Raw genomic sequence first — 54757 nt, 5'->3', positions numbered from 1 at the left:
CCGCCACCCTAGCGGCATCGAGGGGCCGGACCGAAGCACGCGTCCGCCTGCTGGACGACCCCGCTCACCTGTGCGGATGGGTCGTCATACGGGCTGTTGACCAGCAGGTTGACGCGTGCTTCGGGCACGCTGCGGTGCCCTGTCTAGGCGGGCTGCTGAGCAGCGGCGATGCGCTCGTTGCGCAGGGCCTCGTACCAGCGGTCGTCCGTCGGCGGCAGCGCGTTGACGTCGAGGGCCAGCTTCAGCAGCAGGTCCGCGATCAGCGGGTTGCGCGCGAGCACCGGCCCGTGCATGTACGTGCCGAAGACGGTGTCGTTGTACGCGCCCTCCGTGCCGTCGCCCGTGCCGTTGCCGTTGCCGAACCGCACCTGGGCGAGCGGGCGGGCGGTGGGGCCGAGGTGGGTGACGCCCTGGTGGTTCTCGAAGCCCGTCAGCGGGGGCAGGCCGAGGCGCTGGTCGATGTCGCCCAGCACGTCGCCGACGCACCGCGCGCCCTCGCCGCGCACCGACACCACGTCCAGCAGCCCGAGACCGGGCTCGCGCTGGCCGAGGTCGTTGATGAACTCGTGGCCGAGGATCTGGTAGCCGGCGCACACCGAGAACACGATGGCGCCGTTCTCCACGGCCCGGGTCAGCCCGCCGTCCCGGCGCAGCCGCTCGGCGGCGAGCCGCTGCGGCCGGTCCTCGCCGCCGCCGATCAGGTAGATGTCACCGGAGGTGGGGATCGGCTGGTCGCTGCGGACGTCCAGCCGGGCCACGTCCAGGCCGCGCTGCTGCGCCCGGCGCTCGACGACGAGGACGTTGCCCTGGTCGCCGTAGGTGCTGAGCAGGTCGGGATAGATCCAGACGATGCGCAGTTGGTTGTCGCTCACAAAAGTCCCCTGACGTCTCGTGCTCAGTTGCCGACGCGGCGGCGCAGGTCCTGGAACGCCGTGTAGTTGGCGATGACCTCGATCCGGCCCGGCGGGCACGCCGCCACGGCCTGGTCGAGGTTCTCGTAGACCTGGAAGTGCTGGTCGGCGACCTCCAGACGCACCGCCAGGTCCAGTCGCCGGTCGCCGACGACGCAGATCGGGTGACCGGTCAGGCGCGAGTAGTCGACGTCCCACAGCCAGGAGGTGTCGGTGCCGTCGGCGGAGCGTGCGTTCACCGACAGGATGACCGGGGTGGGGGGCGGGTCGATCAGGGAGAACGTCTCCAGCCAGCCGGCCGGGTTCTTCGCCAGCAGCAACCGCAGGTCGCGGCCCTGGAACTGGACGACGTCGTACCGCCCGGCGACCGCCTGCACCTGGTACATGCGCTCGAGAGCGACCTGCGGCGGCACGCCGAACACGGCGGCGACGGCGGCCGAGGAGGCGGCGTTGGCCTTGTTGGCCCGGCCCGGCAGCTGGAGGTGGATCGGCCAGGCCGAACCGTGCGGGTCGAGCACGTGGTCACCGGAGAGTGCCCAGCTCGGGGTGGGACGGCGGAAGCCGCACTCGCCGCAGAACCAGTCGTCGCCGGGACGCTGCATCACGCCACCGCACGACGGGCAGGACCAGGCGTCGTCCTTCCACATCTGCCCCGCGGCGACCCAGATCACATTGGGGGAGGACGAGGCCGCCCACACCACCAGCGGGTCGTCGCAGTTGGCCACGACCACCGACTTGGAGCCCGCGAGGCCCTCCCGCCAGTTCTCGGCGAGCATGCGGGTCTCGGCGGCACGGTCGAGCTGGTCGCGCGAGAGGTTGAGCAGCGCGATGCACTTCGGGGCGGTGTCCCGGGCGACGCCCGCGAGGTACTTCTCGTCGACCTCGATGACGCCGTAGCGGGCGTCGGAGCTGCCGGCGAGGGCCGAGGTGATGCCGGCCGGCATGTTGGCGCCGAGCGCGTTGGAGACGACGGGTCCCGCCGCGCGCAGGGCCTCGGCGATGAGCCGGGTGGTGGTGGTCTTGCCGTTCGTCGCGGAGACCAGGATCACGTCCAGGTTCTGGGCGAGCCGGGCGAGGAGGTCGGGGTCGAGTTTCAGCGCGACCCGGCCGCCGATCACCGAACCGCTGCCGCGCCCTGCGGCGCGTGACGCCGCCGCGACCGCCTTGCCCGCGGTCACGGCCAGCTTGGCCCGCGGCGAGAGCGGGTCCGAGTTGCCTGCCATCAGTTCTCGATCCTCCTTGCGTACGCGCCGCGCCTTGAAGCCTGACGGCCACGTGGTGTGGACCTCAGCCTATCGAGATCCATTCGCACTCCCGAACCGTGGCTCTGTGGCGAACTCGTGTGGGAGACGCGGACCGACAGGACCTTACTCTTGCCGCCATGCGACACAGCTCCATCCCCGGCGCCCACGGCCGCGTGAGACCCCTCACCCTGCACGGCGATCCGCTGCTGCACACCCCCTGCGCGGAGGTCACCGACTTCGGTCCCGAACTGGCCCGTCTCGTCGAGGACTTGTTCGCGACGATGTACGCCGCACAAGGCGTCGGCCTCGCCGCCAACCAGGTCGGCGAGCCGCTGCGGGTCTTCGTCTACGACTGCCCGGACGACGAGGACGTCCGCCATGTGGGCCATGTCGTCAATCCGCGTCTGACCGAGAAGGACGGCGTGGTGATCAGGGGGCCGGAGGGCTGCCTGTCCCTCCCGGGCCTGGAAGCGGGCACGGAACGCCACGACCACGCGGTCGTCGAGGGCTTCACGGTGACGGGAGAACCCGTCACCGTCCACGGCACGGGCTTCTTCGCCCGCTGCCTGCAGCACGAGTGCGACCACTTGGAGGGCCGCGTCTACGCAGACCACCTGAGCGGCTGGCGCCACCGCAGACTGATGCGCCAGGTGGCCCGGGCCTCCTGGCGCTCGTGAGCGTGAGTTGCCTTCTTGCAGGGGCGCGGGGAACTGCGCCAACGACCCCCACGGGCGGTCAGCCGAAACTCGACGCTCAGAACCCCGGACCCCCCACCCGATCCCCGGCCGCCGCAAGCCGCCCCCACAGCAGATCAGCCAGACTCCGCACCAACTCCGCACGGGAGCAGGGCCGTTCCCCGAGCCACCAATCCCCGGCCGCATGCATCATGCCGACGATCCCGTGTCCCCAAACGCGAGCGAGCTGCTGCCCGCCCGGCCCGAGATCCAGCCGCTCCTCGATGACCTGCGCCAGCTCCTCGCCCATCCGCCGCAGCAACGGCGCGCTGTGCTTGCCGACATCGAACCCCGCGTCCCCCGGCTGGCCCCCCTCCGCGGGGTGCATCAGGAACCGGTACACCTGAGGCCGCAACTCGATCGCCGTGAGGTAGGTGTCCAGCGTCGCCTCGACCCGCTCCCGCCGGTCCGCCGGCGCGTCCAGCGCCGCCCGCAGCGAGTCCAGCAGGGCGTCCGTGTGCCGCATGGCAAGGGCCGCGTAAAGTCCGCCCTTGTCGCCGAAGTGGCGGTAGAGAATCGGCTTGGTGATGCCGGCCTCCGCCGCGATCGCGTTCATCGATGCCTGCGGCCCGTCGCGCAGCACCACCCGGTCGGCGGCCTCCAGCAGCTCACGCCGACGGCGGTCGGCGGACCGTTGCTGATCGGTCCGCTGCGTGGTGTCCATGGTCTCTCCCCACCCGTGCTGTTTCCATGACGCCTGCGAAAACTAACACTGAAGCGTGCCCCCGACACCGAACGGGTGCCGACCGGTCGGTAGGAGTTGACTTCGACTACCCGCCGGTAACAGACTGGTGTTACCGCAAGTAACATGCATGTGTGCCGCTGGAGGGGACGACATGGCCGAGTTCACCATGGAGCTCAACGACGAACAGAAGGAGGTCCGGGACTGGCTGCACGGCTTCGCGGCCGATGTGATCCGCCCCGCGGCCGCCGAATGGGACGAGCGTGAGGAGACTCCCTGGCCGGTCATCCAGGAGGCCGCCAAGGTCGGCATCTACTCCCTGGACTTCTACGCCCAGCAGTACTTCGACTCGACCGGTCTCGGCATCCCCATGGCGATGGAGGAGCTGTTCTGGGGCGACGCCGGCATCGCCCTGTCCATCGTCGGCACCGGCCTCGCCGCCGTCGGCGTCCTCGCCAACGGCACCGAGGAGCAGATCGGCACCTGGATCCCGCAGATGTACGGCGACGCCAATGACGTCAAGGTCGCCGCCTTCTGCTCCTCCGAGCCCGACGCCGGCTCCGACGTGGCCTCCATGCGCACCCGGGCCGTGTACGACGAGGCCAAGGACGAGTGGGTGCTCAACGGCACCAAGACCTGGGCGACCAACGGCGGCATATCCAACGTCCACGTCGTCGTCGCGGTCGTCGACGCCGAGCTCGGCTCCAAGGGGCACGCCTCCTTCATCGTCCCGCCGGGGACGCCGGGTCTCGCCCAGGGCCAGAAGTTCAAGAAGCACGGCATCCGCGCCTCGCACACCGCCGAGGTCATCCTCGACAACGTGCGCGTTCCCGGCTCCTGCCTGCTCGGCGGCAAGGACAAGCTGGACGAGCGGCTGGCCCGGGCCCGGGAGCGGGCCAAGGCGGGCGGCGAGCGCGTGAAGAACGCGGCCATGGCCACGTTCGAGGCCTCGCGTCCCGCGGTCGGCGCCATGGCGGTCGGCACGGCCCGCGCCGCCTACGAGGTCGCCCTCGACTACGCGAAGACGCGTGAGCAGTTCGGACGGCCGATCATCGACAACCAGGGCGTCGCCTTCCAGCTCGCCGACATGCGGACCTCCATCGACGCGGCCCGGCTGCTGGTGTGGCGCGCGTCCTGGATGGCGATCAACGGCAAGCCGTTCACGGCGGCCGAGGGGTCGATGTCCAAGCTCTTCGCGAGCGAGACGGCCAAGAAGGTCACGGCCCAGGCGATCCAGATCCTCGGCGGCAACGGCTACACCCGGGAGTACCCCGTGGAGCGGATGCACCGGGACGCCGCCATCTACACCATCTTCGAGGGCACGAGCGAGATCCAGCGGCTGGTCATCGCCCGGACCCTCGCCGGGGCGCCCATCCGCTAGCGGTGCCGGAGCGGCGTCAGCTGCTCGATGTCGTAGCGCGCCCGCAGCTCCGCGATCGCCGCCTGGTCCGGCGGGCCCCCGCCGCCGAGGATCTCCAGCAGTTCCTCGAAGTACCGTTCGTGATCGGGTGGCGGGCTCGCCTGGAAGAACACCTTCGTCGGTGTGTCGGTCGGGTTGGCGAACGCGTGCGGGCATCCCGGGGGCACGGCGATCACCGTTCCCGGTGTCGCCCGCACCACCCGGTTGCCCGAAGCGGACTCCCACGTCCGCCAGTTGTCGGGCGTGCGGATCCGTGGCTCGAAGGCGAGGACGTCCAGCTCGCCCTCGAGCACGTAGAACAACTCCTCGCTGCGGCTGTGCACATGGGCGCCGACATCGAAGCCCGGGGGGACGACCACCTCGAAGGTGGAGGCCGTGCGGGAGTGCGTGCCGGTCACCTTGAAGGTGACGCGCTGGGCGGGGGTCTCCATGATCCGGCCCTGTCCGGGTGGGACGAGCAGTCCTTCCGTCGCCGTCATCGCCGTCACCAGGTCACGGTCAGGGCCCCGGGCCCGTGGAGCCGTGTGTCCGTCCTGAAGGACAGCTCGTCGGCGGGCACGGAGAGCCGAAGGCCCGGCACCCCGTCGAGGAGCGCGTCGAGCAGCAGCTCCGACACCATCCGGGCCGGCAGGCCGCCGGGCCAGTCGTGCGGGCCGCAACCGAAGGAGACGTGCGGCCTCGGGCTGCTTGCCGGGCCGGTCGTCTCCGGCTCGGTGAAGACGTGTTCGTCGAGGGCCCGGGGGCGGGTCTCCGGTTCCGCGCGCAGCCGCTCGGCGAGGTCGGGCCGGGTCAGCAGAATGCGGAACAACAGGACACATCGGCCGGTGACCGTCTCGCCCCCGATCTGGAGGAGGACCGCGAGAGACGCCGCCTCGTCCAGGGACACCTCCCGCCGGGCCACGGCTGCCCCGAGCAGGGAGGTCACGTCCTCACCGGAGCTGCCCTCGCGCAGGCCGATGAGATCGGAGAAGTAGGCGCCCATCTCCCTCCTGGCCCTCTCGCCGGTCCCGGCGGCGTGCGCGGAGGACAGGGTCAGCCGGGTCCAGGCGTGCATGCCCTGCCGGTCGGCGGGCGGGACGCCCATCAGTTCGCACATCACAGCGCCGGCGAACGGGCTGAGCACGGCCTCGGTCAGATCGGCGGGCGGGCCGTCCTGCAGCAGCTCGTCGACCAGTTCCGCCAGCATGCGCCGGCACCGCTCACGCAGCCGCTCCAGCCTCCGCGCCGTGAACGCGTCGGCGACGGCACGGCGCGACCGGTCGCGAGCCGCCGGGTCCAGGAGGCGGACGGCGTCGCCGCCCGGGTCGTCGAAGCCGGCACCGGCCGGGCCGGGCGCGGGCAGGTCCCGAACCGGGGGCAGATAAGCGGTGATCGTCTCTTCGCTCATGTCACCTCGTCCCGTCCGCGCTGTGCCAGCGGCCCAGGGCCATCTCGGCCGTGATGCCCGGCCCGAACCCGGCGAGCAACCCGCGCGCCCGGTGCTCGGCGCCGCCCTCGTCGAACAGCCTGCGCAGTGCGTCCAGGACGACGGCGCTGGCGATGTTGCCGTACTCGGTGAGCGTGGCCCGGCTGAACCGGAAGGCGTGCGGGTCGACGTGCAGGAAGGTGCTGAGGTCGTCGAGGATGCGCGGGCCGCCCGCGTGGACGATGTAGAAGTCCAGCTCGGAGGCGTCCCAGCCGTGATCACCGGCCAGGTCCTGCAGCACCGGCGCGAGCGGTTCCATCGTCGCCGGTACCCGCCTGTCCAGCAGGAAGTGGAAGCCGGTCGCCTTCACGTCGTAGGTGATCCAGTCCTCGGTCTTGGGGATCAGGAACGAGCCGTTGCGCTCCAGCCGGACGCCCTCACCGCCCCGGCCGCGGACCGCGGCGGCGGCGATGCCGTCGCCGAACAACCCGTTCGACAGCAGCGACCCGACCCCGATGTCGGTGGGCTGGTAGCACAGCGAGCAGAACTCGCACGCCACGATCAGCGCGTTGGCCTCCGGGTAGGCCGTGCAGAAGTCGTGGGCCCGGTTCACGGCCGCGCCGCCGCCCGCACAGCCGAGCTGGGCTATGGGCAGCTGCCGGGTCGTCGGCTCGAAGCCCATCTCGTTGATCAGCCAGGCCGTGAGCGAGGGCATCATGAAGCCCGTGCACGACACGTAGACGATCAGGTCCACTTCGGAGGCGAGCAGCTCGGCGTCGTCGAGCGCCCGCTGGACGACCGCGGGCACCCGGGCCTTCGCCTCGGCCTCGTAGAGCTTGTTGCGGTCCTCGAACCCGGGGTGCTTCAGCGTCTCCTCGACAGGCTGCACGATGTGCCGGGTGCGCACCCCGGTGTTCTCTATCAGCCTCAGGGCCAGCGGCAGTTGGGGGTGCCCGGCGTGGCGCTCACGCGCCAGCTCCAGGGTCTCCTCCATCGTGATCACGTGCTCTGGAACGGACACCGAGGGTCTGCACAAAGTCGCCATGAGCCGCGCCTGCTTTCGCCTCCCGGAAGGCCCTGAGCCCCCCGGTCAGAAGTGGGTCACCTCAAGGGGTGGTCCACTCACGATCACCCGCCGGTACGCCGACTTCGCGCGGAGCTACTCCGTACCGGGGACGCCGTGTTCCGCACCCGGGCGCGTCAGGTGCCTCGAAGGCGCGGGGAACCGCAACAGCACCCCCACGCACCCCTCAGGTCGCGGTGCCGCTGCTGTGCGCGATACAGGCCACATCGATCCGGTCGGCCAGCTTCGCCAGCTCGATGGCCAACTCGGCGACCGTGTCCTCGTCCAGACCCGACTCCCCGCCCTCCACGAGCCGCACCCAACGCCCTCCCACCGTCCGCAAGAGCTTGCTGACATCCGCCGCAGCCACCTGCAGGGTCCCGCGGTCGTCGACGATCAGAGGCAGAGTCACTTCGCGGTTCACAGACGGGATCGTAGCCCCGCAACACTCACGCACCATGCCAAACAGTGGTGATGTTGCAGAACTCGCGGATTCCGTGCCCGGACAGCTCACGCCCGTAGCCGGACCGCTTCACGCCGCCGAACGGGAACGCCGGATGGGACGCGGTCATGCCGTTGAAGAACACCCCGCCGGCCTCCAGGTCGCGTACGAACCGGTCCACCTCGCCCTCGTCCCGCGTCCACACGTTCGAACTCAGCCCGAACGGCGAGTCGTTCGCGATCAGCACGGCCTCGTCCAGGTCGGCCGCCCGGTACAGCGTCGCCACGGGGCCGAACGCCTCCTCCCGGTGGATCCGCATCTCGCGGGTGATACCGGCGAGGATCGTCGGCGTGTAGTACCAGCCCGGTCCGTCCGGCCGTTCGCCACCGCACAGCACCTGGGCCCCGCTGCGCACCGCGTCGTCGACCAGCTCTTCCAGATCGCGCAGCCCCTGTTCGCTGGAGAGGGGCCCGACCTGGGTGTCGTCGGCCATCGGGTCGCCGACCTTCAGCGCCTTCATGCCCTCGGCGAACCGCTCGGCGAAGGCGTCATAGACGTCCGTGTGCACGATGAACCGCTTCGCGGCGATGCAGGACTGCCCGGTGTTCTGCACCCGCGCGGTCACCGCCACCTCGGCGGCCCGGTCGATGTCGGCGGAGGGCATGACGACGAAAGGATCGCTGCCGCCCAGCTCCAGCACCGTCTTCTTGATCATCTCGCCGGCGGTGGAGGCCACCGCGCGGCCCGCGGGCTCGCTGCCGGTGAGGGTGGCGGCCTTGACCCGTTCGTCGCGCAGGATGTCGTCGACCGCGGCGGAGCCGATCAGCAGGGTCTGGAAGGTGCCCTCCGTGAAGCCCGCACGGTGGAAGAGGTCTTCCAGGTAGAGGGCGGTCTGCGGGACGTTCGAGGCGTGCTTGAGCAGGCCCACGTTGCCCGCCATCAGCGCGGGCGCGGCGAACCGGACCACCTGCCACAGCGGGAAGTTCCACGGCATCACCGCGAGCACCGGCCCGAGCGGGCGGTAGCGCACCCGTACGCGTGAGGCGCCGGAGTCCTTCACGTCGGAGTCGGCGGGTTCCTCGTCGGCGAGCAGTTCCCCGGCGTGGTCGGCGTACCAGCGCATGGCCTTGGCGCACTTCGCCGCCTCGGCGCGGGCCTGCTGGATCGGCTTGCCCATCTCGGTGGTCATCACGCGGGCGATGTCCTGCTGGTCCTCTTCGAGGAGGTCGGCGGCCCGGTGCAGCAGCCGGGCGCGCTCGTCGAAGGTCGTCGTCCGGTACGTGCGGAACGTGGCCTCCGCGAGCTGGAGCCGGCGCTCGATCTCCTGCTCGTCCATGGCCTCGTACGTCTTGAGCGTCTCGCCGTTCGCCGGGTTCACCGTTGCGATGGGCATGACCGACCTCCCTCGGAGCGGGCTGTGTCTCGACCTTCCCGCGCGGCGGAGGGGACCGCAACGCGGGAGTGTCTCCTCAGGGCGAGTGCTCCGCCAGCCGGTCGAGAAACGCCGCCTGCGCCTTGACGATCACGCTGCGGGCCCGGTCGAGGCCGAACCAGGCCACCCGGTCCAGTTCGGGAAACTCCTGGAGCCGTCCGGACCTCGGCGGCCACTCCATCCGGAAGGTGCCGGGTGTGATCGTCGCCGGGTCGAGGTCCGCCCGCACCGCCCAGGCCGTGACGATCTTGCCGCCTGTCTGCCGTACCTCGCCGAGGTCGATGGGCTCGCCGTCGGGCGGGGGCAGCCCCAGTTCCTCCCGGAACTCGCGGCGGGCGGCCTCCCAGGCGGGCTCGTCCGGCTCGTACTCGCCTTTGATCACGGTCCACGCCCCGGCGTCGCGCCGGGCGAAGAAGGGGCCGCCCATGTGGCCGAGCAGCACCTCGATGCCACCGTCGGCGGGGTGGAAGAGCAGCAGACCGGCGCTGCGCTTCACGGCTTCATGCCGGGGTGCGCGGCCAGCAGCGCCTCGACCGTGTCCGCGTCCTCGGGACGCTTGTCCTCCCGGTAGCGGATCACGCGGGCGAAGCGGAGGGTGACACCCGCCGGGTAGCGGGTGGAGCGCTGCAGTCCGTCGTAGGCGATCTCGACGACGAGTTCCGGGCGGACTCTCACGACGTGTTCGCCGGTCTCGACGGCGAGCTGCTGGAGGCGCTCGGTCTGCCAGGTGAGCATGGCGTCGGTCATGCCCTTGAAGGTCTTGCCGAGCATGGCGAGGCCGCCGTCGGCGGTGCGGGCGCCCAGATGGAGGTTGGAGAGCTTGCCCATGCGGCGGCCGTGGCCCCACTCGGCGGCCAGGACGACCAGGTCGAGGGTGTGGACGGGCTTGACCTTGAGCCAGGACGCGCCGCGCCGCCCCGCGCTGTAGGAGGCGTCGAGGGCCTTGGCGACGACGCCCTCGTGGCCGCGCTGCAGCGTCTCGGCGAGGAACTCCTCCGCCGCGGGCGTGTCGCCGTGCCCGGACACCAGGGTGCGCCGCACCCGCATCGGCTCCGGCACCAGCCGGGCCAGCTCGGCGTGCCGCTCGGCGAAGGGCAAATCCAGCAGGTCATGGCCGTCGACGGACAGCGCGTCGAAGAAGACGGGGGAGACCGGCACGGCGCGGGCGGCCGTCGCCACGTCCGTGCGGGAGCCGACGCGGCCGGCGGTCTCCTGGAAGGAGCGGGGGCGTCCGTCCGTGTCGAAGGAGATCACCTCTCCGTCCAGGATGAACCGCTCGCCCCGCAACTGAAGCGCGGCGGCCGTCACTTCGGGCAAGCGGTCGGTGATGTCGTCCAGGGTGCGGGTGTAGAGCCGCACGGTGTCGCCGTCCCGGTGCACCTGCACGCGGATGCCGTCCAGCTTCTCCTCCACCGCGCAGGCGCCCAGCTTGTCCACCGCCTCGGCCACCGAGGAGGCACTGTGCGCCAGCATGGGCAGCACCGGGCGGCCGACGGTGAGGCGGAAGCGGTCCAGGGAGGCGGGCCCGTCCGCGAGCAGCGCCTCGGCCACCGCCTGGAGGGAACCGGCGAGCATCACGGCCCGGCGCACGTCCGCCGACGGCGCCCCGGTCGCCTGGGCCAGCCCCTCCACCGCCACCGCGTCCAGGGCGCCCTGGCGGACCTCTCCGGTGAGCAGCCCGAGCAGGAACCGTTGCTCGTCCTCGGTGGCGGCGCCCATCAACTCCCCGACCAGCCGGGCCCGTTCCGCCTGGGAGCCCGGGCCGGACACCTTGGCGAGTTCCGCCAGCCGGGCATCGACCTCCCGCACGGTCAGGCCCGGCTCGGCGGCGGGGGCGACCGGGCGGCCCAGCACCTTCCAGCCGACGCCGATCCGGCCCTGCGGCAACCGTCCCGCCAGGTACGGGATGACGATCGGCACATCCTCCGCCTCGGCCTCCCGGAAGAGCTCCGCGAGCAGAGCCGTCTTGCGGGACCGCGCCGAGGTGGCGGCGACCTCCTGGGACACTCGGGCCAGCCGGTGCAGCAGCATGCAGTCATGGTGCACCTGAGGCGGTGCCTCTACACCTGGGCGAGTCCGTCGGGCCGGCCATCGGCAGGTCCGCGGCGATCGGGCGCAGCCACCCCGGGGGTCCGTGCCGGGGCCGGTGCGCGGGGCGGGCCCCGGTGGCGATCCGGGCCCTCTACACCTGGGCGACCGCGTCCAGGTCGGTCATCAGCAGGTCCCCGACGATCGCCGAGGCCGCCCGGTATCCGCCGCTCGCCGCGTGCACGACCTGCTCGGCGAACCCGATCGCGTTGCCCGCGGCCCACACGCCCGGCACGGTCGTCAGCCCGGTCGGGTCGACCACCGGGTACGCGCCGAACGGCGTCTCGTGCAGCTCGGCACCCAGCCGCTCCAGCAGGCCGGTCCGCGGAACGGCCCGCGGGGCGAGGAACAGCACCGAGCGCGGATGCGTCGTGCCGTCCGCGAGCCGGACGCCGGTGAGCCGGTCGTCCTCGACCACCAGCTCCGCCACCTCCCCGGGCACCACCTCCACCCCGGCCGCGGCGAGCCGGCGCAGATCGTCGTCGGACAGGTCCTCCTCGGCGACCGTGTGCAGGAAGAACCGCACGTCCTTCGACCACTGGGACACGATCAGGGCCTGGTGCACACTCGCCGGAGTGGTGGCCAGCACCCCGAACGGCTGGTCGCGCACCTCCCAGCCGTGGCAGAAGGGGCAGTGCAGCACGTCCCGGCCGAACCGCCCGGCCACCCCGGCCACCGCGGGCAGCTCGTCCTTCAGGCCGGTCGCCACGACCAGCCGCCGCGCCCGCACGGTCCGGCCGCCGGCCAGCACCACGGTGAAGTCCGTGTCCTTCCCGACCTCCACCACCCGGTCCCGCACCAGCTCCACTCCGTAGCGCGCGATCTCCTCGCGGCCGCTCGCCAGGAACTCGGCGGGCGGCATGCCGTCCCGTGTCAGGTAGCCCTGCATGTGCGCGGCGGGCGCGTTGCGCGGCTCGCCCGCGTCGACCACCAGCGTGCGGTGCCGGGCCCGTCCCAGCACCAGAGCGGCGGACAGACCCGCCGCGCCCCCGCCGATGACCACCACTGCGTACTTCTCGGTCATGTGACCACCTCCGCTGCCGAGCGTCGCCCCGGACCCGCAGGATTGACAAACCTCTTTGCCGAACCTGCAATACGACCATGACGACGGACGAGGTACTGGCGGGCGTGGGCCCCCGGCTGCGGCAGATGCGCAAGGACCGGGAGGTGACCCTGGCGGCGCTCTCCGAGACCACCGGCATCTCCGTCAGCACCCTCTCGCGGCTGGAGTCCGGCCTGCGTAAACCCAGTCTGGAGCTGCTGCTGCCCATCGCGCGCGCCCACCGGGTGGCGCTGGACGAGCTGGTCGGTGCCCCGCCGACCGGGGATCCGCGGGTGCGGTCCAAGCCGATCGTCATGGGCGGCCGCACCCTCTGGCCGCTCACCCGCCAGCCCGGCGGCCTGCAGGCCTACAAGGTCCTCGAGCCGAAGCGCACACAGGAGCCGGATCCCCGGACGCACGAGGGCTACGAGTGGCTGTACGTGCTGTCCGGGAGACTGCGCCTGGTGCTGGGCGAGCACGACGTGGTGCTCACGGCGGGGGAGGCCGCCGAGTTCGACACCCGGGTGCCGCACTGGTTCGGGTCGACGGGGGAGGGGCCCGTGGAGTTCCTCAGCCTGTTCGGGCCGCAGGGTGAGCGGATGCATGTGCGGGCCCGGCCCAAGGGCGCGTGACGCACCACTCAAGGCTGTGCGTGGGACTTTGCCCGGAGACTGTTCCCTGATGGGCAAGCGACCGCTTAGTATGCGAACCGACCCCGGTCAGACACAGCAGTCCCCCGTGGAGGCCCCGCATGCAGGCATGGCAAGTGCACGAGAACGGCGAGCCGGGCGAGGTGATGCGGCTCCAGGAGGTGGAACCGCCCACCCCCGGTGACGGCCAGGTCCTGCTGAAGGTGCGTGCGGCCAACATCAACTTCCCGGACGCCCTGCTCTGCCGCGGTCAGTACCAGGTCAGGCCGCCGCTGCCGTTCACCCCGGGGGTGGAGATCTGCGGCGAGACCGAGGACGGCCGACGCGTGATCGCCAACCCGGCGCTGCCCCACGGCGGCTTCGCCGAGTACGCCGTCGCGGACGCCGCCGCCCTGCTGCCCGCGCCCGACGCCCTCGACGACGCCGAGTCCGCGGCCCTGCACATCGGCTACCAGACCGGCTGGTTCGGTCTGCACCGCCGGGCCCGCCTGGAGGCCGGCGAGACCCTGCTCGTCCACGCTGCCGCTGGAGGGGTCGGCAGCGCGGCCGTGCAGCTCGGGAAGGCCGCCGGCGCCACCGTCATCGGTGTCGTCGGCGGCTCCGGGAAGGCGGCCGTCGCCCGCGAGCTGGGCTGCGACGTCGTGATCGACCGGCGCTCCGAGGACGTCGTCGCCGCCGTCAAGGAGGCCACCGGCGGCCGGGGCGCCGACGTCATTTACGACCCGGTCGGCGGCGAGGCCTACGCCCAGTCCGCCAAGGTCGTCGCCTTCGAGGGGCGGATCGTCGTCGTCGGCTTCGCCGGCGGCACGATCCCCACCCCCGGCCTGAACCACGCCCTGGTGAAGAACTACTCGATCCTCGGCCTGCACTGGGGCCTGTACAACACCAAGAACCCCAAGCTGGTCCAGCACTGCCACGAACAGCTCACCGAGCTGGCCGCCCGCGGCGCGATCAAGCCGCTGGTGAGCGAACGCGTTCCGCTCGGCGGGGCGGCGGAGGCCGTGCAGAAGGTGGCGGACGGGGTGACCACCGGCCGGATCGCGGTCGTCATGGAGGAGGCAGCATGACCGGCACCGAAGAACTGCTCAGCCGCACCCGGGAGTTGCTGGCCGCCCACCCGCCCGCCACCACCGACCGACTGGACTTCCTGCGGGCCCGGTTCGACGCCGGACTCGCCTGGGTGCACTACCCCGAGGGTCTCGGCGGGCTCGGCGCGCCCCGTTCCCTGCAGGCCGTCGTGGACGCCGAGCTGGAGGCCGGAGGGGCGCCCGGCAACGACCCGCGGCGCATCGGCATCGGCCTCGGCATGGCCGCGCCGACGATCCTCCAGTACGGCACCGAGGAACAGAAGCGGCGCTACCTCCGGCCGCTGTGGACGGGCGAGGAGGTCTGGTGCCAGCTGTTCAGCGAGCCGGGCGCCGGGTCCGACCTCGCAGCGCTGGGCACCCGCGCCGTCCGTGAGGGCGACGACTGGGTCGTCAACGGACAGAAGGTCTGGACGTCCAGTGCCCACGTGGCCCGCTGGGCGATCCTCATCGCCCGCACCGACCCGGAGGTCCCCAAGCACCGGGGCATCACGTACTTCGTGTGCGACATGACCGACCCGGGCGTCGAGGTGCGGCCACTGCGGCAGATCACCGGCGAGGCCGAGTTCAACGAGGTGTTCCTCACCGACGTCCGCATCCCCGACTCACGACGCCTCGGCGCGGTCGGCGAGGGCTGGAAGGTCGCGCAGACCACCCTGAACAACGAGCGCGTGGCCATCGGCGGGATGCGGCTGCCCCGCGAGGGCGGCATGATCGGCCCGATCTCGAAGACCTGGCGTGAGCGCCCCGAGCTGCGCACCCACGACCTGCACCAGCGGCTGCTGAAGCTGTGGGTGGAGTCCGAGGTCTCCCGCCTCACCGCGGAGCGGCTGCGCCAGCAACTCGTCGCGGGCCAGCCCGGCCCCGAGGGCGCCGGCATGAAACTGGCCTTCGCCCGCCTCAACCAGGAGATCAGCGGCCTGGAGGTGGAACTCCTCGGCGAGGAGGGCCTGCTCTACGACGACTGGACCATGCGGCGCCCCGAGCTGGTCGACTTCACCGGCCGCGACGCCGGCTACCGCTACCTGCGCTCCAAGGGCAACAGCATCGAGGGCGGGACCAGCGAGGTCCTGCTGAACATCGTCGCCGAGCGCGTCCTCGGCCTGCCCGCCGAACCGCGCACCGACAAGGACGTCGCATGGAAGGACCTGGCCCGGTGAAGAACGAGCGCGACCTGTTGTACTCGGAAGAGGAAGAGGCGCTGCGCGCCGCGGTCCGCGACCTGCTCACCGACCACTGCGACGCCCCCGGCGTCATCGCCCGCACCGAGTCCGACACGCCACATCACCTGGCCCTGTGGAAGGCCCTCACCGACGGCATGGGCCTGGCCGGCCTGCTGGTGCCCGAGGAACTCGACGGCCAGGGCGCCACCCACCGCGAAGCCGCCGTGGTGCTGGAGGAACTCGGACGCGCGGTCGCGCCCGTGCCGTATCTGACGAGCGCGGTCGTCGCCACCGAGGCCCTGCTGGCCTGCGGCACCGACGACCTCCTGCGCGACCTCGCGACCGGGACGACGATCGGCGTTCTCGCGGTCTCCCTCAGCGTCGCGCCGGGCGCCGCCTACAAGGTCGTCCGGCACGAGGACGGCCTGCTGCGCGGCGAACTCACCGGCATCGCGGACGCGGCCGTGGCGAACGTGCTGCTCGTGCCCGCCGACGACGGCGGTCTGTACGCGGTCGATGCCTCCGCCGCGACCATCACGCCCCGGACCTCCCTGGACCTGACCCGGCCGCTCGCGACCGTCACCCTCGACGGGGCGCCGGGCCGGTTGCTGGGCGACGCCGAGCCCGCCGTACGCCGCGCCCTGCGCGCCGGCGCCGGACTGCTGGCCTCCGAGCAGTTCGGCCTCGCCGACTGGACGCTCACGGAGACCGTCCGCTACCTGAAGGAACGCAAGCAGTTCAACCGGCCCGTCGGCGGCTTCCAGGCGATCAAGCACCGGCTGTCCCAGTTGTGGCTGGAGGTCGTCAACGCCCGCGCCGCCGCCCGCAACGCCGCCGACGCCCTGGCCACCGGCGAGGACGTCGACGTGGCCGTCACCGTCGCCCAGGCGTACGCGGCACCCGTGGCCGTGCACGCCGCCGAGGAGGCGGTGCAACTGCACGCCGGCATCGGCATGACATGGGAGCACCCCGCCCACCTCTACCTCAAACGCGCCAAGGCCGACTCGATCGCCTACGGCACGCCGGGCGCTCACCGGGAGGCCCTGGCCGCACTGGTCGGCCTCCAGGCTCCCTGACGTCCGTCTCGTCGACTGCGGGCCACGGCCCGCAGAACCCGCACAGGCCCGTCCCGGCAGGGGCGGGCCTTCGCGCGCCCTCCGGCCCTGAAGTGAACGCGGGGCGGCAGTCCGGCCAACTCCGCACGCACGCCTGCCCCTTGAGCCCGTCCGGACCCATACTCACAAGGTTCCGTACGGCATCTCCAGGGAGGCAGAGCATGGCCCTCACCACTCGTCGCACGGCCCTCACCACCCTCGGCGCGGCCCTCGCGGGCTCGATCGCCCTCCCCGCCGGCCCGGCAGCGGCCGGAGAACGCGCGTGCCGGCCCCGCCCGTTGTGGCGCGCCCACGCCCACAACGACTACGAGCACCCCCGCCCGCTGCTCGACGCCCTCGACCACCGCTTCGGCAGCGTCGAGGCCGACATCCACCTCGTGGGCGACCAACTCCTCGTCGCCCACGACCCGGAGGACCTCGACCCGTCCCGCACGCTCCCCTCCCTCTACCTCGACCCGCTCGCCGCCCGCGTCCGGGCCCACCACGGCTCGGTGTACCGGGGAGACCGCGGGTCGCTGCAGCTGCTCATCGACATCAAGACCGAGGGCGCCTCGACGTACCGCGCACTCGACCGCCTCCTCCGGGACTACCGGCACCTGTTCACCACGTACGCCCACGGCCGTGTCCACCGCGGCCCGGTCACCGCCGTGGTCTCCGGCGACCGCGCGGCCCGCGCACCCATGGAGGCCCAGACCGTCCGGCGCGCCTTCTACGACGGCCGCCTCTCCGACCTCGGCGGCCCGGCCCCCGCCTCCTTCATCCCGCTGATCAGCGACAACTGGACGCTCAACTTCACCTGGCAGGGCACGGGTCCCTTCCCCGAGGCCGAGCGCCGCAAGCTGCGCGGCATCACCCACGCCGCCCACGAGCGCGGGCAGCGGGTGCGGTTCTGGGCCACCCCGGACCTGGCCGGACCCGCCCGCGACGCGGTGTGGGCCGAACTGCTCGCCGCCGGCGTCGACCACCTCAACACCGACGACCTCGCGGGCCTGGAGGCGTTCCTCGAGCCCGGCGGGCTGCTTAGGGCGACAGCAGGACACCACACGTTCGGCGGACAGGTCAGCCGCCCGGACGAACCCTCCGCTACGCCACACTTGCGGCCGAACGCCGTGAACCGGACGTGGCGGCGTGGCGGAGGAGTTGACGATGGCCATTTCCATCTCTGTGGTGCTGCTGCTCGCGATCCTTGCGGTGATCTTCCTCCGCAACGGCGGGCTGAAGGTCTCCCACGCGCTGGTCTGCCTGCTGCTCGGCTTCTATCTCGCCAGCACGAGCCTTGCCCCCACCATCCACAGCGGCCTCACGGCCACCGCGGAGATCGTCAGCGGTCTGCGGCCCTGAACTCACCCCGAGAACACGCCGATGCCGTTCGGGACGAGGCGTTCGGCACCGCCGCTGGGGTGGTTGCGCACGGTCACCGTACTCGCGCCCGGCTTCCGCGCGACCAGCGTCGACGATCCGCCGCCGTCCAGGCTGAAGGCGTCCTGTGCGCCGAGGCCGCGCATCGTGGTGGCCACCTCGGCGATGGTCAGGCCGCTGCGGTAGGCGGCGGCGCCGTCCAGCGCGAGGAGCACGACACGGCGCCCGTTGTCGGCGATCCCCACGGCCGTACGGACGGCCGAGGTCGTGTCGTCGAGTCCCGGCAGCGGCTGCCCGCCCGAGAGCACCGGGTAGCCGCCCAGGGCGAGCCGGTACGCGACGCCGTCCGCCGCCGCCACGAGGCTGTGCTCGACCTCGACCGGTTCACCGGTGGAAAACTTGCGCAGCTGCTGGGCGCCCGCCTCCCGTCCGACCAGCACGGTGGTTCCCGCGGCGATCGGGCCACCGCCCGGAGTGCCGGTGGCCGAGACGACCGTGCCGTCGCGGACCGTCACCTCGTAGGTGTCCTCGCTGCACGGCGCGGCGCGGTCCGTGTCCGTGCCGCAGGTGGCCCGAACCCGCGACGCGCTGCCCCACTCGGAGGTGAAGGCACCGACCGATCCCACCGGCAGCGCGTACTGGTTGAGCCCGCCGAGCGGCAACCGCGCCTCGGCCGTACGGACCGAACCGGCCAGCGCCAGCCGGTCCAGTCGCGCCCGCCCGTCGGTGCCGACGCCGAAGACCTCCTCGGTGGTCGTGCCGGGCGGCAGCTCCGGCCCGAAACGCTGCCCCGTCGGCACGGCCGCCTTGAGTGTCCGCCCGGCCGCGATCGCCGGACCCACACTCGCGCCGGTCGCCTCCACGCCCGGATGCTGTGTCTCGGTGATGTTGAAGAAGTCGCCGTTGACGCCGGCGACCGCACCCTGGGTGTCCGCCATCGCCGAGACCCGCGCGCGTGCGGCCACGGCCCCCGGGTACAGCAGGTCGACCCGAACCCGCGGGTTGCCCAGGTCGGCCCTCAGCACATGTGCGTGCGTCACTCCCTTCGCCGCCTCGATGTCGAACTCCTCGTACGTCACACCCGGCGCGACCCGGCCGCCCTTCTGCACGGCGCCGGCCGGAGCCGCCCCCGCCAGTCCCGCACCGGCCAGTGCGGCGAACGCCGTGAGAAACGCCAGGACCGATCTGCCTGCTCCCCGCCGTCTGCGACGACCTGCCACCGTGCCCCCTGATGCCTCGTCAACTGTCGGGATCCTCAGAGGCAGTGGACCAGACGGCGCGGCCCGGCAGGGTGGCTGAGCGCGCACTACGCGGGAACGGCTGAAAAAACGCACCCCTCTGGGTGCCTCAGCCGTCCCCCGTTCCGGTGTCGAACGGCGTGACATGCGCCGGCGTGTGGTCGATCGGCAGCCCGGGCCGCCACAGGGTGAGGGCCTGCGCGCTGCACACGAACAGCTGCTCCGGCAGCCGGTCCGGTGCGAACCACCGCCAGCGGCCCACGCTCTCCCCGGGCTGGTCCGACGGCTCGCCCCGCCAGGCGGTGACCCGGGCGGCCACGGTCATACGGACGACACCTCCCGCGTCGTCCAGCAGCGTCCCGAGCAACCGGACGTCCTCGGGCCGCGCCGCGAGCCCCGTCTCCTCGCCGAGCTCGCGCACGACCGTCTCCTGCAACGACTCCCCGGGCTCCACCGTCCCGCCGGGCAGCTCCCACGTCCCGCGCCGGTGCCGGCCCAGCAGCAGCCCCCGTGGCCCGTACACGATGGCTCCCACGCCGATCGCGGCGTGCGCGGGCGGTGGTCTGTCGACGCGCGGCCGGGATGAGACCCGGACGGGCCGGGTCACCCGGAAGAGCCGGTAGGAGGCACTGTTGCCGTCCTCCGGGGCGTCGAGGACGTCGATCCCCTCCACGCGCAGCCCGTACTCGGTCAGCAGCGCCGTCCAGAGTTCCGGGGCGAGCACCCACATGTGGACGGTGACCTCGCCGCCACCCGCGAGCCGCAGCGTCTCCGGCCGGGCGGCGACCCGGTCCGACGGCCCGTCACCCCGGCTGTTGGTGTGCAGCACCGTGAAGCAGAACGTGCCACCCGGCTTGAGCGCTCCGGCGAGGGCGGGCAGCAGCCGGTGCGGATCGATGTACGGGACGGCGTTGACCGAGTAGACGACGTCGTACGGCTCGGCCGTGAGCAGATGCTCCACCGCGTCGGCGAGAACCAGCCGCAGCCCGGGCAGTGAGCCGTAGCGGGCACGGGCCCGCTCGTACTGCCCCGCCGAGGCGTCGACCGCGTCCACCAGCGCCCCGTGGGTCCTTGCCAGATGGGCGGCGTGCCGGGCCGGACCGCAGCCGAGATCCAGCACCCGCCGGCCCGGCAGCTCCCCGAGAACCTCGCTCCCCGGGCCGCCGCCCTCGAACCCCCAGTCGATCCGGGCCGCCTCGGGCAGCGCCGTGCCCCGTCGCAGATGGTGTGCTCCGTACGCGTCCCACGCCTCGGCGTTGACTGCCTCCGCCTCCGGTTCACCCCCCAAGGCTCAGCCGCCCGCCACGGCGTCACGCGGCAGCACCGTGACCCGGTGGAAGTTGCACCCGGCGAGGCGCGGTCCCTCGTCATCGGCCGGCGGGGTCTGGTGAGCCTTCAGGGCGATACTCATCAGACTCAGCAGCAGATCGACGTCGGCCTCGCAGTCGAGGTGGACCGTCACCCAGCACGATCCGGGCAGCAGGTGGATCGCGCTCGAACCGGCGAGGTCGTAGTGGAAGCGCTGTATGGCCCGGCGGGTGAGGTGGAGATCCACGTCCCGCGCGGAGTGGAAGTGGACGATCTCGTCACGGGCGGAACGAAGCGCCCTTCCGGTACCGCAACTCGCCGGGCCCGCCTTGAGGTCGGGCCAGGCCTGCAGGCGCTCCATGGCGCGCTGGGCCAGAGTCATGGCCCCATCGTCGCCTGCTCATCGCTCCGCAACCAGGGGTTGAGCGATTTGTAACCGGGACGTGAGGCGGGCGGCCGGGGGAACGTCCGGCATTTCGGGCGGACTTGACGAGCCGGGCTCTCAGGCCGCCTTGACGAGCCCGAGGTAGCGCTTCCAGTCCCAGTGCCGGCCCGGGTCGGTGTGGTCGCTGCCCGGGACCTCGTGATGGCCGATGATGTGCGCGCGGTTCCTCGGGATGCCGTACCGCCGGCAGATCGCCGCGGTCAGCCGGGCCGACCGCTCGTACATGACGTCGGTGAAGTATCCGGGCCGGTCCACCCAGCCTTCGTGCTCGATGCCGATGCTGCGGGTGTTGTAGTCCCAGTTGCCCGCGTGCCAGGCGATGTCGGACTCGCGCACGCACTGCGCGACCCGCCCGTCGGAGGAACGCACCACGTAGTGCGCGGACACCTTGTTCCCGGGGTGGCGGAAGACGGACAGGGTGCCGGAGTAGGACGTCTGCGCCACGTGGATGATCACGTAGCGCAACGGATGGGCCCGTGGCCGGTTGGACGGCGTGTAGTTGCTGCGGCTCGCCGGTTGCCACGCCGCTCCGGGGTGATCGACGACCCGGGGCCGGGCGTCGGCCCGGGAGCCGCACAGCAGGGCGGAGGGGAGGGCGGTGAGGGCGGCGCCCGCGAGGATGCCTCGCCTGCTGGGGAGAAGGGTGGTCTGTGGCATGGGTGGGTTCCTTCCGGGCTCGACGGAGGGTGTCTCTTGCTCGACTGCGGGGAACCGCGGCCCTGGTGGGCGCGGCCCGCGTCATCAAGTTACGGCGCCCGGCGGCCGGCCTGGAGAGAGCGGCAGGATTCGGTGGACGGGCCCCCGGTTGTGGACAACTCCCTCACCCGGCCGGGTGGCCGGTGCAGGCGGAGCTCTGCCTGCGAGCGGCGCCGGCGCGCCGTTTCAGGCCTGTCCCGCGAACGCCGCCGGGTCGTCCAGCACTGCCCGGATCACCGAATGGGCGGCCCCCAGCAGCGGCCCCCGAGGACCCAGCCGCGACACGGACACGGGGCAGGCGGGACCTGCCGTCCGGCGCGCGAGTTCGTCCTGGAGCGAAGGCAGCAGCCAGGGCGCGAGCCCGGACAGTTCCCCGCCCAGGACCACGCTCTGCGGATCGAGCAGGTTGACCGCCCCGGTCAGGGCCACGCCCAGCGCCGTCCCCGCGTCGTGCAGGGCACGGCGTACGTCCTCGTCTCCCTGGCCTGCGCGTCCGGCGAGCAGCCCGACCCGGTCCTCGCCGGGTTCCAGACCGGCCGCACGCAGCACGGCCTCCTCACCGGCGTACTGCTCCAGGCAGCCCCGCCCGCCGCAGGCGCACTCCGGCCCGTCCGGCCGGACCGGTACGTGTCCCAGCTCGCCCGCGAAACCACGCGTTCCGCGCAGCAGTACGCCGTCCACCACGACCGCCGCGCCGATACCGATCTCCGCCGAGACGTGCAGGAAGTCCCGAGGAGTGCCCTCCTGCAGCCAGAGTTCGGCGAGGGCACCGAAGTTGGCCTCGTTGTCCACGGTGAGCGGGATGTCCGCGGGCAGCAGCGGGCCGAGGTCGATGCCCTGCCAGCCGAGGTTCGGGGCGCGCACGACCGTCCGCGCGTCGCGCCCCACCAGTCCCGGCACGGCCACGGCGAGTCCGGCCGGATACAGGCCCTCGCCCTCCGCCTCGACGACGACCTGCCGGATCAGTTCGCTGAGCTCAGCGAGCACGGGCTGAGCGGAGCGGCCGCGGTTCGCTCCCTGCCGCATCACCCGCGACCGGGTCGTGCCACGCAGGTCGACGGCACAGACCGCGAGGTGGTCGACGCCCACCTCCGCGCCGATGCCGGCCGGACCGCGTCCACTGACGGCGAGCGCGGAACCGGGCCGTCCCACCCGGCCGGGCCGCTCAGGGCCCAGCTCTTCGAGGAGTCCCGAGCGGATGAGCTCGTCGACGAGCGTCGAGACCGCTGCCCGGGTCAGGCCGATTCGCGAGGCGACGGCGGCCCGGGACAGCGGCCCCTCGGCGCTGACGGTGTGCAGGACACGGGCGAGGTTGCGGCGGCGCATGCCCTGCTGGGTGTCGGGCAGTGCGCGGCCCGGTCCGGCGGGCCGGGCCTCGTGCAGCGGTGCGGTCATGCCTGACGCCAGTCCTCAGTGGGTGTCCGTGGGCCGCTCCAGCAGCGGAGCCGCGTCGGAGAGTACCCCGGCGATCCTGGCCAGCGTCTCCTCGTCCCGCTCGACGGCGTCGAATACCGGCCCGGCCGCAGTGTCCCAGCGGCGCGCGACCGCCGCCGGGTCTTCCCCGGTCAGCAGCCCCGCCGCCTGCGCGGCGGCACCGAGCGCGACCAGTTCCCTGGCCTCGGGCACCTGCACGGGACGTCCCGACAGCCGCCGCACGGTCTGCTGCCAGGCGGTGCCCCGGGCGCCGCCACCGATCAGCAGTAGCGGTTCCGAGGAGTCCGCGTCCCCGTCGAGGACCAGGTCGAGAGCCCCGAGCAGGGAGTGCACGGCACCGTCGTAGGCGGCCTGGAGCAACTGGCCCGCGGTCGTGTCGTGGCGCAGGCCGTGCAGCAGGCCGGAGGCGTTCGGCAGGTTCGGGGTGCGCTCACCGTCCAGGTAGGGCAGGAGCGTCACGGCCGTGCCGGGTTCGACGGCCTCGCGGTCCAGGCCCAGCAGCGTCGCGACGCGGTCCACGGCGAGCGTGCAGTTCAGGGTGCAGGCCAGGGGCAGCCAGTCGCCGCGGGCGTCGGCGAAACCCGCGACCGTGCCGCTGGGGTCGGCAGGCCGCTGCCGGGACACCGCGTACACCGTGCCCGAGGTGCCGAGGCTCATCACGGCCACGCCCGGCCGCACCCCGAGGCCGAGCGCGGCGGCGGCGTTGTCACCCGTGCCGGGTGCGACCAGGGTGCCCCGGGAGAACGGCAGGTCATGGCCGTCGCGCACCGTACCCGCCACTTCACCGGGCCGGGCCACCCGCGGCAGCAGGGCCGGGTCGAGACCCACGTGCTCCAGGATCTCCTCGTCGTACGCCTCCGTCGCGGAGGCCCACCAGCCCGTCCCGGAGACGTCGCCGCGGTCGGTCGTCCCCTGCCCGGTGAGCCGCTCGGTGAGGTAGTCGTGGGGGAGGCGCACGGCCTTCGTGGCACGTACCGCCTCCGGCTCGTGCTCGGCCAGCCAGGCCCACTTCGTGACCGTGAACGACGCCGCGGGCACGCTTCCGGTGCGCTCGGCCCAGAACTTCGCTCCGCCCAGCTCCTCCGTCAGCCGGCGGGCCTGCGGCGCCGAACGCACGTCGTTCCACAGGAGGGCGGGCCGCACCGGCTCGCCCCGGCCGTCCAGCGTGACGAGTCCGTGCTGCTGCCCGCCCACCGACACCGCGGCGGCCTCGTGCGCCGCCTCCCCGCACTGGCGCAGGGCCTCGCCCAGCGCGTCCCACCACTGGCGCGGATCGGTCTCGCGCCCGGCTCCGGAGGAGACCGTGTGCGGTGCCTGGCCGCTCGCAACCACCCGGCCGGTGGATGCGTCGACGACCAGCGCCTTGGTGGACTGGGTGGACGAGTCCACACCGACGACGAGCGGACCCTCGGCTGCTGACATCGGGCTTCTCCCTACTGCGCGCGGCACATGACTCCGTTCGGAGGCACCTTGTCTCTTCCCAGAGAGGTGCCCGCATACTAATTTGTAAATCGGCATGACGAAATAGCCCAGCGAGCAAGGAGCCGCGGCATGAGCTTCCAGCCCACCCCCGAGGACAGGTTCACCTTCGGCCTGTGGACCGTCGGCTGGCAGGGACGGGATCCCTTCGGCGACGCCACGAGGCGGGCCCTCGACCCGGTCGAGACGGTGCAGCGCCTGGCCGAGCTGGGCGCGCACGGCGTCACCTTCCACGACGACGACCTGATCCCGTTCGGCTCGAGCGACACCGAGCGCGAGAACCACGTCAAGCGCTTCCGGCAGGCGCTGGACGCCACGGGCATGAAGGTCCCGATGGCCACCACCAACCTCTTCACGCACCCCGTCTTCAAGGACGGCGCGTTCACCGCCAACGACCGCGACGTGCGCCGCTACGCCCTGCGCAAGACCATCCGCAACATCGACCTCGCCGTCGAGCTCGGCGCCCAGGTGTACGTGGCCTGGGGCGGCCGAGAGGGTGCCGAGTCCGGTGCCGCCAAGGACGTCCGCGCGGCCCTGGACCGGATGAAGGAGGCCTTCGACCTGCTCGGCGAGTACGTCACCTCCCAGGGGTACGACCTGCGTTTCGCCATCGAGCCCAAGCCGAACGAGCCGCGCGGCGACATCCTGCTGCCGACCGTCGGCCATGCCCTGGCGTTCATCGAGCGCCTGGAGCGTCCGGAGCTCTACGGCGTGAACCCGGAGGTCGGGCACGAGCAGATGGCCGGGCTGAACTTCCCGCACGGCATCGCCCAGGCCCTGTGGGCGGGCAAGCTGTTCCACATCGACCTCAACGGCCAGTCCGGCATCAAGTACGACCAGGACCTGCGCTTCGGCGCCGGCGACCTGCGCGCCGCGTTCTGGCTGGTCGACCTGCTGGAGTCGGCCGGCTACTCAGGACCGCGCCACTTCGACTTCAAGCCACCGCGGACCGAGGACCTCGACGGCGTCTGGGCTTCGGCGGCCGGCTGCATGCGCAACTACCTCATCCTCAAGGAGCGCGCCGCCGCCTTCCGCGCCGATCCGCAGGTGCAGGAGGCGCTGCGCGCGGCCCGTCTGGACGAGCTGGCCCAGCCCACCGCCGCGGACGGCCTTCAGGCGCTGCTCGCGGATCGCTCGGCGTTCGAGGCGTTCGACGTGGAGGCGGCCGCCGCGCGCGGCATGGCCTTCGAGCAGCTGGACCAGCTGGCGATGGACCATCTGCTGGGGGCACGCGGCTGAACCACGCGCGCGAGGGCCCGTCGTCCGGTCACACCGGCCGGCCGACGGGCCCTGTCGTGCCGCGGAATCATGCGATCCACGCCATGAGTCCGTATCAGCTTCCGTGCGCCCCTCCCGGTGTGAGGGGTGCGCGGTGACTCTGTCCGTATGGCCCTGCCGCCCGTACCGCCGCATCCGCCCCGGCCTGCCCGGCGCCGGAATCCGCTGCTGATCCTGCTCGCCGTGCTCGCGGCCGTCGCAGCCGTGTCCCTCGTGGTGCTGATGGCCTCGGGAAGGGACGACCCGCCGGACGAGAAGCCGTCCGGCGGGAGCACGAGCCGCACTCCCGCGCCGTCCTTCGGCATCCCGACCAAGCTGCCCAGCGAGCTGCCCAGCGAGCTGCCGAGCGGGTTGCCGAGCGGGTTGCCCAGCGGGTTGCCCAGCGGGTTGCCGAGCGGGTTGCCCACCCGGCTGCCCTCGGGCTTCCCCACCCGGTTCCCGAGCGATCTGCCGAGTGGCATCGCATCGCTCCTGCCGTCCTTGGACGCCGGTGCGTCGGTGTCGTGAGGCCTGACCGCCGGTGAGTCGGTGACGTGAGGCTCCGGCACCGGGCTAGTGCACGGCCGCCTGCGTGCCGGAGCCGGAGGCATCCTCGTCAGCCGGGCCCGGGGCGACGAACACCACCATGTCCGTCTCGTCACCCGGCAGGGGGTCGGGCTCCCGCCACCCTGCCCGGCGGTAGAAGGCCAGGGCTTGAGGGGCGCCGCTCCAGGTCATCAGCCAGGCCCGGCCGCCTGGTGCGGCGGAGCTGAGAGCGGACAGCAACCGCCGCCCCAGGCCCGTACCGCGAGCCCGGGAGCGCACACCCAGTTCGTCGATCTCGAAGCGGCCGACGAGAAGCCCGCTCACCCGCTCGGCACCGAGCCGCCGGGTGACCTTTCCGTAGGCGCGGTCGGCACGGAAGGGCGCCTGGGTGGTCCAGCCGGTGGCGAACCCGTCCAGCCCGCCGTCCTCCGACCGGGCCAGCACCGCCCGGAAGCCCGGACGGCGCACGTCCGTCTCCAGCCGCTCACGGAACTCCGCCCGCGTCTCCTCCACGTCACGGGGTTCCCAGGGCGGTGCCGTGAAGACCTCGGCGTACGCCTCGGTGAGTTCGTCCGCGACGGTGAGGACGTCCGGGCCGTACCACGTGAGTGTCACAGGGAGTTCCCTTCCGAGGGGGCGAGTTCTGCCGATGCCGGGGCGGTCGCGGAGGCCAGGGCCGTCGCCGGGTCCTGGGCGGCGCCTCCCGCGGGCTGCCAGCGGCCGCTCTCCTTGCGGTAGGGCCACCAGCGGCCGTCCCGGCCCAGCCGCAGCTGCACCGGCGCCCCGGCGACCGTCCACCGGTTGCCCTGTGACCGGAGCTCCGGCCGTTCGGCGGTGTCCCAGGCCGAGTCCAGGGCGGCACGCGCGCGTGCGAGCGCTTCGCCCTCCACGCGCCACTCCTCGTCGAGGACGCGGAGTGCGGCGGTCCCGCCGTGACGCCAGGCGCGCACGGCCGTCGCCAGCCCCTCCCGCCCGCGTCCCGACCCTTCGGCGAGCCGGTCGTGCGTCTCCCGGCAGGGGGAACCCGCGGCAAGCCGCACCGCGTCCTGCGCCGCCGTCAGCTGTTCGTGGGAGGTGCCCCGGAGCGCCTCCGCGAGCAGACGGTGGGCCTGCACGGCGGTCCGCGCGGCCAGGAACGCCAGCGCGGCCGGGTCGATGCCGGGGGCGGGAGGTGTCTCGGTGTCCAGGGCCGGCGGAAGCCCGGGTTCACCGGGGAGGCCGGGCAACCCGGGGAGCGGCGGCAGGATGTCACCGGCGGCGTACGCCTCGGCAGCGTCCACGCCCTCCGGCTCGGAGGAGTCCGCCGGGCAGGCCCCGCTACGGCCCTGCAGGTCCTCCAGCAGGGCGGCTTCGGAGCGCCCGCGCATCAGCAGCAGCACGAACGGGTCCTGATCCAGCAAGCGCGCCACCTGGTAGCACAGCGCCGTCGTGTGCCCGCAGTGGTCCCAGGCACCGCAATCACATCGCGGTTCCAGATCGCCCAGGCCGGGGAGCAGGTCGACGCCCGCGTCCCCGGCGTCCTCGACCAGGTGCGGCGGCATCTCGCGGTCCAGCAATGCCGCCACGTGACCGGCCCGCTCCGCCGCCATGTCCAGGAAGCGGTCCCACTGTCCTTGCGAAAGCTCCTCCAGCAGGACGTCGGCCCGGTGCGCCGTGCGGTCGCGGTCATGGACGACGGCCGTGAGTCGCCCGGGACGAACCGACACCGCGCCCACCGCACCCGCGCGGGCGAGCCGGCGTCCCGTCTTCAGCTGCGCCGAGTCCAGTGCCGTGCCTTCGAGTGCCCGCAGCCAGGCCTGGCCCCACCAGGTCTGCGCGAAGCCGCGTCCGTGCGCGGGCGGCAGCGCTGCGAAGGTGCGTTCCGTGTCGTCCTCGTGCCGTGTCATCGCAGGCCTCCTCGCAGTTCGACCAGATCCGCCAGTTCCGCGTCCGTCAGTTCCGTGAGCGCCGCCTCGCCGGCCCCGAGGACCGCGTCCGCCAGTTCCCGCTTGCGCAGCAGCAGGTCGGCGATGCGGTCCTCGATCGTCCCCTCCGCGATGATCCGGTGCACCTGCACGGGCCGGGTCTGGCCGATGCGGTACGCGCGGTCGGTGGCCTGCGCCTCGACGGCCGGATTCCACCAGCGGTCGTAGTGCACGACGTGCTCGGCCCGGGTGAGGTTCAGCCCGGTGCCCGCCGCCTTCAACGACAGCAGGAACACCGGTGTCCCGCCCTCCTGGAAGCGCCGCACCATGGCCTCGCGCTCGGCGACGGGTGTCCCTCCGTGCAGGAACAGCGAGGGTGTACCGCGGGCGGCGAGATGCCGTTCCAGCAGACGGGCCATCTGCACGTACTGGGTGAAGACCAGAACGCCCGCCTCCTCGGCGAGGATCGTGTCGAGCAGCTCGTCGAGCAGCTCCAGCTTTCCCGAGCGCCCGGCGATCACAGGGCGCTCCTCCTTGAGGTACTGCGCCGGATGGTTGCAGATCTGCTTGAGCCCGGTCAGCAGCTTCACGATCAGCCCCCGCCTGGCCATACTGCCGGCGCCGGAGATCTCCGCGAGCGCCTCGCGCACCACGGCTTCGTACAGGGCCACCTGCTCCTGGGTGAGCGACACGGCGCGATCCGTCTCGGTCTTCGGCGGCAGTTCGGGCGCGATGCCCGGGTCCGACTTGCGGCGACGCAGCAGGAACGGCCGTACGAGCCGGGCCAGCCGGTCGGCTGCTGCCGGGTCCTGGCCGCCCTCCACAGCCTCCGCGTACCGTCGGCGGAAGGCGCCGAGCCGGCCCAGCAGCCCAGGAGTCGTCCAGTCGAGGATCGCCCACAGCTCCGACAGGTTGTTCTCCACCGGGGTGCCGGTGAGCGCCACGCGCGCGCGTGCGCCGATGGAACGCAGTGCGCGCGCGGTCGAGGAGTACGGGTTCTTCACGTGCTGGGCCTCGTCCGCCACGAGCAGGCCCCACGGCACCCCGGCGAGCCGGGACGCGTCCAGGCGCATCGTGCCGTACGTGGTGAGCACGAACTCCCCGTCGGACAGGTCGTCCAGGTCGCGCCGCGCCCCGTGGAAGCGCCGCACCGGTGTGCCGGGGGCGAACCGCTCGATCTCCCGCTGCCAGTTGCCCATCAGGGAGGTCGGACAGACCACCAGGGTGGGCCCGGCGGACCGGGCGTCGGACTGGCGGTGCAGGTGGAGGGCGATCAGCATGATCGTCTTTCCGAGTCCCATGTCGTCGGCGAGACAGCATCCCAGGCCGAGCGACGTCATACTCGCGAGCCAGTTCAGACCCCGCCGCTGGTAGTCCCGCAGGGTGGCGGCGAGGGCGGCGGGCTGCTCCACGGGCTGCTGCCCTTCGGGGCTCGCCAGCCGTTCCCGCAGATCCGCCAGCCATCCCCTGGGCCGCACCTCGACCCTGCGGCCCTCCACTTCGGTCCAGCCCGTCAGGGCCGCACCCAGAGCGTCGACCGGCGTCACCCCGCGGTCCTGCCGGGAGCCGGCGAGCCGCGCCTCCTGAGGGTCGATCAGGACCCACTGGTCGCGCAGCCGCACCACCGGTCGCTTCGCCTCGGCCAGACGGTGCAGTTCCTCCCGGTCCAGACGCCTGTCGCCGAGGGCGAAGGACCAGGTGAAGGCGAGCAGTGCGTCGGCCGACAGGAACGACGGCATGGCCGAGAGGGACGCGCCGGACTCCCGGTCGCCGTCGTTCTCGCCGTCGTAGGGGCCCACCTCCGCGTGCGTGCTGAGCTCACGGGACAGTCCCTTGGGCCAGTGCACATCGACTCCGGCCGCCCTCAGCGCCCGGGCGCCCGCCCCGAGAAGCTCGATGACCTCCTCGTCGGCGAGTTCGGCCGCGTCCGGCACGGCCGCCGACAGCAGGGGCGTGAGCGGGGCCCAGGCCCGGGCCGCACGGCGCAGGGCGAGCAGCGCGTCCATCCGGGCGCGCGGGCCGAAGGCCTCGCCCAGGGCCCCGGCCCAGACGTCCGCGGCGTCCGCGACCAGCGCCGGATCACTGACGCTGTGCACCTGCAGCACGGCCCGGAAGGTCACCCCCGCGCCGTCGTCCGAATCGGCGAGCCCGGCCGCCTCGATCCGCAGCGACAACCGGACGCCCGCGTCGTGGCCCGCGGCGATGCCGGCGGCCCAGGCGCGCTGCTCGGGCAACCGCACCGGTTCCGGCGAGGCATAGGCAGGGCCGCCCGTCACCAGCGGTGCGGCGGGGGAGCGGGGCAGGGTGTCGGCGACCGCGTCGAGGAAGGCGCGCACGAGCTGCTCCGGGTCGGGCAGCCGCGGCGGCCGGGTGCCTTCGACGGGCACGGCGTGCGCCTCGGGGGGCATCGCGGCGGCGAGGCGGAGCACGGCCTCGATGTCCTCGGCGCGCAGGGGACCCGTGCGCCAGGCGTCGTGGTCGCCCGCGGACAGCCCCGGCAGCAGCAGTCCGCGGGCGACGAGGTGCAGGGCGTGCAGGGCCGCCGCGCCCCAGAAGACGGTGGACCGGTGCCCTCGCCCGTCGGCCCGCGCGCGCGTGAGAACCGGCAGGGCCGTGCGGAGCGGCACCAGGACGGCGGGCAGGCTCGTTTCCCCGACCCCACCCTCGTGCGGCACGACGACCCGCAGGTCCGTGACGGACGCGGACGTCATCACGGGAAGGGGAGCGCCGTCGGGCCGCCAGAAGGCGACGCTGCCGGTGCGTGCGGGATCGCCGGGCAGGAAAACGGAGTGGCACAAGGGCAGTTCGGAGGTATCGGACGAGGGTGCCGGGTGGTTCCGATGCTCGGCTATGACGTAGTCCTCAAATTTGACTAGTGGGCGCGGAGTCGCCGAGAGTACAGCACTTTCGGCGCACACGGGTACGGGTGTGCTGTGAGCTGGGTCACTATGAGGGGCATAGGGGTGCGTCCGCATCGCACCTCAGGGATTTCTCAGGGTCGCGGTCCGGAACCGCCGTGAGGGCGGGTCCGTTTTCGAGACAGAGAGCGGCAGCGGCCGCGAAGGAGGCGACAGTCATGTCGAAGAACGCCAAGATCGCCGCGGGCGGTGTGGCGGTCGGGCTCATCCTGCTGATCTGGCTGCCCTGGTGGGCATCGCTCCTGATCATCCTGGGCGTCCCGGCCGTCGCGTACCTCGCGCTCGACCCGTCGCAGCGGCGCAGGCTGCGCCGCGCCACCCGCAAGGAACTCGGCCGCTGAGGCCCGGCTCCCCCGGCCCGGCCGGGCACCCCAAGGAGCCCGGCCGTGTCTACTCGGTCCGGATGCACCGGCTGAGTCCGGCTGCACCGACCCGGTTCGGCTGCACCGACCCAGTTCGGCCGTACCGGCTCAGTTCGGCCGTACGGCCATCTTGTCCAGGGCCTCCAGGAGACTCGGCAGTTCCGGCCCCCTGCCCACCGGCAGAACCTCACCGGGCTCCTCGTCGAGCAGGACGAACGCGATGTCGTCGGTCCGTGCGACGAGCGACCAGCCCGGGCCGTCGGCGCGCAGGGTCCGGGCGTCGCCCGGCGCGAAGGACGACCGGACCCGGCCCAGCGGCGGCGGCGAGTCGATGTAGGTGCGGGCCTCCGCGAGAACGCGCCGGATGCCGCTGTGGCCACCCACGTGCGTGTTCGCCCCGCGATCCTCCTGACCGTCGGTCGCGCTGCCCCCGCTCCCCGAGACCTCAGAGGTCTCGGACGAATCCGGCGCCGGGAACTCCGCGTCGTCGACCTGCTCCCGCCATGTGGCCCACTGCAGCGCGATCTCGTCCGCCCCCAGACGCCGCTGGGCGGGGCCCCAGACGCCGGTGTCCGGTGGGGCCAGCGGGGGCCGGTCGTCGGCCTCCGGACCCGGATCGTGCGGCGCGGGCACCCCGGGGGCCGCGACGGCGACCGCGAGGGGCCACCCGGGCAGGGCCGCGACGACCGTGCGCTCGTCGGGCGACAGCTCGTACTCCATGCCGCAGTCCCACGAGGCGATCGCGACGGCCACCAGCGAGACGTCGTCGATGGCCACCGTCCACCGGGCGCCCTCGCCGTCCTGGCCGAGCACCAGCCCGTACCCGTCGGCGAGCGGCGCGAGGCCGAGCGCCGCGCATGCCTCGGGGTAGTCGTCGCCCAGCACGCTCGGGAACTTCGCAGGCGTCAGCAGCACCGCCGTGAGCACATAGAGCGCATCGTCCGCGGCGGCGACGGCTTCCTCGTCCGTCCCGGCCATCCCAGCCTCCCCATCGGTTCGTCCACCGGCGCGCACCCTAATGCGCCCGCAAGGCCCTTGTCACGGTCCCGCAGGCGCACCCGGAGCTGCAGTTTTCCGGCGGACGGGGCGAATCGGCCGTCCGGGACATGCGCGTCATGCCCCCGGAAGCCCCAGCAGCTCGCGGGCCACGGCCTCCGGCGACCGGCCGCGCTCACGGGCCAGCGCGACCACGGCCCTGCAGGCCAGCTCGTTCACACCGAACGACAGCGCCTCGGGCGACACCCAGCCGGCCGCTTCGTCGGCCCGCTCCGGGTCGTTCTCCGCGGAGGCCGTGACATAGGTCGCCGCCGCCTCGAAGAGATTGTGGGGACGGTTCTCCCCATCGGCTCTCGGCTCCGTGCGCAAGGCATCGGCGACTCTTCCCCCGGCTCTGCGGAACCTGCCCCACATGCTGACCACCTTTCCCCTGCCTCTGCCGTGCCCGGTCGTTCATCTCCCGGTGACCAACGTAAAGTTGCAGAACCTGTGGCAGAAGGGGGACGGCACGGTGAGGCGTTTCTCACGGCTCGAACAGATCCGGCGGATGGACCCGTACGAGGAGGCCACGGAGATCTACCGGCTCAGCGTGGCGTACGAGTTCCCCTGGGACTTCACACGCGCCTTGGAGCTGGCCCTGTACCGTACGTACGCCGTCCCCGCCATCGGCAGGCTGCTCGCGCGTACGGCGGAGCTCACGGACCGGGCGCAGAAGCGCTACGACGACACCTCGCTGCTGCTGGACGCCATCGTCGAGCACGGTTTCGGCAGTGAGCGGGGCAGGACCGCGATCCGCCGCATCAACCAGATGCACCGCAGCTACGACATCAGTGACGACGACATGCGCTACGTGCTCTGCACCTTCGTCGTGATGCCCAAGCGGTGGATCGACGCCTACGGCTGGCGCAGGATGTCACGCCACGAGATCGTCGCCAGTGCGGTCCACCACCGCACGCTGGGCCGGCACATGGGCATCAAGAACATTCCCGAGACGTACGAGGAGTTCGAGAGCCGTCTGGACTCCTACGAGGCCGCCCACTTCGCCTGGGACGAGGACGCCCGGCGCGTCTCGGACGCCACACTCGACCTGATGGCCTCCTGGTACCCCGCCCCCCTCGCGCCCCTGCTGCGCACCACGACCCTCGCGCTGCTCGACGACTCGCTGCTGGACGCTTTCCGCTACAGCCCGCCGAGTGCCGCCACGCGCGCGTGGGTGCGGCGCGCCGTCCGGCTCCGGGGCCGTGCCGTCCGGCTGCTGCCACCCCGGCGCACCCCGCACTTCGCCCGCCAGAACCGGGAGATCAAGGGCTACCCGTACGGCTACCGGGTCGCCGACCTGGGCACCCGCCCCGTCCCGGGCGTCGGGGGCTGCCCCGTGCGGCACACTGCGCCGGATGCCCGGGCAGGGTGACGCGGTGGGGGCGCCCGGGCGGGGTGAGGGCGCCGGATGGCCGGGCGGGGCGTCCCGACGCCCGGGCACGGCGACGCGGTGGCTCAGTCCTCGCGGACGGCGAGCGCCAGGAAACGGGAGTCCTCGTCGACGTACGACGTCAGGCGCCATCCGGAACCGGCCAGGAGCGGGCGGAGATTGGGTTCGGCACGCAGATCGTCCGGGGTGAGCGGGCGGCCGTGGCGTGCCGCGAGAGCCGCCCTGCCGATCGGGTGGAACAGCGCCAGCACCCCACCGGGGCGCACCACGCGTGCCAGCTCCCGCAGGTCCTCGGCCGGGCTCCCGAGGTGCGAGATGAGGCCCGCCCCGAACACGGCGTCCAGTGACCGCGAGCGCAGGGGCAGCGCCGCGACGTCCGCGAGCAGCAACTGCCCGTCACGGTCCCGACCGGCCCGTACGGCCTCCCGCAGCATGGCCGGCGTCAGATCGGCCCCCAGGACCATTCCCGCGGCACCCACGGCGGCCCGGAGCGGCGGCAGGGCGCGGCCGGTGCCGCACCCCGCGTCCAGCACCCGGTCGCCCGCCCGCAGTCCGAGTTCGTCGACGGCGGCCGCGTAGGCCGGACCGTCGTCGGGGAAACGGCTGTCCCAGTCGGCGGCGCGGGCGGTGAAGAACTCCTGGACACGCGTCTGCTCGTCGCTCATGTACCGCATGATGGCTCACCGGCACGGAGGACGCCTCAGTGCACACGTTCGAGCGTGATCCGGTCGTTCCGGTGCAGCGTCGGGTCATATTCCAACACCTTTCGAAATGCGCCGCCTTCGTGCGCCCATCCGGGGTCTAGCGTCCCGGGGCCATGGGACACCTGGACCACGCAGCCCTGGGGTGGCTGACCCCCGCACTGTCGTACGTGATGGCCTGCATAGGCGCCGCGCTCGGTCTGCGCTGCACCGTCCGCGCGCTCGCCACCACCGGGCGTTCGCGCCGCAACTGGCTCGTCACCGCCGCCTCGGCGATCGGCACCGGCATCTGGACCATGCACTTCGTGGCCATGCTCGGTTTCGGCGTCACGGGCACGGACATCCGCTACGACGTGCCGCTCACGCTGCTGAGCCTGCTCGTCGCCATGGTCGTCGTCTGCGCAGGCGTCTTCGCCGTCGGGTACAGCAAGGACCGTGGCCGCGCCCTGCTCGTCGGCGGGCTCACCACCGGCCTCGGCGTCGCGAGCATGCACTACCTGGGCATGGCGGCCGTCCGGCTGCACGGCGACGTGAGCTATGACCCGCTGCTCGTCGCGCTCTCCGTGCTGATCGCCGTCGTCGCCGCCACGGCGGCCCTGTGGGCGGCCCTGAACATCAAGTCGCCCGTAGCGGTCACCATCGCCTCCCTGATCATGGGCGCCGCCGTCAGCAGCATGCACTACACCGGAATGTTCGCGGTGGGCGTGCGCGTCACGCCCTCCGGTGAGGCGCTGCCCGGGGCCTCGGCGATGCAGTTCATCTTTCCCCTCGCCGTCGGCCTCGGCTCCTACCTCTTCCTGACGTCGGCCTTCGTCGCGCTGTCGCCGACGGCGGGAGAGCGTGCCGCGTCCGCCTCGGCTCAGCGCCCGGTTCGGAGCACCGTGCCCTAGCCACGAGGTGGCCCGGGACCGCGGACCGTTGCCGGGGCCCGGCGCGGGAGACACCTTTCCGCGGACCCGCCCGGCGGACGAGGAGGGGCTGTCCCAACGGTCCGGGTGGCGGTGGTGCACACACCCCCCACGGCCAGCCCTCTCCCCACCGGCCATGCGCTCCGAGCTTCGTCGCTGCGCCTGCCAGGGCGCCGGCCTTCAGCCTCCGACCCACTCCCGAGCGAGGAGTCCATGCGCACATCCCGTAGGACCCCCACAGCCGGCGCCGAGGCGCCGCCCCCTCCCGCGCGCGGACGCCGTGCGCACGCCGGGCCACCGGCGGACGAGGGTCCCGACACGCCGTCGGACGCCGCCCCGGACGAGGTGCCCGCGAACGGGGAGGGCTGGCACATACGGCCCCGTACCGTACGCGCCAAGATCGTCTGCCTGCTGATGGTGCCGGTCGTCTCCCTCCTGGCCCTGTGGGGATACGCCACCGTCACCACCGCCCAGGACGTCTCCCGGCTCCGGCAGGTCCAGCGCGTGGACGCCACGGTCCGCGCGCCCGTCTCCGCCGCCGTCACGGCTCTCCAGGCCGAACGCGCCGCCGCAGTACGTCACGCCACCGACCCGTCCGCCGTCCGGGCCGACGAACTGGACGAGCTCGCCAGGCGCACCGACCGGGCCGTCGCGAAACTGCGCCTGGGACAAGGCACCACCGTCGCCGACAGCGGGGAACTGCCCGCCGGAGTCGCCCAGCGGCTGCGGACGTTCGTCTCCGGTGCCGAGCAACTGCGGCCGCTGCGCACCGCGGTACGGGACCGGCGCGCCGACTGGGCGGAGACGTACGACCGCTACACCCGGACCATCTCGGCCGCCTTCGGCGTCGAAGGCGCCCTGACCGGCATCGGGGACGCCGACCTCGGATCCGACGCGCGCGTACTGCTCGAACTGGCCCGTGCGGGCGAGGCGTTGGCCCAGGAGGACGCGCTGCTGGCGAGCTCCCGCCTGGAGGGCACCCTGACGGGGGAGCGGCTGAGGCTCTTCACCGGCGCCGTCGACCTGCGCCGCACGCTCACCGAGTCGGCCGTCGCGGACCTGAGCGGTCTCGAACGCTCCGCGTGGGAGGCCCTCGCCGACAGCAGCGCCTACGCCGGTCTGGGCGACACCGAGGACGCCGTCCTCACCCGCGGGCCGGGCGCGAAGGCCATCGAAGCGGCACCCGAGAACACCTGGAACACGGCACACGCGCGCGTGCAGAACGGCATGCACACCATCGAGGACGACGCGGCACGCGGGGTCGCCGAGCGGGCCGACCCGTTCACCCGGGGACTGCTCACCCCGGCCGGCGCCGCCGTCCTGCTCGGCCTCGCCGCCGTCGCGGCCTCGCTCGTCATCTCCGTGCGCATCGGCCGCGGCCTCGTGGTGGAACTGGAAGGCCTGCGCAACAGCGCCCTGGAGATCGCCCGGCGCAAACTGCCCGACGCCATGCGCAGGCTCCGCGCCGGCGAAGAGATCGACATCCGCGCCGAGGCACCGCAGGAAGCGCCCGCGGAGGACGAGACGGCGCAGGTGGCGGAGGCCCTCACCACTGTGCACCGCGCGGCGCTGCGGGCCGCCGTGGAACGCGCCGAACTCGCCAGCGGGATCTCCGGCGTCTTCGTCAACCTCGCCCGCCGCAGCCAGATCCTCGTCCACCGGCAGCTTGCCCTCCTGGACAGCATGGAACGCCGCTCGGACGATCCGAACGAGCTGAGCGACCTCTTCCGCCTCGACCACCTCACCACCCGCATGAGGCGCCACGCGGAGAGCCTGATCATCCTCTCCGGGGCCGCCCCGGGCCGGGCCTGGCGCATGCCGGTCTCCCTGACGAACGTGGTCCGCGCCGCGGTCTCCGAAGTGGAGGACTACGCGCGCGTGGAGGTACGGCCACTTCCCGAGGCGGCCGTGGTGGGCGCGGCCGTCGCCGACCTCACTCATCTGCTGGCCGAGCTCATCGAGAACGCCGCCCAGTTCTCCCCGCCCCACACGCGGGTGCGCGTCACCGGCGAACCCGTCGGCAACGGCTACGCCGTCGAGGTCGAGGACCGCGGCCTCGGCATGGGCAAGGAGACCCTCACCGAGGCCAACCGCCGCGTCGCCCAGTCCGAGGCGCTCGATCTGTTCGACAGCGACCGGCTTGGCCTGTTCGTGGTCAGCCGACTCGCCGCGCGGCACGAAGTCAAGGTTCACCTGAGGACCTCCCCGTACGGCGGCACCACTGCGGTCGTCCTGCTGCCCACCGCACTCCTCCACACGGGCGGGGCACCAGGCTCCCCCGAAGCGGTGGACCCTGCGCGGCAGCCCGAGGAACGCGCCTACGCGCGCGTGCCCGACGACGCCCCGCTCCAGGACGCCGTCCCCGCCCAGAGCGACCGGCGCGCCCTCGTGGCCCCCGTGCCGTCCGCCGCGGCGCCCGAGACCACGCCTCACGCGGCTCCCTCACATCGCGCGGGGACCGCGGGACACGTGGACCCCGCAGGTCACGAGGACGGCCCGCGTCACCTCGAGACCCCGAGCCGGACCCCACCCCCAGGAGTCGCCACCTTGCGACTGCACCGCCCACCGCAGCAGCCCGAAGACTCCGACGACCTCCCGCGCCGCGTACGTCAGGCCAGCCTCGCTCCCCAACTGCGCGACAAGCGCCCCGAAGAGCCGCCCGTGCCCGCTCCGCCGGACGACGAGCGGACGCCGGAACTCGTACGCGACCGCATGGCCGCCTACCGCGACGGCTGGACGCGCGGCGGCGGCAGGCAATCCGGCCGCGGCTCCACCCCCGGCCCCGCGACGGGCAGCGACAGCAGCGAAGGAGACCCCGCATGATCCAGGACCCGAGCACACAGTCCGCCCGGCGATCCGGCGAACTCGACTGGCTGCTGGACGATCTGGTGCTCCGCGTGAGCGACATCCGGCACGCCGTGGTGCTGTCCAACGACGGCCTCGCCGTGGGTGCCTCCTCCGGCCTGCGCCGCGAGGACGCCGAGCACCTGGCCGCGGTCGCCTCGGGCTTCCACAGCCTCGCCAAGGGCGCGGGACGGCACTTCGGCGCCGGCGGAGTCCGCCAGACCATGGTGGAGATGGACGAGGGCTTCCTGTTCGTGGCCGCCGCGGGCGACGGCTCCTGCCTCGCCCTCCTCACCGCCGTCACCGCCGACATCGGCCTTGTGGCCTACGAGATGGCCCGCCTGGTCAAACGCGTCGGCGAGCACCTCGGCACGGCGCCCCGCACGGCCGCGCGGCCACCCGCCGCCGGATGAACCGGGAGAACGGTCCGCGCAGATGACCGAGGACATGACGGGCACCCCGCGCGAGCAGGGCAGCCACTGGTACGACAGCGAGGCCGGTCCGCTCGTCCGCCCCTACGCCATGACGGGTGGGCGTACCCGGCCCGGCCCCACCGGCGTACGGTTCGACCTGATCGCCCTGGTCACGCTGGACCCGGGGGCCCCCGGACTGCAAGACGCCCCGCTCGGCCCGGAACACCGCAACCTCATCGACCTGTGCCGCCCGGAGACCCAGTCGGTCGCCGAACTCGCCGCAGGTGCGGATCTGCCCGTCGGCGTGGTCAGGGTCCTCCTCGGCGACCTCCTCGAACTCGGCTGCGTCACCGTCAGCCGTCCCGTTCCACCGGCGCAGCTGCCCGACGAACGCATCCTGCGCGAGGTGATCGAGGGGCTGAGAGCGCTGTAGCCCCGGCACACCGACGGAAAACCGCACGACCCAGGCACTCCCGACACCCGCGCACTTCCGACACACTCCCGCGCACTCACGACACCCGGCACTCCTGAGAGAAGTGATCAATGGTCTCCGAGCACTCCGACGCCCCGGACGGCGAGACCGCCGCGCTGGCGCTCAAGATTCTGGTCGCCGGCGGTTTCGGCGTGGGCAAGACCACCCTGGTGGGCGCCGTCAGCGAGATCCGGCCGCTGCGCACGGAGGAACTCCTCAGCGAAGCCGGGCAGTCGGTGGACGACACGGACGGCGTGGACCACAAGACCACCACCACCGTCGCCATGGATTTCGGACGCATCACCATCCGGTCCGGCCTCTCCCTGTACCTGTTCGGCACGCCGGGCCAGGACCGCTTCTGGTTCCTGTGGGACGAGTTGTCGCAGGGGGCGCTCGGTGCGGTGGTCCTCGCGGACACCCGCCGTCTGGAGGACTGCTTCCCAGCGGTCGACTACTTCGAGCACCGGCGCATCCCGTTCGTCGTGGCCGTCAACTGCTTCGCGGGCGCCCGGCGGCACGGCGCCCCGGACGTCTCGCGTGCCCTCGACCTCGACAGGGGCACGCCCGTGGTGCTGTGCGACGCCCGTGACCGCGACTCGGGAAAGGAGGTGCTGATCCGGCTCGTCGAGTACGCCGGGCGGGTGCACACCGCCCGGCTGCTCGACTCGGTCGGCTGAGCAAGCCGCGCGTCCGGAGCGTCAGTTCGCGACGTCCCGCTCGGCCAGCACCCTGTCGACGGTGACACGGACGAGGAGTTCGCCGGGGACGCCGTTGCGCGCACCGAACTCCTCGGCGCGCTCCTCACCCATGTACCGGGCGCCGATCCGGGTCGCCCAGTGCCGTATCTCGTCGAGGTCCTCCGATACGCGGGCCCGGCCTCGCAGCACCACGAAGGAGTACGGCGGCCGGTCGTCGTCCACGCACAGGGCGATCCGGCCGTCCCGGACGATGTTGCGCCCCTTCACGCTGTCCTTGCCGGTGTTGAACACCACCTCGTCGCCGTCCAGAAGGAACCAGATCGGAACCACGTGCGGGCTGCCGTCGGCCCGGACCGTGGAGAGCTTTGCGGTGCGGGTTCCGTGGGAAACGAACTCCCGCCACTGCGCGTCGGTCATCTTCTCTGCCATGGCTCCCATCCTCCTTGCCCCGACCGCGGTCGTGGGGAAGGCTGACAAGGAAATCCTCCGGCCAGGAGGGAATTCGCACGGGGAGAAAACGGGGAGACCGGAAGATGACGCAGAACCAGGGACTCGACTGGCTGCTGGACGACTTGACCGAGCGCGTCCACGAGGTGCGGCACGCACTCGTCCTGTCCAACGACGGCCTGGTGACCGGAGCGAGCACCGGACTGCGCCGCGAGGACGCCGAGCACCTCGCGGCCGTGTCGTCCGGGCTGCACAGCCTGGCCAAGGGCTCCGGACGGCACTTCGGCGCGGGCAGCGTGCGCCAGACGATGATCGAGTTCGACGACGCGGTGCTGTTCGTCACCGCGGCCGGCACGGGCAGCTGTCTCTGTGTCCTCAGCGGCGCGGAGGCCGACATCGGCCAGATCGCCTACGAGATGACACTGCTGGTCAACCGGGTCGGCGAGCGTCTCGACGTCGATGCGCGCCAGCCCGAACCGAAACCGATCACAGACCTCTGACCTGCACGTTCGCCATCCCCGTGGAGTTATCCACAGGCTCGCCACGAGATTCGCCGAAGCGGCTACGGTTTTTTCACGGCCAGCGCGTACGGCCAGCGCATTCGGCCGCCGCACACGGCCATCGCACACGGCGTGAGCCGCTGACTCCACGGGGGAGACCGACCATGGCACGCATCAGCACGACATCCGACCGCACCACCTGCGCCCCGAGCCGGGCCGCCCGTGAACTGGAGCTCAAACGACGGGAGTTCGACCTCGCGGTGAACCTGGGACTCATCCGGACCGTTCTCGGCGAAGGAGGCGGAGGCAGGCAGGTGGCCCGGGCCGAGATCGACCGGTTGCGCTCCGCGGACGGTTTCCCGGGCACCCTGCGCGAACGCGTCGCGACCGTCGGAACCACGCAGGGCGCCGAGCTCATGGGGGTGGCGCCCACCCGGTTCACGAGCCTCGCGCGCTATGGCCTGCTGGTTCCGGTGACGTTCTGCCTGAACCGCTACCGGACCGTCGTCTGGCTGTATCTGGCCGAAGAACTGAGGCAGTTCGCCGCCGAGAGGAGTAACGCCCGGTTGCTGGCCGCCCGCCGCACACCCACGGAGATCCGGGAAGGGCTGAAGGCCGGAATGGACCGGCGGCCCCGCAACTGGCGGGGGCGTCACGTCGGGTTCCTGACGCGGCAGGCCGGCGACGACCCGTGGGCGCACGCGGCGGCGGTCGCCTCCCTCCTCGATCCGGCCGACGTGGCGGACATCGTCCGGGCTCCCGACGAGCGAGCCCGCCTGGCCCGCTGCCGTCCCCGGCTCCCGGTGCACGGCACGCCCGGTTCACCCACCGCCGAGCTGGCCGAGACGCTGATGACGGCGAGCGAGCCGGACGAGGTGGCCTGGTTCCGCGCTGACCTGGCCCACACGATGGAGACGGCCCGCCGGCGCGACCCCGAAACCGAGGCACCCGCCCCGATGCCGTCAGCAGCCGCAGAGCCCCCCGCGTCGGCCCCGGCACCGCGACCACGGTCGAGGCCGCTCGTCCCACCCCGGATCCGGCCCCCGGGGTCAGAATCGCCCGCCTCACCTCCCGCCCTGCCGTCCAAGCGGCCCACGCCCTCGGCCCCCGTTCCTGCCCACGGTGTGCTGGGCTGGTTCCGCCGCAGAGGCCGGCGGCCGGCCGAGTGACCCGGCGGCAACGGCCCACCGCCTGGCCCGTCGACCGATGACTTTCCGGATGCGCCGGGGTCAGCCCCTCAGGAGACTGTGTCCGGGAGGCGACCATGTTCGGTACGACGAAAGCGTTCAGCGGGTTCTCGGTGGACGACATCGACGCGGCCAAGGCGTTCTACGCCGACACGCTCGGGCTCCGGGTGTCGGAACAGAACGGGCTGCTGATCCTGCACATCGCGGGTGACCGGGACACCCTGGTCTACCCCAAGCCGGACCACACGCCGGCGACGTTCACCATCCTCAACTTCCCGGTCGAGGACATCGAGGCCGCGGTCGACGAGCTGGGCAGGAAAGGCGTGCGTTTCGAGCGCTACGACCATCTCGAGACGGACGACAAGGGCATCTTCCGCGGCGGCGGTCCGCTGATCGCCTGGTTCACCGACCCGGCGGGGAACGTGCTCTCCGTCCTGCAGGAAACCTGACGCGCCGGCCGTGCCCGAGCTTCCCGACGTCGAAGGCTTCCGGCAGGTGCTCGAGTCCTGCGCGAAGGGACGCGTCATCCGCCGGGTCGACGTGCGAGACCCGGGTGTCCTGCACGGCGTGGGCCCAAGGCGGCTGCGGGACGCGCTCGAGGGGCGGCGGTTCGGTACGCCGGAGCGGCACGGCAAGTGGCTGCTCGCCCGTACCGGCGGCCCCACCCTCGTCCTGCACTTCGGCATGACCGGGCGGCTGGTCTGCGGGCACGCCGATGATCCCGTCGAAACGCATGACCGCGTCCTGTTCACCCTGGGCGGCGGCCGTCAGCTGCGCTTCCGTGACCAGCGCAAACTGCAGGGGCTGTGGCTGGCCCACGACGAGTCCGACGTCGACCGGCTGCTGCGGAGGCAGGGGCCCGACGCGCTGGAGGTGGGCCGTCCGGAATTCGAGGAGGTGCTCACGTCGCGGCGGGGGCAGCTCAAGACGGCCCTCACCGACCAGTCCGTGCTAGCCGGGCTCGGCAACCTGCTCGCCGACGAGATCCTGTGGCGGGCCCGGCTGCGCCCTGACCAGGGGGCGCGTGATCTCACCCCTGAGGACCGCCACAGGCTGTACAGCGAGATGCGCCGCACCCTGCGCTCATCGGTCACCGCCGGCTGCGTACCGCCGCGTGACTCCTGGCTCACCGGGCACCGGGACGACCGTGACCCGAGGTGCCCGCGGTGCGGCGCCGGGCTGCGCCGGACCCGTATGGCGGGCCGGGGCACGGTGTGGTGCCCGCGGTGCCAGCCGGACCGGTGACCCGGTCCGAGCCCGTGCCGGCGCGCACGGGGCGGGTACCCGGCGTGCCGCGGAGACGGGCACCAGGCGCCCGGCCCGCGCACGCAGACATGAGGAGGTACGGGATGCGACTGAAGGATCACGTGGTGGTGGTGACCGGGGCGTCCAGCGGGATCGGGCGGGCCACGGCGGAGGCGTTCGCCCGCAAGGGCTGTGCCGTGGTACTGGCGGCGCGTCGTGAGGAAGCGCTGCGGGCGGCCGCCGAGGAGTGTGCGAGGCACCGGGGGGCGCGGACACTGGTCGTGCCGACCGACGTGAGCGACGTCGGGGCGGTCGAGGACCTGGCGCGGCGAGCGGTGCAGGAGTTCGGCCGGATCGACGTGTGGGTCAACAACGCCGCGGTCAACGCCTTCGGCCGTTTCGAGGACGTGCCGATGGAGGACTTCCGCAAGGTCCTGGACGTCAACGTCATGGGATGCGTGTACGGCGCCCGGGCGGCGCTTCCGGTGATGCGGGAACAAGGCTCGGGCACCCTGATCAACGTCTCGTCCATCGTGGGGGCCGTCGCCCAGCCCTACAGTCACCCGTACGGTATGTCCAAGCATGCCGTACGGGCGCTCGGCTCCGGTCTGCGGCAGCAGTTGCGCGTGGAAGGCGTGAAAGGCATCGACGTGTGCACGGTGCTGCCCGCGACCATCGACACGCCGCACTTCCAGCAGGCGGCCAACTACACCGGGCACAAGGTCGTGGCCATGCCGCCCGTCTACACACCTGAGCGCGTCGCCGACGCGGTCGTGGCGCTCGTCCGCCGCCCGCGCCGGGAGGTCGTGGTCGGCCCGGCGGGCCGCGCGCTGGTCCGCCAGGCCCGGATGGCGCCCGCGCTCGCGGAGCGGGCCATGGCCCGGCAGACGGACAGGACTCATCTGGACCACGACGAGGACGCTCCCGCCACGCACGGTGCGCTGCACGTTCCGGCACCCGGCGAGGGCGCGGTCCACGGCGGCTGGGGCGGGCGACGGCGCACCGCGCTGCGCAAGGCCGCCCTGGCGACCGTGCTGGCGGGCGCGGCCGTGACCGCGGGGCGGCGGATCAAAGTGACGGGCTGACTCAGGCACTCGGGGACGAGGCCGACCAGTGCCTGCCCGGCCGGTGGAGGTGTCCGTGCGAGTCGCCGGCCGGCCGAGGCCTCACGTGGTGGACCGTCTCCGCTCGGGGTCAGGGCGCCGCGGCGGTCTCGCGCTCGTCGTCGGGGGCCACCAGTGACTGTGTGAACGGGATGCGCGCCAGTGCGAACACCCCCGCGGCGATCAGCGCGACGCCGGCCAGCTGGGGCAGCAGCCACCACCCGGAGCGGATGGTCTCCTCGTACAGGGTGATGCCGAGGGCGAGGCTCACCAGAGCGTCGCCCAGGGTGAGCGCGGGCTGCGAGGCGACCAGCGGCCCGGCCTGCATGGCGTTCTCCAGCAGGAACAGCGCGCACACGCCGGTGGCGGCGAAGGCGTACGTCTGCCATGCGGTGAGGAAGCCTGCGAGGCCCTGATCGTCGAGGATGTGGGTGGCGGCTTTCATCAGTGCCGCGGTCGCCGCGTAGCTGATCGCGGTCGCGGCACCCAGACAGGCCGCCCGGGCCCGGCCCGCGGGCCGCCGGAGGGCCGCGACGGCGAGGACGACCACCGCCCCCGCGCCCACGGCGAGCGCGGGAATCCAGCGGTCCAGCGCCACATGGGTGCGGTTGCCGGCGGGTGCGGCGGCGGCCAGCGCGACCGCCAGACCGGCCACCACCACAGCGACGGCCAGCCATCCCTTGCCCGGCAGGTGCCGGTGCATGAGCACAGAGGCGACGACGAGGGTGAGCGGCAGTTCCAGCACGAAGAGCGGCTGCACGATGGTCAGCGGCCCGGTGGCCAGCGCCAGCGCCTGGCAGACTGCGGCGCCGATCACCGCGAGGATGCCGGCCAGCCACACCGGCCGGTGCAGCAGATCGACGATCAGCCCGGCCCGCAACCCCTGGGAGGCGGGCACGGTGAGCGCCGCCTTGCGTTGGAGTACGGTCGCGACCGCGTTGCTGAAGGCCGCGCAGATCGCGAACACGACGGGGAGCACGGTGTGCAGCGTGGCCACCTCCCGGAGCGGCGGGCGTGTGACGCCGACGGTGCCTGCTCCTGCCATGGTCGCCGCATCCGGTCGGGGACGCGATCGCAGCCAGGCGGGCCGGCTCTCCCCTTCGCGCAGGTCAGCCCAGCTTCCGGAAGAGTCCCTCCTGCACCACGGACACGACGAGACGGCCCTCGCGGTCGTAGATCCGGCCCCTGGCGAGGCCACGGCCGCCGACCGCGATCGGCGACTCCTGGTCGTAGAGGAGCCAGTCGTCCGCGCGGAACGGGCGGTGGAACCACATGGCGTGGTCCAGCGACGCCATGTCGAAGCCGCGCGGTCCCCACAGCGGCTCGACCGGAATGCGCACGGCGTCCAGGAGGGTCATGTCGCTGGCGTAGGTGAGGGCGCAGGTGTGCACGAGCGGATCGTCGCCCAGCGGCCCGACCGCGCGCATCCACACGGCGCTGCGCGGCTCGGCGTCCCGCGCCTCCTCGGCGGTCCAGCGCAGGCGGTCGACGTAACGGATGTCGAAAGGCTGGCGGCGGGCCATCCGCTCCAGTTGCTCGGGCAGTGCGCCCAGGTGCTCGCGGATCTCGTCCGTGACGGTGGGCAGGGACTCCGGGTCCGGGACCTTGCGGGCGGGCGGCAACTGGTGCTCGAAGCTGCCCTCCTCCGGCTTGTGGAAGGAGGCGGTGAGATTGAAGATCGTGCGGCCCTGCTGCACGGCCGTGACCCGGCGGGTGGTGAACGACCGCCCGTCGCGCACATGCTCGACCTGGTACACGATCGGCACGCCCGGCCGGCCGGGGCGCAGGAAGTACGCGTGCAGCGAGTGCACCGGACGGTCACCCTCGGTGGTGCGGCCGGCGGCGACCAGGGCCTGCCCGGCCACCTGACCGCCGAAGACCCGCTGCAGGGACTCCTGCGGGCTGCGGCCGCGGAAGATGTTGACCTCGATCTGCTCCAGGTCGAGCAGGTCGACGAGCCTCTCGGCCGGGTTCGTCGTCATGGGTGGGATTCTCCTGTGCTCGCTGCTGCCCGGCCCGTCACAGCTGGCCGACGTCGGTGACGCGGACGATCGCGCGGCCCTCCGCGTCCGAGGCCGTGAGGTCGACCTCCGCGCTGATGCCCCAGTCGTGGTCGCCGTTCGGGTCGTGGAAGATCTGCCGGACCCGCCACAGGGCGTTCTCCGGCTCCTCCTCGATGATCAGCAGCTTGGGGCCGCGGGCGTCGGGGCCGGTGCCGAGATCCTCGTACTCGTCCCAGTACTTGTCCATCGCCTCGCCCCACGCGTCGGCGTCCCAGCCGGACTCCGCGTCCATCTCGCCCAGTTCGCCGACCTGGTCGAGGGCGGCCAGCTCCACGCGGCGGAACATGGCGTTGCGGACCAGGACGCGGAAGGCGCGCGCGTTGGCGGTGACCGGCTTGACCTCGTCTGCCTTCTCCTGGGCCTCCTCGGCCGTCATCTCCGCCGGGTTCGCGAGCTGCTCCCACTCGTCCAGCAGACTGGAGTCGACCTGGCGCACCATCTCGCCCAGCCAGGCGATCAGGTCCTGGAGGTCCTCGGACTTGAGGTCGTCCGGGACGGTGTGGTCGAGGGCCTTGAAGGCGCTGGCGAGATAGCGCAGCACGATGCCCTCGGTGCGGGCCAGCTCGTAGTGGGACACCAACTCGGTGAAGGACAGCGCCCGTTCGTACATGTCACGGATCACGGACTTCGGCGACAGCGGATGGTCGCCGACCCAGGGGTGGCTCTTGCGGTACGTGTCGTAGGCGTGGAAGAGCAGCTCCTCCAGGGGCTTGGGGTACGTGATGTCCTGGAGACGCTCCATGCGCTCCTCGTACTCGACGCCATCGGCCTTCATCGCGGCGACGGCCTCGCCGCGCGCCTTGTTCTGCTGGGCGGCGAGGATCTGCCGCGGGTCGTCGAGCGTGGACTCCACGACGGACACCATGTCGAGGGCGTACGACGGCGACTCCGGGTCGAGCAGCTCGAACGCGGCGAGCGCGAAGGTGGACAGGGGCTGGTTGAGGGCGAAGTCCTGCTGGAGGTCGACCGTGAGGCGGACGATGCGGCCCTCGGCGTCCGGCTGGTCGAGCTTCTCGACGATGCCGCCGTCCAGCAGTGAGCGGTAGATCGCGATGGCCCGGCGAATGTGCCGCAACTGCTGCTTGCGCGGCTCGTGGTTGTCCTCCAGCAGCCGGCGCATCGCCTCGAAGGCGTTGCCGGGGCGGGCGATCACCGAGAGCAGCATCGTGTGCGTCACGCGGAAACGGGAGGTCAGCGGCTCCGGCTCGGAGCCGATGAGCTTCTCGAAGGTCTGCTCCGACCAGGCCACGAAACCCTCGGGGGCCTTCTTGCGGACGACCTTGCGGCGCTTCTTGGGGTCGTCGCCCGCCTTGGCGAGGGCCTTCTCGTTCTCGACGACGTGCTCGGGAGCCTGCGCGACGACGAAGCCCTCCGTGTCGTACCCGGCCCGCCCGGCGCGGCCCGCGATCTGGTGGAACTCCCGGGCGCGCAGGGTGCGTACGCGGGTGCCGTCGTACTTGGTGAGGGCCGTGAACAGCACGGTGCGGATCGGGACGTTGACGCCGACGCCGAGGGTGTCGGTGCCGCAGATGACCTTCAGCAGACCGGCCTGGGCGAGCTTCTCCACCAGGCGCCGGTACTTGGGCAGCATGCCGGCGTGGTGCACGCCGATGCCGTGCCGGACGTAACGGGAGAGGTTGCGGCCGAACTTCGTGGTGAAGCGGAAGTTGCCGATCAGCTCGGCGATCTGCTCCTTCTCCTCCTTCGAGCACATGTTGATGCTCATCAGCGCCTGCGCCCGCTCCACGGCCTGCGCCTGCGTGAAGTGCACGATGTAGACGGGCGCCTGCCGGGCGGACAGCAGATCGGTGAGGGTCTCGGTGAGCGGCGTGTAGCGGTACTCGTACGACAGCGGTACGGGGCGGGTCGCCGAGCGGACCACCGCCGTGGGGCGACCGGTGCGGCGAGTGAGGTCCTTCTCGAAGAAGGAGACGTCGCCCAGCGTCGCCGACATCAGCACGAACTGCGCCTGCGGCAGCTCCAGGATCGGGATCTGCCAGGCCCAGCCGCGGTCGCCCTCGGCGTAGAAGTGGAACTCGTCCATCACGACCTGGCCGACATCGGCGTCCTTGCCGTCGCGCAACGCGATCGACGCGAGCACCTCGGCGGTGCAGCAGATGACGGGGGCGTCGGCGTTGACCGACGCGTCGCCGGTCAGCATGCCGACGTTCTCGGTGCCGAAGATCTTGCACAGCTCGAAGAACTTCTCCGACACCAGCGCCTTGATCGGCGCGGTGTAGAAGGTGACCTCGTCACGGGCGAGGGCCGCGAAGTGCGCGCCCGCCGCGATCATGCTCTTGCCGGACCCCGTGGGCGTCGACACGATCACGTTCGCACCGGAGACCACCTCGATCAGCGCCTCCTCCTGGTGCGGGTAGAGCGTGAGACCCCGCTCGCCGGCCCACGACTCGAAGGCTTCGTACAGGGCGTCGGGGTCGGGGGTCCGCGGCAGCTGATCGATGAGGGTCACGCCCCCATCTTGCCTGGCCCGGTGCCCGATGCGGGAATCGGCTGCGGGGCCGAAGATCACGAACGCTACGCTGGGGCGCCGACGGGACGTCAGCGCGCCCGGTCAACTGGACAGCGGCACAGGACGAATGGGGCGGGCAGCGGCCATGATGGGACCAGCACACTCACTGTCGGGAGCCGCCGCCTGGCTCGGCGTCGGTGCGGCCGCCGCCGCGGCCGGGCACCCGATGCCCTGGCCGGTCCTCCTCGTCGGCGCCCTGATCTGCGCCGGAGCCGCCCTCGCCCCCGATCTCGACCACAAGGCGGCCACCATCTCCCGGTCCTTCGGACCGCTGTCGCGCTGGCTGTGCGAGATCGTCGACAAGCTGTCGTACGCCGTCTACAAGGCCACCAAGAAGCAGGGCGACCCGCGCCGCTCCGGCGGGCACCGCACGCTGACGCACACCTGGCTGTGGGCGGTCCTGATCGGTGCGGGCACCTCGGTGGTGGCGATCACCAGCGACCGCTGGGGCGTGCTCGCGGTCCTGTTCGTGCACATGGTCCTGGCCATCGAGGGCCTGCTGTGGCGGGCGACGCGCGGCTCCAGCAGCGAGGTCCTGGTGTGGCTGCTGGCCGCGACCACCGCGTGGATCCTCGCGGGCATACTGGACCAGCCGGGCAACGGCGCGGATTGGCTGTTCACGGCGCCGGGCCAGGAGTACCTGTGGCTGGGACTGCCGGTGGTGCTGGGCGCGATCGTGCACGACATCGGGGACGCGCTCACCGTGTCCGGCTGCCCGATCCTGTGGCCCATCCCGGTCGGGCGCAAGCGCTGGTACCCGATCGGGCCCCCGAAGGCCATGCGGTTCCGGGCCGGCAGCTGGGTCGAGCTCAAGGTGCTGATGCCGGTGTTCATGCTCCTCGGCGGAGTGGGCTGCGCCGCGGCGCTCAACTTCATCTGAGCGCGGCCCGCGCAACGCGCCTCAGCCGCCGCCGTAGCGCCGCTCGAACGCGGCGACCCTGCCCTCCGAGTCCACCGTGCGGGCCTTGCCCGTGTAGAAGGGGTGGCTCTCCGAGGAGATCTCCACGTCCACGACGGGGTAGGTCTCGCCGTCGTCCCATTCGATGGTCCGATCGCTGGTCGCGGTGGACCGGGTGAGGAAGGCGTACCCGGCGGCGCGGTCGCGGAAGACGACGGGGTGGTAGTCGGGGTGCTTGTCCTGCTGCATGGATGCTCCTCGAGCGGCTCGGGCCGGTCCTGCGGTCAGCCGGACAGGGTGTCCTCGTCGACGATGTGCACGGCGGCCTCCTCGGCCGACGCGGCGGCGCCGTCGATGCCCACGTCCATGGCGACCAGGGCTTCCTCCTCGTCCTCGTGGGCGCCTTCGTCGGGTGCCACGAGCCGGCCGGAACGTGCGGCGCCCACCTCGTTGTCCAGGAGTTCCCCGTCGGTGCCCGCACAGTCCCCCAGGCCGTCACCGTCCGGGGCGGCGGCGTCCGGCAGTTCCTCGGAGAGCCGCTGGTCCAGCGTCTCGCCCCGCTGCCGCTCGGCCGCCGTCACCCCGAGGTGCTCGACGGCCCAGGGCCGCTCGGGAGGGGACCAGCCCCGGTCCAGGGGATCCTCGACGCCGTCGTTCTCCAGGGTGTCCTCGGCGTCGAGCAGCCCCGTGTCCTCCCTCTGCTCATCCTGGTCCGGCTGGTAGACGTCGTCTCCCCAGCCGTCGGAGCTGTTCACGGGTACCTCCAGGGGGTGGACGGGCCCGTTCTCACAGGACCCGTGCCGGGCGGCCGCCACGGAGCACTGACGCCGCCCGGACCACTGCTTCCCGGGCGTCCCCGAGCCGGTGCCTGATTCCAGCCTTCCACCCCGGTTCGCTCCCGCGCAACGCCAAGGACGTGGCCGCCCCCGAGGAGGCGCACGCCGCCCGGCGCGACGAGGTGCTCACCCGTGCCAGGACCTCCACAGCGCCGCGTACGCCCCGTCCGCCGCCACCAGTTCCTCGTGGCTGCCCAGCTCGCTGATCCGGCCGTTCTCGACGACGGCGATGACGTCCGCGTCGTGGGCCGTGTGCAGCCGGTGGGCGATGGCGACGACGGTGCGGCCGTCGAGGACCCGGGCCAGCGAGCGTTCCAGGTTGCGGGCGGCGCGCGGGTCGAGCAGGGAGGTCGCCTCGTCCAGGACCAGCGTGTGCGGGTCGGCCAGCACCAGGCGGGCCAGCGCGATCTGCTGGGCCTGGGCCGGGGTGAGCGCGAGCCCGCCCGAGCCGACCTCGGTGTCCAGACCGTCCTCCAGAGCCCGGGCCCAGCCGTCGGCGTCGACCGCCCCCAGCGCCGCCCACAGCTCGGCGTCGACCGCACCGGTCCGCGCGAGCCGCAGGTTGTCGCGCAGGGAGCCCACGAAGACATGGTGTTCCTGGTTGACCAGGGCCACGTGGGAGCGGACGTGCTCGGCGGGCATCCGGGACAGCTCGGTGCCGCCCAGAGTGATCCGGCCGTCCCGGGGCGCGTAGATCCCTGCGAGCAACCGGCCCAAGGTGGACTTCCCCGCACCCGAGGGGCCGACCAGGGCCAGCCGGGTGCCGGGGGCGACCTCCAGGGACACCTTGCGCAGGACGTCCACGCCCTCCAGGTAGCCGAAGTGCACCCGGTCGGCGTGCACATGCCGCCCGTCGGGGGCCACGTTCGGATCCCCGGCGTCCGGCTCGATGTCCCGGACTCCGACGAGCCGCGCCAGCGACACCTGGGCCACCTGCAACTCGTCGTACCAGCGCAGGATCATGCCCACCGGGTCGACCAGCATCTGCGCGATGAGCGCGCCGGTCGTCAGCTGGCCCACGTCGATCCACCCGTGCAGGGCGAACACACCGCCGACCATCAGAACCGACGCGAGCACGGTCACGTGGGTGGTGTTGATGACCGGGAAGAGCACCGACCGCAGCCAGAGCGTGTACCGCTCCCACGCCGTCCACTCCCGGATCCGGCGCTCCGACAGCTCGACCCGGCGCTCGCCGAGCCGGTGGGCCTCGACGGTGCGCCCCGCGTCCACGGTCTCGGCGAGCGCGGCGGCCACGGCGGCGTACCCGGCGGCCTCGGAACGGTAGGCCGCGGGAGCCCGCCGGAAGTACCAGCGGCAGCCGGCGATCAGCAGCGGCAGGGCCAGCAGCACCGCCAGCGCCAGCGGCGGCGCCGTGATCACCAGGCCGCCCATCAGAAGGACCACCCACACCACGCCGATCGACAGCTGCGGTACGGCCTCGCGCATGGCGTTGCCCAAGCGGTCGATGTCCGTCGTGATGCGCGACAGCAGGTCGCCGGTCCCCGCCCGCTCCAGCACCCCGGGCGGCAGTCCGACGGACCGGACGAGGAAGTCCTCGCGCAGGTCGGCCAGCATCCGCTCACCCAGCATCGCGCCGCGCAGCCGCACCTGCCGGACGAACACGGCCTGGACGGCCAGCGCGGCCACGAAGAGGCCGGCCGTCAGCTCCAGCCGCAGGTTCCCGGCTCCGTCGGACACCCGCTCCACCAGCCCGCCCAGCAACCAGGGACCGGCCATCGAGGCGATCACGGCGGCCGTGTTGACGGCGACCAGCAACAGGAACGCCCGCCGGTGCCGGCGCAACAGTTCGGCCACGTAGCCGCGGACGGTCTCGGGCGCGCCGACCGGCAGGGTGTTCGCCGTCGTCGGGGCCGCCGGGTCGTACGCCGGTGGCGCGACGCCGATCATGCCTTCTCCTCGATCTCTTCCAGTTCCTGCAGTACGTCCTCGAGGGCGACGGAGCCGTTCAGCGCGGCCTCGTCCTCCGTCTCGCGGGTGACCACCGCCCGGTAGCGCGGCTCGGTGTTCACCAGTTCACGGTGGACGCCGACCGCCACGGCCTCCCCGTCGTGCAGGAACACCACCCGGTCGGCGCGGTCCAGCAGCAGCGGGGAGGAGGTGAACACCACGGTCGTGCGCCCCTCCCGCAACTCCCGCACGCCCTGGGCGATCCGCGCCTCGGTGTGCGAGTCGACGGCCGAGGTCGGCTCGTCCAGGACGAGCGCTTCCGGGTCCGTGACCAGCGACCGGGCGAGCGCTAGCCGCTGGCGCTGGCCGCCGGACAGGGACCGGCCGCGTTCGGTGATCCGGGCGTCCATCGGGTCGGCCGCGTCCAGGGAGCCCTGCACCAGCGCCGCCAGCACGTCGTCGCACTGCGCGGCGGCCAGCGCCTCCCGCGGGGCCACCGCACCCGACGCGGGTACGTCGAGCAGCTCGCGCAGCGTGCCGGACAGCAGCACCGGGTCCTTGTCCTGGACCAGGACGGCCGTACGGGCGCTGTCCAGCGGGAGTTCGTCGAGCGGCACGCCGCCCAGCAGCACCGAGGTGCCCTCGTTCGACGGGTGTCCGCCCAGCCGTTCCGCCAGCAGGCCCGCCGCGTCCGGGTCGCCGCACACCACGGCCGTGAGCCGGCCGGCGGGCGCGAGCAGCCCGGTCTGCGGGTCGTACAGGTCGCCCGAGGGGACCTCGGCCGCGCGTGACCCGGCGGTGTCCGTGGGCCGCTGCAGCGACAGCACTCCCGCGGCCCGCTGGGCGGACGGCCGGGAGAAGGAGTACGCCATGGCGATCTCCTCGAAGTGCCTCAGCGGGTAGGTCAGGACCATGACCGAGCTGTAGACGGTGACCAGTTCGCCGACGGTGATCCGGCCCTCGCGCGCCAGCCCCACGCCGTACCAGACGACGGCGATGAGCAGCAGCCCGGGCAGCAGGACCTGGATCGCGGAGATCAGGGACCACATCCGGGCGCTGCGCACGGCGGCGTGACGGACCTCCTGGGAGGCGCTGCGGTAGCGGTCGAGGAACAGTTCCTCCCCGCCGATGCCCCGCAGCACCCGCAGACCGGCGACGGTGTCGGAGGCCAGTTCGGTGGCGCGTCCGGCCTTCTCGCGCTGGGTGTCGGCACGCCGTGTGGCGCGGGGCAGCAGCGGCAGCACGGCGAGCGCCAGCGCGGGCAGCCCCACGGCGACGACCACGCCGAGCGCCGGCTGGTAGACGAGCAGGCCGGTGCAGACCAGGAAGACGGTGACCACGGCCGCGGTGAAGCGGGACAGGGCCTCGACGAACCAGCCGATCTTCTCGACGTCGCCCGTCGACACCGCCACCACCTCACCGGCCGCGACCCGCCGGGTCAGCGCCGAGCCCAGATGGGCGGCCTTGCGGGCGAGGAGTTGCTGGACGCGCGCGGCCGCGGTGATCCAGTTGGTGATCGCGGTGCGGTGCAGGTAGGTGTCACCGACCGCGTTGCCGACGCAGGCCAGGGCCAGCAGGCCGCCCGCCAGGGCGAGCCGGGTGCCGGAGCGGTCGACGACGGCCTGCACGGCGACCCCGACACAGAACGGCAGGGCGGCGACGGAGGAGAAGTGCAGCAGCCCCCAGCTGAGCGATTTGAGCTGACCGCCCAACTGGTTCCGGAAGAGCCACCACAGGAATCGGGGGCCCGAACGCGTGTCCGGCACGCCCGGGTCGGGGTACGGAAGGTCTTGAATCTGCATGACGTCCCAGTGGCTCGTGTCAGGGGGCGAACGGGTGGGGAGGCGGGTCGGCGGGGGAGTGGGGGCGGCCGCCGACGGAGGCAGCAAACCGTGACAGGTTCGCGTTGCGGCGCGGCCGGAGGCAAACGGTTTTCCGTCCGCCGCACGGAACCGGCCGTCCTGCGTGCAGGGCTACCGGCAGCCGTGCAGGACTGGCCGCCGGCCGTGCGGAACTGGCCGTCCTGCGTGCGGGACCGGCTGGCGGCCGGGCAGAAGCGGCCGCCAGCCGTGCGAAATTGGCCGTCCTGCGTGCGGGACCCTCCGGCAGCCAGGCGCATGCGGGTTTGACCCCCCGTCCGGGCAACGGCCTGGCACA

The 54757-nt window shown here is 72.6% G+C and carries 53 protein-coding genes and 1 pseudogene; 23 read left to right on the top strand and 31 right to left on the bottom strand.

Going from position 1 to position 54757, the window contains the following annotated elements; genetic code table 11:
- Positions 1–143: 143 nt before the first annotated feature.
- Both AB0F04_RS28095 and AB0F04_RS28090 read right to left on the bottom strand, forming a co-directional pair.
- Positions 144–872 carry a glutamine amidotransferase gene (locus AB0F04_RS28095; protein ID WP_362046065.1) on the bottom strand — a complete coding sequence of 243 codons (729 nt, stop codon included), beginning with the start codon at positions 870–872 and terminating at the stop codon, positions 144–146.
- Positions 873–895: 23 nt separating this feature from the next.
- Positions 896–2134, bottom strand: a complete 1239-nt coding sequence (locus tag AB0F04_RS28090; RefSeq protein WP_053674266.1) for a MurT ligase domain-containing protein — start codon at positions 2132–2134, stop codon at positions 896–898.
- A 158-nt stretch (positions 2135–2292) separates the two neighbouring features.
- Here AB0F04_RS28090 and def point away from each other — a divergent pair, with 158 nt between their 5' ends.
- Positions 2293–2832 carry a peptide deformylase gene (gene def / locus AB0F04_RS28085; RefSeq protein ID WP_362046062.1) on the top strand — a complete coding sequence of 180 codons (540 nt, stop codon included), beginning with the start codon at positions 2293–2295 and terminating at the stop codon, positions 2830–2832.
- Between the two features lie 76 nt (positions 2833–2908).
- On the opposite strand, the gene AB0F04_RS28080 is transcribed toward def, so the two are convergent.
- Positions 2909–3553 carry a TetR family transcriptional regulator gene (locus AB0F04_RS28080; RefSeq protein ID WP_053674268.1) on the bottom strand — a complete coding sequence of 215 codons (645 nt, stop codon included), beginning with the start codon at positions 3551–3553 and terminating at the stop codon, positions 2909–2911.
- Positions 3554–3725: 172 nt separating this feature from the next.
- Here AB0F04_RS28080 and AB0F04_RS28075 point away from each other — a divergent pair, with 172 nt between their 5' ends.
- Positions 3726–4952: an acyl-CoA dehydrogenase family protein gene (locus tag AB0F04_RS28075; protein WP_362046059.1), complete on the top strand. Its 1227-nt coding sequence runs from the start codon at positions 3726–3728 to the stop codon at positions 4950–4952.
- Here AB0F04_RS28075 and AB0F04_RS28070 read toward each other — a convergent pair.
- From AB0F04_RS28070 to AB0F04_RS28035, 8 genes are all read right to left on the bottom strand, one after another.
- Positions 4949–5470, bottom strand: coding sequence for a cupin domain-containing protein (locus AB0F04_RS28070; RefSeq protein ID WP_362046057.1), 522 nt, complete (start codon positions 5468–5470; stop codon positions 4949–4951). The genes AB0F04_RS28075 and AB0F04_RS28070 overlap by 4 nt on opposite strands.
- Positions 5471–5475: 5 nt before the next feature.
- On the bottom strand, positions 5476–6378 hold the full coding sequence (locus AB0F04_RS28065) for a cytochrome P450 (RefSeq protein ID WP_362046055.1): 903 nt from the start codon (positions 6376–6378) through the stop codon (positions 5476–5478).
- A gap of 1 nt (position 6379) precedes the next feature.
- Positions 6380–7441, bottom strand: a complete 1062-nt coding sequence (locus AB0F04_RS28060; protein WP_362046053.1) for a type III polyketide synthase — start codon at positions 7439–7441, stop codon at positions 6380–6382.
- Positions 7442–7646: 205 nt separating this feature from the next.
- On the bottom strand, positions 7647–7883 hold the full coding sequence (locus tag AB0F04_RS28055; protein ID WP_033307522.1) for a DUF6213 family protein: 237 nt from the start codon (positions 7881–7883) through the stop codon (positions 7647–7649).
- 25 nt (positions 7884–7908) lie between these two features.
- Positions 7909–9294, bottom strand: a complete 1386-nt coding sequence (locus AB0F04_RS28050; RefSeq protein WP_362046050.1) for an NADP-dependent succinic semialdehyde dehydrogenase — start codon at positions 9292–9294, stop codon at positions 7909–7911.
- Between the two features lie 76 nt (positions 9295–9370).
- Positions 9371–9829 (bottom strand): NUDIX domain-containing protein, encoded by a 459-nt coding sequence (locus tag AB0F04_RS28045; protein WP_362046047.1) that lies wholly within the window; start codon positions 9827–9829, stop codon positions 9371–9373.
- A complete protein-coding gene (locus AB0F04_RS28040; RefSeq protein WP_362046045.1) occupies positions 9826–11364 on the bottom strand; it encodes an ATP-dependent DNA ligase in 1539 nt (512 codons plus the stop codon). Before AB0F04_RS28040 ends, AB0F04_RS28045 begins: the two co-directional genes overlap by 4 nt.
- A 151-nt stretch (positions 11365–11515) precedes the next feature.
- Positions 11516–12445, bottom strand: a complete 930-nt coding sequence (locus tag AB0F04_RS28035; RefSeq protein ID WP_362046043.1) for an NAD(P)/FAD-dependent oxidoreductase — start codon at positions 12443–12445, stop codon at positions 11516–11518.
- Positions 12446–12522: 77 nt separating this feature from the next.
- Between AB0F04_RS28035 and AB0F04_RS28030 the strand changes: the two genes are divergently transcribed.
- The 6 genes and pseudogenes from AB0F04_RS28030 to AB0F04_RS28005 all read left to right on the top strand — a co-directional run bounded on the left by AB0F04_RS28030 (position 12523) and on the right by AB0F04_RS28005 (position 17817).
- Positions 12523–13095 (top strand): XRE family transcriptional regulator, encoded by a 573-nt coding sequence (locus AB0F04_RS28030; RefSeq protein ID WP_362046040.1) that lies wholly within the window; start codon positions 12523–12525, stop codon positions 13093–13095.
- Positions 13096–13214: 119 nt separating this feature from the next.
- A complete protein-coding gene (locus AB0F04_RS28025; protein ID WP_362046038.1) occupies positions 13215–14180 on the top strand; it encodes an NADPH:quinone oxidoreductase family protein in 966 nt (321 codons plus the stop codon).
- Positions 14177–15358 (top strand): acyl-CoA dehydrogenase family protein, encoded by a 1182-nt coding sequence (locus AB0F04_RS28020; RefSeq protein ID WP_362046035.1) that lies wholly within the window; start codon positions 14177–14179, stop codon positions 15356–15358. The genes AB0F04_RS28025 and AB0F04_RS28020 overlap by 4 nt, the downstream gene beginning before the upstream one ends.
- Positions 15337–16437, top strand: a complete 1101-nt coding sequence (locus AB0F04_RS28015) for an acyl-CoA dehydrogenase family protein (protein WP_362046032.1) — start codon at positions 15337–15339, stop codon at positions 16435–16437. Before AB0F04_RS28020 ends, AB0F04_RS28015 begins: the two co-directional genes overlap by 22 nt.
- 200 nt (positions 16438–16637) lie before the next feature.
- Positions 16638–17483 (top strand): annotated as a pseudogene (locus AB0F04_RS28010) (phosphatidylinositol-specific phospholipase C/glycerophosphodiester phosphodiesterase family protein); the annotation flags it as partial.
- Between the two features lie 139 nt (positions 17484–17622).
- Positions 17623–17817 carry a hypothetical protein gene (locus AB0F04_RS28005; protein ID WP_053674282.1) on the top strand — a complete coding sequence of 65 codons (195 nt, stop codon included), beginning with the start codon at positions 17623–17625 and terminating at the stop codon, positions 17815–17817.
- 2 nt (positions 17818–17819) lie between these two features.
- Here the strand turns inward: AB0F04_RS28005 and AB0F04_RS28000 are convergent, their stop codons facing one another.
- The 6 genes from AB0F04_RS28000 to xylB all read right to left on the bottom strand — a co-directional run bounded on the left by AB0F04_RS28000 (position 17820) and on the right by xylB (position 24378).
- Positions 17820–19055, bottom strand: a complete 1236-nt coding sequence (locus AB0F04_RS28000; protein ID WP_362046029.1) for a phosphodiester glycosidase family protein — start codon at positions 19053–19055, stop codon at positions 17820–17822.
- 127 nt (positions 19056–19182) lie between these two features.
- A complete protein-coding gene (locus AB0F04_RS27995) occupies positions 19183–20361 on the bottom strand; it encodes an NUDIX domain-containing protein (RefSeq protein ID WP_362046026.1) in 1179 nt (392 codons plus the stop codon).
- Between the two features lie 3 nt (positions 20362–20364).
- Positions 20365–20763: a luciferase family protein gene (locus AB0F04_RS27990; RefSeq protein WP_362046023.1), complete on the bottom strand. Its 399-nt coding sequence runs from the start codon at positions 20761–20763 to the stop codon at positions 20365–20367.
- A gap of 120 nt (positions 20764–20883) precedes the next feature.
- Positions 20884–21483 carry an N-acetylmuramoyl-L-alanine amidase gene (locus tag AB0F04_RS27985; RefSeq protein ID WP_362046020.1) on the bottom strand — a complete coding sequence of 200 codons (600 nt, stop codon included), beginning with the start codon at positions 21481–21483 and terminating at the stop codon, positions 20884–20886.
- A 225-nt stretch (positions 21484–21708) separates the two neighbouring features.
- On the bottom strand, positions 21709–22917 hold the full coding sequence (locus AB0F04_RS27980; protein WP_362046018.1) for an ROK family transcriptional regulator: 1209 nt from the start codon (positions 22915–22917) through the stop codon (positions 21709–21711).
- Between the two features lie 15 nt (positions 22918–22932).
- Complete coding sequence (xylB, locus tag AB0F04_RS27975; protein WP_362046016.1) at positions 22933–24378, bottom strand: xylulokinase; 1446 nt, start codon at positions 24376–24378, stop codon at positions 22933–22935.
- Positions 24379–24507: 129 nt separating this feature from the next.
- Between xylB and xylA the strand changes: the two genes are divergently transcribed.
- Positions 24508–25674 carry a xylose isomerase gene (gene xylA, locus AB0F04_RS27970; protein ID WP_362046013.1) on the top strand — a complete coding sequence of 389 codons (1167 nt, stop codon included), beginning with the start codon at positions 24508–24510 and terminating at the stop codon, positions 25672–25674.
- Between the two features lie 147 nt (positions 25675–25821).
- Positions 25822–26220, top strand: a complete 399-nt coding sequence (locus AB0F04_RS27965) for a hypothetical protein (protein WP_362046010.1) — start codon at positions 25822–25824, stop codon at positions 26218–26220.
- 45 nt (positions 26221–26265) lie between these two features.
- Here AB0F04_RS27965 and AB0F04_RS27960 read toward each other — a convergent pair whose 3' ends face one another.
- The 3 genes from AB0F04_RS27960 to AB0F04_RS27950 are packed head-to-tail and all read right to left on the bottom strand — an operon-like array spanning position 26266 to position 30853.
- Positions 26266–26853: a GNAT family N-acetyltransferase gene (locus AB0F04_RS27960; RefSeq protein ID WP_362046007.1), complete on the bottom strand. Its 588-nt coding sequence runs from the start codon at positions 26851–26853 to the stop codon at positions 26266–26268.
- Positions 26850–28124 (bottom strand): SWF or SNF family helicase, encoded by a 1275-nt coding sequence (locus tag AB0F04_RS27955; RefSeq protein WP_362046004.1) that lies wholly within the window; start codon positions 28122–28124, stop codon positions 26850–26852. The genes AB0F04_RS27960 and AB0F04_RS27955 overlap by 4 nt, the downstream gene beginning before the upstream one ends.
- Positions 28121–30853, bottom strand: coding sequence for a DEAD/DEAH box helicase (locus AB0F04_RS27950; RefSeq protein ID WP_362046001.1), 2733 nt, complete (start codon positions 30851–30853; stop codon positions 28121–28123). The genes AB0F04_RS27955 and AB0F04_RS27950 overlap by 4 nt, the downstream gene beginning before the upstream one ends.
- A gap of 365 nt (positions 30854–31218) precedes the next feature.
- On the opposite strand from AB0F04_RS27950, the gene AB0F04_RS27945 reads away from it, so the two are divergent.
- The gene (locus AB0F04_RS27945) at positions 31219–31401 is read left to right on the top strand and encodes a hypothetical protein (protein WP_362045998.1); all 183 of its coding nucleotides are present in this window, start codon (positions 31219–31221) and stop codon (positions 31399–31401) included.
- Positions 31402–31530: 129 nt separating this feature from the next.
- Here the strand turns inward: AB0F04_RS27945 and AB0F04_RS27940 are convergent, their stop codons facing one another.
- Together AB0F04_RS27940 and AB0F04_RS27935 are read right to left on the bottom strand one after the other, a co-directional pair.
- The gene (locus tag AB0F04_RS27940; protein WP_362045995.1) at positions 31531–32400 is read right to left on the bottom strand and encodes a hypothetical protein; all 870 of its coding nucleotides are present in this window, start codon (positions 32398–32400) and stop codon (positions 31531–31533) included.
- 135 nt (positions 32401–32535) lie between these two features.
- Complete coding sequence (locus AB0F04_RS27935) at positions 32536–32832, bottom strand: hypothetical protein (protein WP_362045992.1); 297 nt, start codon at positions 32830–32832, stop codon at positions 32536–32538.
- Between the two features lie 97 nt (positions 32833–32929).
- Here AB0F04_RS27935 and AB0F04_RS27930 point away from each other — a divergent pair, with 97 nt between their 5' ends.
- A complete protein-coding gene (locus AB0F04_RS27930; RefSeq protein ID WP_362046254.1) occupies positions 32930–33829 on the top strand; it encodes an oxygenase MpaB family protein in 900 nt (299 codons plus the stop codon).
- An 83-nt stretch (positions 33830–33912) separates the two neighbouring features.
- Here the strand turns inward: AB0F04_RS27930 and AB0F04_RS27925 are convergent, their stop codons facing one another.
- Positions 33913–34512, bottom strand: a complete 600-nt coding sequence (locus tag AB0F04_RS27925; protein ID WP_362045989.1) for a class I SAM-dependent methyltransferase — start codon at positions 34510–34512, stop codon at positions 33913–33915.
- Between the two features lie 152 nt (positions 34513–34664).
- Between AB0F04_RS27925 and AB0F04_RS27920 the strand changes: the two genes are divergently transcribed.
- The 5 genes from AB0F04_RS27920 to AB0F04_RS27900 all read left to right on the top strand — a co-directional run bounded on the left by AB0F04_RS27920 (position 34665) and on the right by AB0F04_RS27900 (position 39862).
- Positions 34665–35438: an MHYT domain-containing protein gene (locus AB0F04_RS27920; protein ID WP_362045986.1), complete on the top strand. Its 774-nt coding sequence runs from the start codon at positions 34665–34667 to the stop codon at positions 35436–35438.
- A 231-nt stretch (positions 35439–35669) separates the two neighbouring features.
- Positions 35670–38279, top strand: a complete 2610-nt coding sequence (locus AB0F04_RS27915) for a nitrate- and nitrite sensing domain-containing protein (RefSeq protein WP_362045983.1) — start codon at positions 35670–35672, stop codon at positions 38277–38279.
- The gene (locus tag AB0F04_RS27910) at positions 38276–38713 is read left to right on the top strand and encodes a roadblock/LC7 domain-containing protein (protein WP_053674298.1); all 438 of its coding nucleotides are present in this window, start codon (positions 38276–38278) and stop codon (positions 38711–38713) included. Before AB0F04_RS27915 ends, AB0F04_RS27910 begins: the two co-directional genes overlap by 4 nt.
- A gap of 22 nt (positions 38714–38735) precedes the next feature.
- Entirely contained in the window at positions 38736–39146 is a 411-nt protein-coding gene (locus AB0F04_RS27905) for a DUF742 domain-containing protein (RefSeq protein WP_362045980.1), read from the top strand.
- Positions 39147–39256: 110 nt separating this feature from the next.
- Positions 39257–39862, top strand: coding sequence for an ATP/GTP-binding protein (locus AB0F04_RS27900; protein WP_362045977.1), 606 nt, complete (start codon positions 39257–39259; stop codon positions 39860–39862).
- Between the two features lie 21 nt (positions 39863–39883).
- Here the strand turns inward: AB0F04_RS27900 and AB0F04_RS27895 are convergent, their stop codons facing one another.
- The gene (locus AB0F04_RS27895) at positions 39884–40312 is read right to left on the bottom strand and encodes a PPOX class F420-dependent oxidoreductase (protein WP_362045974.1); all 429 of its coding nucleotides are present in this window, start codon (positions 40310–40312) and stop codon (positions 39884–39886) included.
- Between the two features lie 104 nt (positions 40313–40416).
- Between AB0F04_RS27895 and AB0F04_RS27890 the strand changes: the two genes are divergently transcribed.
- The 5 genes from AB0F04_RS27890 (at position 40417) to AB0F04_RS27870 (ending at position 44347) form a co-directional block, all read left to right on the top strand.
- Positions 40417–40830, top strand: coding sequence for a roadblock/LC7 domain-containing protein (locus tag AB0F04_RS27890; RefSeq protein ID WP_053674302.1), 414 nt, complete (start codon positions 40417–40419; stop codon positions 40828–40830).
- 164 nt (positions 40831–40994) lie between these two features.
- On the top strand, positions 40995–41999 hold the full coding sequence (locus AB0F04_RS27885) for a DUF6397 family protein (protein WP_362045972.1): 1005 nt from the start codon (positions 40995–40997) through the stop codon (positions 41997–41999).
- Between the two features lie 95 nt (positions 42000–42094).
- Positions 42095–42466, top strand: coding sequence for a VOC family protein (locus tag AB0F04_RS27880; protein ID WP_362045969.1), 372 nt, complete (start codon positions 42095–42097; stop codon positions 42464–42466).
- A 10-nt stretch (positions 42467–42476) separates the two neighbouring features.
- Entirely contained in the window at positions 42477–43262 is a 786-nt protein-coding gene (locus AB0F04_RS27875) for a DNA-formamidopyrimidine glycosylase family protein (RefSeq protein WP_362045966.1), read from the top strand.
- A gap of 104 nt (positions 43263–43366) precedes the next feature.
- Positions 43367–44347, top strand: a complete 981-nt coding sequence (locus AB0F04_RS27870; protein ID WP_362045964.1) for an SDR family oxidoreductase — start codon at positions 43367–43369, stop codon at positions 44345–44347.
- Positions 44348–44456: 109 nt separating this feature from the next.
- On the opposite strand, the gene AB0F04_RS27865 is transcribed toward AB0F04_RS27870, so the two are convergent.
- From AB0F04_RS27865 to AB0F04_RS27855, 3 genes are all read right to left on the bottom strand, one after another.
- Complete coding sequence (locus AB0F04_RS27865; protein ID WP_362046252.1) at positions 44457–45353, bottom strand: DMT family transporter; 897 nt, start codon at positions 45351–45353, stop codon at positions 44457–44459.
- A gap of 121 nt (positions 45354–45474) precedes the next feature.
- Positions 45475–46347, bottom strand: a complete 873-nt coding sequence (locus AB0F04_RS27860; protein ID WP_033307195.1) for an acyl-CoA thioesterase II — start codon at positions 46345–46347, stop codon at positions 45475–45477.
- A gap of 37 nt (positions 46348–46384) precedes the next feature.
- Complete coding sequence (locus tag AB0F04_RS27855; protein ID WP_362045961.1) at positions 46385–48898, bottom strand: DUF3516 domain-containing protein; 2514 nt, start codon at positions 48896–48898, stop codon at positions 46385–46387.
- 145 nt (positions 48899–49043) lie between these two features.
- Between AB0F04_RS27855 and AB0F04_RS27850 the strand changes: the two genes are divergently transcribed.
- Positions 49044–49838 (top strand): metal-dependent hydrolase, encoded by a 795-nt coding sequence (locus tag AB0F04_RS27850; RefSeq protein WP_362045958.1) that lies wholly within the window; start codon positions 49044–49046, stop codon positions 49836–49838.
- Between the two features lie 21 nt (positions 49839–49859).
- Here the strand turns inward: AB0F04_RS27850 and AB0F04_RS27845 are convergent, their stop codons facing one another.
- The 4 genes from AB0F04_RS27845 to AB0F04_RS27830 form a co-directional block, all read right to left on the bottom strand.
- Positions 49860–50105, bottom strand: a complete 246-nt coding sequence (locus tag AB0F04_RS27845) for a type B 50S ribosomal protein L31 (protein WP_362045955.1) — start codon at positions 50103–50105, stop codon at positions 49860–49862.
- Between the two features lie 35 nt (positions 50106–50140).
- Positions 50141–50611, bottom strand: a complete 471-nt coding sequence (locus AB0F04_RS27840) for a DUF5709 domain-containing protein (RefSeq protein ID WP_362045953.1) — start codon at positions 50609–50611, stop codon at positions 50141–50143.
- 207 nt (positions 50612–50818) lie between these two features.
- Positions 50819–52600 carry an ABC transporter ATP-binding protein gene (locus tag AB0F04_RS27835; protein WP_362045950.1) on the bottom strand — a complete coding sequence of 594 codons (1782 nt, stop codon included), beginning with the start codon at positions 52598–52600 and terminating at the stop codon, positions 50819–50821.
- Positions 52597–54402, bottom strand: a complete 1806-nt coding sequence (locus AB0F04_RS27830; RefSeq protein ID WP_362045947.1) for an ABC transporter ATP-binding protein — start codon at positions 54400–54402, stop codon at positions 52597–52599. Before AB0F04_RS27830 ends, AB0F04_RS27835 begins: the two co-directional genes overlap by 4 nt.
- Positions 54403–54757: the final 355 nt, after the last annotated feature.

Origin of the sequence: Streptomyces sp. NPDC029041 (genome assembly GCF_040637515.1) — a bacterium.
In the GTDB taxonomy this organism is placed as follows: Bacteria; Actinomycetota; Actinomycetes; order Streptomycetales; family Streptomycetaceae; genus Streptomyces.
This window is presented reverse-complemented; position numbering and strand designations above follow the sequence as displayed.

Excerpts from the sequence above, each read along its gene's own strand:
- AB0F04_RS28090 (WP_053674266.1), bottom strand. The coding sequence starts at position 2,134 with ATGGCAGGCAACTCGGACCCGCTCTCGCCGCGGGCCAAGCTGGCCGTG.
- def (WP_362046062.1), top strand. The coding sequence starts at position 2,293 with ATGCGACACAGCTCCATCCCCGGCGCCCACGGCCGCGTGAGACCCCTC.
- AB0F04_RS28080 (WP_053674268.1), bottom strand. The coding sequence starts at position 3,553 with ATGGACACCACGCAGCGGACCGATCAGCAACGGTCCGCCGACCGCCGT.
- AB0F04_RS28075 (WP_362046059.1), top strand. The coding sequence starts at position 3,726 with ATGGCCGAGTTCACCATGGAGCTCAACGACGAACAGAAGGAGGTCCGG.
- AB0F04_RS28070 (WP_362046057.1), bottom strand. The coding sequence starts at position 5,470 with ATGACGGCGACGGAAGGACTGCTCGTCCCACCCGGACAGGGCCGGATC.
- AB0F04_RS28065 (WP_362046055.1), bottom strand. The coding sequence starts at position 6,378 with ATGAGCGAAGAGACGATCACCGCTTATCTGCCCCCGGTTCGGGACCTG.
- AB0F04_RS28060 (WP_362046053.1), bottom strand. The coding sequence starts at position 7,441 with ATGGCGACTTTGTGCAGACCCTCGGTGTCCGTTCCAGAGCACGTGATC.
- AB0F04_RS28050 (WP_362046050.1), bottom strand. The coding sequence starts at position 9,294 with ATGCCCATCGCAACGGTGAACCCGGCGAACGGCGAGACGCTCAAGACG.
- AB0F04_RS28040 (WP_362046045.1), bottom strand. The coding sequence starts at position 11,364 with ATGCTGCTGCACCGGCTGGCCCGAGTGTCCCAGGAGGTCGCCGCCACC.
- AB0F04_RS28035 (WP_362046043.1), bottom strand. The coding sequence starts at position 12,445 with ATGACCGAGAAGTACGCAGTGGTGGTCATCGGCGGGGGCGCGGCGGGT.
- AB0F04_RS28030 (WP_362046040.1), top strand. The coding sequence starts at position 12,523 with ATGACGACGGACGAGGTACTGGCGGGCGTGGGCCCCCGGCTGCGGCAG.
- AB0F04_RS28025 (WP_362046038.1), top strand. The coding sequence starts at position 13,215 with ATGCAGGCATGGCAAGTGCACGAGAACGGCGAGCCGGGCGAGGTGATG.
- AB0F04_RS28020 (WP_362046035.1), top strand. The coding sequence starts at position 14,177 with ATGACCGGCACCGAAGAACTGCTCAGCCGCACCCGGGAGTTGCTGGCC.
- AB0F04_RS28015 (WP_362046032.1), top strand. The coding sequence starts at position 15,337 with ATGGAAGGACCTGGCCCGGTGAAGAACGAGCGCGACCTGTTGTACTCG.
- AB0F04_RS28005 (WP_053674282.1), top strand. The coding sequence starts at position 17,623 with ATGGCCATTTCCATCTCTGTGGTGCTGCTGCTCGCGATCCTTGCGGTG.
- AB0F04_RS27990 (WP_362046023.1), bottom strand. The coding sequence starts at position 20,763 with ATGACTCTGGCCCAGCGCGCCATGGAGCGCCTGCAGGCCTGGCCCGAC.
- AB0F04_RS27985 (WP_362046020.1), bottom strand. The coding sequence starts at position 21,483 with ATGCCACAGACCACCCTTCTCCCCAGCAGGCGAGGCATCCTCGCGGGC.
- AB0F04_RS27980 (WP_362046018.1), bottom strand. The coding sequence starts at position 22,917 with ATGACCGCACCGCTGCACGAGGCCCGGCCCGCCGGACCGGGCCGCGCA.
- xylB (WP_362046016.1), bottom strand. The coding sequence starts at position 24,378 with ATGTCAGCAGCCGAGGGTCCGCTCGTCGTCGGTGTGGACTCGTCCACC.
- xylA (WP_362046013.1), top strand. The coding sequence starts at position 24,508 with ATGAGCTTCCAGCCCACCCCCGAGGACAGGTTCACCTTCGGCCTGTGG.
- AB0F04_RS27965 (WP_362046010.1), top strand. The coding sequence starts at position 25,822 with ATGGCCCTGCCGCCCGTACCGCCGCATCCGCCCCGGCCTGCCCGGCGC.
- AB0F04_RS27955 (WP_362046004.1), bottom strand. The coding sequence starts at position 28,124 with ATGACACGGCACGAGGACGACACGGAACGCACCTTCGCAGCGCTGCCG.
- AB0F04_RS27950 (WP_362046001.1), bottom strand. The coding sequence starts at position 30,853 with ATGACGTCCGCGTCCGTCACGGACCTGCGGGTCGTCGTGCCGCACGAG.
- AB0F04_RS27945 (WP_362045998.1), top strand. The coding sequence starts at position 31,219 with ATGTCGAAGAACGCCAAGATCGCCGCGGGCGGTGTGGCGGTCGGGCTC.
- AB0F04_RS27940 (WP_362045995.1), bottom strand. The coding sequence starts at position 32,400 with ATGGCCGGGACGGACGAGGAAGCCGTCGCCGCCGCGGACGATGCGCTC.
- AB0F04_RS27935 (WP_362045992.1), bottom strand. The coding sequence starts at position 32,832 with ATGTGGGGCAGGTTCCGCAGAGCCGGGGGAAGAGTCGCCGATGCCTTG.
- AB0F04_RS27925 (WP_362045989.1), bottom strand. The coding sequence starts at position 34,512 with ATGAGCGACGAGCAGACGCGTGTCCAGGAGTTCTTCACCGCCCGCGCC.
- AB0F04_RS27920 (WP_362045986.1), top strand. The coding sequence starts at position 34,665 with ATGGGACACCTGGACCACGCAGCCCTGGGGTGGCTGACCCCCGCACTG.
- AB0F04_RS27915 (WP_362045983.1), top strand. The coding sequence starts at position 35,670 with ATGCGCACATCCCGTAGGACCCCCACAGCCGGCGCCGAGGCGCCGCCC.
- AB0F04_RS27910 (WP_053674298.1), top strand. The coding sequence starts at position 38,276 with ATGATCCAGGACCCGAGCACACAGTCCGCCCGGCGATCCGGCGAACTC.
- AB0F04_RS27905 (WP_362045980.1), top strand. The coding sequence starts at position 38,736 with ATGACCGAGGACATGACGGGCACCCCGCGCGAGCAGGGCAGCCACTGG.
- AB0F04_RS27900 (WP_362045977.1), top strand. The coding sequence starts at position 39,257 with ATGGTCTCCGAGCACTCCGACGCCCCGGACGGCGAGACCGCCGCGCTG.
- AB0F04_RS27895 (WP_362045974.1), bottom strand. The coding sequence starts at position 40,312 with ATGGCAGAGAAGATGACCGACGCGCAGTGGCGGGAGTTCGTTTCCCAC.
- AB0F04_RS27890 (WP_053674302.1), top strand. The coding sequence starts at position 40,417 with ATGACGCAGAACCAGGGACTCGACTGGCTGCTGGACGACTTGACCGAG.
- AB0F04_RS27885 (WP_362045972.1), top strand. The coding sequence starts at position 40,995 with ATGGCACGCATCAGCACGACATCCGACCGCACCACCTGCGCCCCGAGC.
- AB0F04_RS27880 (WP_362045969.1), top strand. The coding sequence starts at position 42,095 with ATGTTCGGTACGACGAAAGCGTTCAGCGGGTTCTCGGTGGACGACATC.
- AB0F04_RS27870 (WP_362045964.1), top strand. The coding sequence starts at position 43,367 with ATGCGACTGAAGGATCACGTGGTGGTGGTGACCGGGGCGTCCAGCGGG.
- AB0F04_RS27860 (WP_033307195.1), bottom strand. The coding sequence starts at position 46,347 with ATGACGACGAACCCGGCCGAGAGGCTCGTCGACCTGCTCGACCTGGAG.
- AB0F04_RS27850 (WP_362045958.1), top strand. The coding sequence starts at position 49,044 with ATGATGGGACCAGCACACTCACTGTCGGGAGCCGCCGCCTGGCTCGGC.
- AB0F04_RS27845 (WP_362045955.1), bottom strand. The coding sequence starts at position 50,105 with ATGCAGCAGGACAAGCACCCCGACTACCACCCCGTCGTCTTCCGCGAC.
- AB0F04_RS27835 (WP_362045950.1), bottom strand. The coding sequence starts at position 52,600 with ATGATCGGCGTCGCGCCACCGGCGTACGACCCGGCGGCCCCGACGACG.
- AB0F04_RS27830 (WP_362045947.1), bottom strand. The coding sequence starts at position 54,402 with ATGCAGATTCAAGACCTTCCGTACCCCGACCCGGGCGTGCCGGACACG.